General features: G+C 59.6%; 54 protein-coding genes and 1 pseudogene (1 of these 55 running past the window's edge). 27 read left to right on the forward strand and 28 right to left on the reverse strand.

Annotated elements, in window-relative coordinates; all coding sequences use genetic code 11:
• Nucleotides 1–438 (reverse strand): annotated as a pseudogene (locus AC1D2P_RS11100) (toxin); the annotation flags it as partial.
• Between the two features lie 119 nt (nt 439–557).
• Nucleotides 558–1745 (reverse strand): Na+/H+ antiporter NhaA, encoded by a 1188-nt coding sequence (gene nhaA, locus AC1D2P_RS11105; RefSeq protein WP_223523919.1) that lies wholly within the window; start codon nt 1743–1745, stop codon nt 558–560.
• 248 nt (nt 1746–1993) lie between these two features.
• Here nhaA and AC1D2P_RS11110 point away from each other — a divergent pair, with 248 nt between their 5' ends.
• Nucleotides 1994–3091, forward strand: coding sequence for a PLP-dependent cysteine synthase family protein (locus AC1D2P_RS11110; RefSeq protein ID WP_175649017.1), 1098 nt, complete (start codon nt 1994–1996; stop codon nt 3089–3091).
• A 143-nt stretch (nt 3092–3234) separates the two neighbouring features.
• On the opposite strand, the gene AC1D2P_RS11115 is transcribed toward AC1D2P_RS11110, so the two are convergent.
• Complete coding sequence (locus AC1D2P_RS11115; RefSeq protein WP_477811426.1) at nt 3235–4848, reverse strand: NAD(P)/FAD-dependent oxidoreductase; 1614 nt, start codon at nt 4846–4848, stop codon at nt 3235–3237.
• 94 nt (nt 4849–4942) lie between these two features.
• The gene (locus tag AC1D2P_RS11120) at nt 4943–5608 is read right to left on the reverse strand and encodes a COG3650 family protein (protein ID WP_109788030.1); all 666 of its coding nucleotides are present in this window, start codon (nt 5606–5608) and stop codon (nt 4943–4945) included.
• Between the two features lie 173 nt (nt 5609–5781).
• Between AC1D2P_RS11120 and AC1D2P_RS11125 the strand changes: the two genes are divergently transcribed.
• Nucleotides 5782–6138 carry a SecDF P1 head subdomain-containing protein gene (locus AC1D2P_RS11125; protein WP_477758351.1) on the forward strand — a complete coding sequence of 119 codons (357 nt, stop codon included), beginning with the start codon at nt 5782–5784 and terminating at the stop codon, nt 6136–6138.
• A gap of 12 nt (nt 6139–6150) precedes the next feature.
• Here AC1D2P_RS11125 and AC1D2P_RS11130 read toward each other — a convergent pair whose 3' ends face one another.
• Nucleotides 6151–6750: a short chain dehydrogenase gene (locus AC1D2P_RS11130; RefSeq protein WP_109788032.1), complete on the reverse strand. Its 600-nt coding sequence runs from the start codon at nt 6748–6750 to the stop codon at nt 6151–6153.
• Nucleotides 6751–6854: 104 nt separating this feature from the next.
• On the opposite strand from AC1D2P_RS11130, the gene AC1D2P_RS11135 reads away from it, so the two are divergent.
• Nucleotides 6855–7781: a LysR family transcriptional regulator gene (locus AC1D2P_RS11135; RefSeq protein ID WP_109788033.1), complete on the forward strand. Its 927-nt coding sequence runs from the start codon at nt 6855–6857 to the stop codon at nt 7779–7781.
• Between the two features lie 146 nt (nt 7782–7927).
• Here AC1D2P_RS11135 and AC1D2P_RS11140 read toward each other — a convergent pair whose 3' ends face one another.
• From AC1D2P_RS11140 to AC1D2P_RS11180, 9 genes are all read right to left on the reverse strand, one after another.
• Complete coding sequence (locus tag AC1D2P_RS11140) at nt 7928–8410, reverse strand: DoxX family protein (protein ID WP_046029349.1); 483 nt, start codon at nt 8408–8410, stop codon at nt 7928–7930.
• Nucleotides 8407–9168 (reverse strand): HvfC/BufC N-terminal domain-containing protein, encoded by a 762-nt coding sequence (locus AC1D2P_RS11145; protein ID WP_046029351.1) that lies wholly within the window; start codon nt 9166–9168, stop codon nt 8407–8409. The genes AC1D2P_RS11140 and AC1D2P_RS11145 overlap by 4 nt, the downstream gene beginning before the upstream one ends.
• Nucleotides 9165–10019, reverse strand: a complete 855-nt coding sequence (bufB, locus tag AC1D2P_RS11150) for an MNIO family bufferin maturase (protein ID WP_477758352.1) — start codon at nt 10017–10019, stop codon at nt 9165–9167. Before bufB ends, AC1D2P_RS11145 begins: the two co-directional genes overlap by 4 nt.
• A gap of 25 nt (nt 10020–10044) precedes the next feature.
• The gene (locus AC1D2P_RS11155; protein ID WP_077430767.1) at nt 10045–10353 is read right to left on the reverse strand and encodes a BufA1 family periplasmic bufferin-type metallophore; all 309 of its coding nucleotides are present in this window, start codon (nt 10351–10353) and stop codon (nt 10045–10047) included.
• A gap of 300 nt (nt 10354–10653) precedes the next feature.
• The gene (locus AC1D2P_RS11160; RefSeq protein ID WP_007947260.1) at nt 10654–11355 is read right to left on the reverse strand and encodes an ABC transporter ATP-binding protein; all 702 of its coding nucleotides are present in this window, start codon (nt 11353–11355) and stop codon (nt 10654–10656) included.
• Nucleotides 11356–12123, reverse strand: a complete 768-nt coding sequence (gene livG, locus AC1D2P_RS11165; protein ID WP_046029357.1) for a high-affinity branched-chain amino acid ABC transporter ATP-binding protein LivG — start codon at nt 12121–12123, stop codon at nt 11356–11358. It abuts the gene before it with no gap.
• The gene (locus tag AC1D2P_RS11170; protein ID WP_046029359.1) at nt 12120–13376 is read right to left on the reverse strand and encodes a high-affinity branched-chain amino acid ABC transporter permease LivM; all 1257 of its coding nucleotides are present in this window, start codon (nt 13374–13376) and stop codon (nt 12120–12122) included. The genes livG and AC1D2P_RS11170 overlap by 4 nt, the downstream gene beginning before the upstream one ends.
• Nucleotides 13373–14296, reverse strand: a complete 924-nt coding sequence (gene livH, locus AC1D2P_RS11175) for a high-affinity branched-chain amino acid ABC transporter permease LivH (protein ID WP_109788036.1) — start codon at nt 14294–14296, stop codon at nt 13373–13375. The genes AC1D2P_RS11170 and livH overlap by 4 nt, the downstream gene beginning before the upstream one ends.
• Nucleotides 14297–14528: 232 nt before the next feature.
• A complete protein-coding gene (locus AC1D2P_RS11180; RefSeq protein ID WP_109788037.1) occupies nt 14529–15656 on the reverse strand; it encodes a branched-chain amino acid ABC transporter substrate-binding protein in 1128 nt (375 codons plus the stop codon).
• Between the two features lie 350 nt (nt 15657–16006).
• On the opposite strand from AC1D2P_RS11180, the gene AC1D2P_RS11185 reads away from it, so the two are divergent.
• Nucleotides 16007–16330 (forward strand): DUF2288 domain-containing protein, encoded by a 324-nt coding sequence (locus AC1D2P_RS11185; RefSeq protein ID WP_046029365.1) that lies wholly within the window; start codon nt 16007–16009, stop codon nt 16328–16330.
• 286 nt (nt 16331–16616) lie between these two features.
• Here the strand turns inward: AC1D2P_RS11185 and AC1D2P_RS11190 are convergent, their stop codons facing one another.
• Nucleotides 16617–18812, reverse strand: coding sequence for a hypothetical protein (locus tag AC1D2P_RS11190; RefSeq protein WP_109788038.1), 2196 nt, complete (start codon nt 18810–18812; stop codon nt 16617–16619).
• A 197-nt stretch (nt 18813–19009) separates the two neighbouring features.
• Between AC1D2P_RS11190 and AC1D2P_RS11195 the strand changes: the two genes are divergently transcribed.
• Entirely contained in the window at nt 19010–19906 is an 897-nt protein-coding gene (locus AC1D2P_RS11195; protein ID WP_477758353.1) for an NAD(P)-dependent oxidoreductase, read from the forward strand.
• An 86-nt stretch (nt 19907–19992) separates the two neighbouring features.
• Here the strand turns inward: AC1D2P_RS11195 and AC1D2P_RS11200 are convergent, their stop codons facing one another.
• The gene (locus tag AC1D2P_RS11200; protein ID WP_477811427.1) at nt 19993–20358 is read right to left on the reverse strand and encodes a YkgJ family cysteine cluster protein; all 366 of its coding nucleotides are present in this window, start codon (nt 20356–20358) and stop codon (nt 19993–19995) included.
• Between the two features lie 290 nt (nt 20359–20648).
• Between AC1D2P_RS11200 and AC1D2P_RS11205 the strand changes: the two genes are divergently transcribed.
• On the forward strand, nt 20649–21998 hold the full coding sequence (locus AC1D2P_RS11205; protein WP_046029371.1) for a spinster family MFS transporter: 1350 nt from the start codon (nt 20649–20651) through the stop codon (nt 21996–21998).
• A 204-nt stretch (nt 21999–22202) separates the two neighbouring features.
• On the opposite strand, the gene rapA is transcribed toward AC1D2P_RS11205, so the two are convergent.
• On the reverse strand, nt 22203–25049 hold the full coding sequence (gene rapA / locus AC1D2P_RS11210) for an RNA polymerase-associated protein RapA (RefSeq protein ID WP_109788040.1): 2847 nt from the start codon (nt 25047–25049) through the stop codon (nt 22203–22205).
• Between the two features lie 218 nt (nt 25050–25267).
• On the opposite strand from rapA, the gene AC1D2P_RS11215 reads away from it, so the two are divergent.
• The 3 genes from AC1D2P_RS11215 to ccoM all read left to right on the forward strand — a co-directional run bounded on the left by AC1D2P_RS11215 (nt 25268) and on the right by ccoM (nt 26101).
• The gene (locus tag AC1D2P_RS11215) at nt 25268–25609 is read left to right on the forward strand and encodes a hypothetical protein (protein WP_046029374.1); all 342 of its coding nucleotides are present in this window, start codon (nt 25268–25270) and stop codon (nt 25607–25609) included.
• 72 nt (nt 25610–25681) lie between these two features.
• Nucleotides 25682–25843: a hypothetical protein gene (locus AC1D2P_RS11220; protein ID WP_008074569.1), complete on the forward strand. Its 162-nt coding sequence runs from the start codon at nt 25682–25684 to the stop codon at nt 25841–25843.
• 144 nt (nt 25844–25987) lie between these two features.
• Nucleotides 25988–26101, forward strand: coding sequence for a cytochrome c oxidase subunit CcoM (gene ccoM / locus AC1D2P_RS11225; RefSeq protein ID WP_028622453.1), 114 nt, complete (start codon nt 25988–25990; stop codon nt 26099–26101).
• Between the two features lie 283 nt (nt 26102–26384).
• Here ccoM and AC1D2P_RS11230 read toward each other — a convergent pair whose 3' ends face one another.
• Nucleotides 26385–27860 (reverse strand): inorganic phosphate transporter, encoded by a 1476-nt coding sequence (locus AC1D2P_RS11230; RefSeq protein WP_477758354.1) that lies wholly within the window; start codon nt 27858–27860, stop codon nt 26385–26387.
• Between the two features lie 377 nt (nt 27861–28237).
• Nucleotides 28238–28438: a hypothetical protein gene (locus AC1D2P_RS11235; RefSeq protein ID WP_007935837.1), complete on the reverse strand. Its 201-nt coding sequence runs from the start codon at nt 28436–28438 to the stop codon at nt 28238–28240.
• Nucleotides 28439–29112: 674 nt separating this feature from the next.
• Between AC1D2P_RS11235 and pcaR the strand changes: the two genes are divergently transcribed.
• The 11 genes from pcaR to pcaC all read left to right on the forward strand — a co-directional run bounded on the left by pcaR (nt 29113) and on the right by pcaC (nt 39998).
• Nucleotides 29113–29955, forward strand: coding sequence for a pca regulon transcriptional regulator PcaR (pcaR, locus tag AC1D2P_RS11240; protein WP_008074568.1), 843 nt, complete (start codon nt 29113–29115; stop codon nt 29953–29955).
• A 140-nt stretch (nt 29956–30095) separates the two neighbouring features.
• Nucleotides 30096–31442: a 4-hydroxybenzoate transporter PcaK gene (pcaK, locus tag AC1D2P_RS11245; protein WP_109788041.1), complete on the forward strand. Its 1347-nt coding sequence runs from the start codon at nt 30096–30098 to the stop codon at nt 31440–31442.
• Between the two features lie 280 nt (nt 31443–31722).
• Nucleotides 31723–32580 carry a CoA transferase subunit A gene (locus AC1D2P_RS11250; protein ID WP_020798340.1) on the forward strand — a complete coding sequence of 286 codons (858 nt, stop codon included), beginning with the start codon at nt 31723–31725 and terminating at the stop codon, nt 32578–32580.
• Nucleotides 32580–33359 (forward strand): CoA-transferase subunit beta, encoded by a 780-nt coding sequence (locus AC1D2P_RS11255; RefSeq protein WP_477758355.1) that lies wholly within the window; start codon nt 32580–32582, stop codon nt 33357–33359. Before AC1D2P_RS11250 ends, AC1D2P_RS11255 begins: the two co-directional genes overlap by 1 nt.
• On the forward strand, nt 33356–34561 hold the full coding sequence (pcaF, locus tag AC1D2P_RS11260; protein ID WP_477811431.1) for a 3-oxoadipyl-CoA thiolase: 1206 nt from the start codon (nt 33356–33358) through the stop codon (nt 34559–34561). Before AC1D2P_RS11255 ends, pcaF begins: the two co-directional genes overlap by 4 nt.
• A gap of 37 nt (nt 34562–34598) precedes the next feature.
• On the forward strand, nt 34599–35303 hold the full coding sequence (gene pcaH / locus AC1D2P_RS11265; protein WP_109788042.1) for a protocatechuate 3,4-dioxygenase subunit beta: 705 nt from the start codon (nt 34599–34601) through the stop codon (nt 35301–35303).
• 1 nt (nt 35304) lies between these two features.
• Nucleotides 35305–35871: a protocatechuate 3,4-dioxygenase subunit alpha gene (gene pcaG / locus AC1D2P_RS11270; RefSeq protein ID WP_046029386.1), complete on the forward strand. Its 567-nt coding sequence runs from the start codon at nt 35305–35307 to the stop codon at nt 35869–35871.
• A 206-nt stretch (nt 35872–36077) separates the two neighbouring features.
• A complete protein-coding gene (locus AC1D2P_RS11275; RefSeq protein ID WP_477811428.1) occupies nt 36078–37382 on the forward strand; it encodes an MFS family transporter in 1305 nt (434 codons plus the stop codon).
• A gap of 45 nt (nt 37383–37427) precedes the next feature.
• The gene (locus AC1D2P_RS11280) at nt 37428–38792 is read left to right on the forward strand and encodes a 3-carboxy-cis,cis-muconate cycloisomerase (protein WP_046029388.1); all 1365 of its coding nucleotides are present in this window, start codon (nt 37428–37430) and stop codon (nt 38790–38792) included.
• An 11-nt stretch (nt 38793–38803) separates the two neighbouring features.
• Complete coding sequence (gene pcaD / locus AC1D2P_RS11285; RefSeq protein WP_477758356.1) at nt 38804–39595, forward strand: 3-oxoadipate enol-lactonase; 792 nt, start codon at nt 38804–38806, stop codon at nt 39593–39595.
• Between the two features lie 10 nt (nt 39596–39605).
• On the forward strand, nt 39606–39998 hold the full coding sequence (gene pcaC / locus AC1D2P_RS11290) for a 4-carboxymuconolactone decarboxylase (protein WP_046029390.1): 393 nt from the start codon (nt 39606–39608) through the stop codon (nt 39996–39998).
• Nucleotides 39999–40134: 136 nt separating this feature from the next.
• On the opposite strand, the gene AC1D2P_RS11295 is transcribed toward pcaC, so the two are convergent.
• The 4 genes from AC1D2P_RS11295 to AC1D2P_RS11310 form a co-directional block, all read right to left on the reverse strand.
• On the reverse strand, nt 40135–41394 hold the full coding sequence (locus AC1D2P_RS11295) for an OprD family porin (RefSeq protein WP_477811429.1): 1260 nt from the start codon (nt 41392–41394) through the stop codon (nt 40135–40137).
• A gap of 412 nt (nt 41395–41806) precedes the next feature.
• Entirely contained in the window at nt 41807–43267 is a 1461-nt protein-coding gene (gene emhC / locus AC1D2P_RS11300) for an efflux RND transporter outer membrane subunit EmhC (protein ID WP_046029392.1), read from the reverse strand.
• Nucleotides 43264–46428 carry an efflux RND transporter permease subunit EmhB gene (gene emhB, locus AC1D2P_RS11305; RefSeq protein WP_477811430.1) on the reverse strand — a complete coding sequence of 1055 codons (3165 nt, stop codon included), beginning with the start codon at nt 46426–46428 and terminating at the stop codon, nt 43264–43266. The genes emhC and emhB overlap by 4 nt, the downstream gene beginning before the upstream one ends.
• 3 nt (nt 46429–46431) lie before the next feature.
• Nucleotides 46432–47589: an efflux RND transporter periplasmic adaptor subunit gene (locus AC1D2P_RS11310; RefSeq protein WP_046029394.1), complete on the reverse strand. Its 1158-nt coding sequence runs from the start codon at nt 47587–47589 to the stop codon at nt 46432–46434.
• Between the two features lie 265 nt (nt 47590–47854).
• On the opposite strand from AC1D2P_RS11310, the gene emhR reads away from it, so the two are divergent.
• Nucleotides 47855–48487 carry an efflux system transcriptional repressor EmhR gene (gene emhR / locus AC1D2P_RS11315; protein WP_223523943.1) on the forward strand — a complete coding sequence of 211 codons (633 nt, stop codon included), beginning with the start codon at nt 47855–47857 and terminating at the stop codon, nt 48485–48487.
• A 244-nt stretch (nt 48488–48731) separates the two neighbouring features.
• On the opposite strand, the gene AC1D2P_RS11320 is transcribed toward emhR, so the two are convergent.
• From AC1D2P_RS11320 to AC1D2P_RS11330, 3 genes are read right to left on the reverse strand one after another with little or no spacing between them, the layout of a single operon-like run.
• Nucleotides 48732–49781 (reverse strand): alkene reductase, encoded by a 1050-nt coding sequence (locus tag AC1D2P_RS11320; protein WP_109788045.1) that lies wholly within the window; start codon nt 49779–49781, stop codon nt 48732–48734.
• A gap of 21 nt (nt 49782–49802) precedes the next feature.
• Nucleotides 49803–50969, reverse strand: coding sequence for an MFS transporter (locus tag AC1D2P_RS11325; protein ID WP_477758358.1), 1167 nt, complete (start codon nt 50967–50969; stop codon nt 49803–49805).
• 35 nt (nt 50970–51004) lie between these two features.
• The gene (locus AC1D2P_RS11330; protein ID WP_046029399.1) at nt 51005–51307 is read right to left on the reverse strand and encodes an ArsR/SmtB family transcription factor; all 303 of its coding nucleotides are present in this window, start codon (nt 51305–51307) and stop codon (nt 51005–51007) included.
• Between the two features lie 171 nt (nt 51308–51478).
• Between AC1D2P_RS11330 and AC1D2P_RS11335 the strand changes: the two genes are divergently transcribed.
• Entirely contained in the window at nt 51479–52048 is a 570-nt protein-coding gene (locus AC1D2P_RS11335; protein ID WP_109788047.1) for an acyl carrier protein phosphodiesterase, read from the forward strand.
• A gap of 107 nt (nt 52049–52155) precedes the next feature.
• Here the strand turns inward: AC1D2P_RS11335 and AC1D2P_RS11340 are convergent, their stop codons facing one another.
• The gene (locus AC1D2P_RS11340; protein ID WP_109788048.1) at nt 52156–52950 is read right to left on the reverse strand and encodes a lysophospholipid acyltransferase family protein; all 795 of its coding nucleotides are present in this window, start codon (nt 52948–52950) and stop codon (nt 52156–52158) included.
• Nucleotides 52950–53705 carry an L-ornithine N(alpha)-acyltransferase gene (gene olsB / locus AC1D2P_RS11345; protein WP_477758359.1) on the reverse strand — a complete coding sequence of 252 codons (756 nt, stop codon included), beginning with the start codon at nt 53703–53705 and terminating at the stop codon, nt 52950–52952. The genes AC1D2P_RS11340 and olsB overlap by 1 nt, the downstream gene beginning before the upstream one ends.
• A gap of 154 nt (nt 53706–53859) precedes the next feature.
• On the opposite strand from olsB, the gene AC1D2P_RS11350 reads away from it, so the two are divergent.
• From AC1D2P_RS11350 to AC1D2P_RS11370, 5 genes are all read left to right on the forward strand, one after another.
• Entirely contained in the window at nt 53860–54738 is an 879-nt protein-coding gene (locus tag AC1D2P_RS11350; RefSeq protein ID WP_223523951.1) for an acyl-CoA dehydrogenase family protein, read from the forward strand.
• A 176-nt stretch (nt 54739–54914) separates the two neighbouring features.
• Nucleotides 54915–56009, forward strand: coding sequence for a serine hydrolase domain-containing protein (locus tag AC1D2P_RS11355; protein WP_477758360.1), 1095 nt, complete (start codon nt 54915–54917; stop codon nt 56007–56009).
• Nucleotides 56006–56335 (forward strand): amidase, encoded by a 330-nt coding sequence (locus AC1D2P_RS11360; protein WP_077430759.1) that lies wholly within the window; start codon nt 56006–56008, stop codon nt 56333–56335. Before AC1D2P_RS11355 ends, AC1D2P_RS11360 begins: the two co-directional genes overlap by 4 nt.
• Before the next feature lie 237 nt (nt 56336–56572).
• The gene (locus tag AC1D2P_RS11365) at nt 56573–57163 is read left to right on the forward strand and encodes a YceI family protein (protein ID WP_109787366.1); all 591 of its coding nucleotides are present in this window, start codon (nt 56573–56575) and stop codon (nt 57161–57163) included.
• 1 nt (nt 57164) lies between these two features.
• Nucleotides 57165–57347, forward strand: partial view of a phospholipase D-like domain-containing protein gene (locus AC1D2P_RS11370; RefSeq protein ID WP_046029409.1) — the 5' end (the start) only. Its footprint extends 975 nt past the window's final position; only the first 183 of its 1158 coding nucleotides appear in the window; it begins with the start codon at nt 57165–57167; its stop codon lies off the right edge, out of view.

Consider the following 57347-nt stretch of genomic DNA (forward strand, 5'->3'; position numbering starts at 1 on the left):
GCCCAGGACCGGAGTAGCAAGAATGGGGGCGCCAAGGGCGAGCCGGCCAATGCCGAGTGAGAGGGTACTGCCACTGATGGTTTCGAGATTCAGTAGCCCGGCATCGCCTACGTCACGAGCGCCAAGCCAGGCGATTTCACCGTAATCCTTGAGGCTGTCGGTGGGGACGACGCCCGAGGGATTCGAGTAGTCGATGATGGCGTCCGGCAAGTTGCAGGACTTGGCGAAGACGCATCCGGCGCGAACGGTTTCGTCCTTTTTCGCCGAGCCTTGAAGGCGATCTTCAAAGGCTTGCTGGCGGGCGAGCATGGCGTCGTAAGCGGATTGTCGTGCATCCCGCTCGGCCAGTTCAGTGGCCGTCATGAAGCGGTGGGTGACGTGATGACCGTCACCGGAGGGTGGGTTTTTAACCCTGGGAACTTCCTTGTTGCCAGCCACTGATCTTCCTTGCGTTCGTCCGTCGACAGCTCCCGAAATAGGAGCTGTACGACGTTAACGAAGGAGGTTAATCGTGGCTGTAGGACGAGTCCTGAATGTCGCTAAGACTGTTCGCTATCTCAGGATTGCAGAACGGCGCTCTTGCGACTGGCCATTGCCGTCACCGCGTATCCGATCAGTGCGGCCAGAATCGAGCCGGTCAAGATGCCCATCCGGTCCATCCCGGCGTAGTCACTGACGCCTGGTTCGAATGCCAGGGAACCGACAAACAGACTCATGGTGAAACCAATCCCGCAGAGCATCGCCACACCCAGCACCTGGCCCCAGTTCGCACCTTGGGGCAGGGTGGCAATGCCGATTTTCACGGCCAGCCAGGTCAGGCCGAAAACGCCCACCGTTTTACCCAGCAACAGGCCAATCGCGATGCCCATCGGCACATGGTGGGTAAAGCTTTCAACGGTGATGCCGCTCAGGGACAAGCCGGCGTTGGCGAAGGCGAACAGCGGCAGGATGCCGTAAGCCACCCACGGGTGCAGGGCGTGTTCAAGGGTCAGCAGCGGTGAAGGCTCGGCGTTTTTGGTGCGCAGCGGAATACAGAACGCCAACGTCACACCGGCGAGTGTTGCGTGGACGCCGCTCTTGAGCACACAGACCCAGAGAATCAAACCGATGATCATGTACGGCCCGAGCTTCACCACACCGAGTCGGTTCATGGTGATCAACGCGATGATGCAGGCGGCAGCCAGTGCCAGGGACAGCGTCGACAGCGTGCCAGAATAGAAGATGGCGATGACGATGATCGCGCCCAGGTCGTCAATGATCGCCAGGGTCATCAGGAACAACTTCAGCGACACCGGTACCCGCTTGCCCAGCAAGGCGAGCACGCCGAGGGCAAAGGCAATGTCGGTGGCCATCGGGATGGCCCAGCCGCCCAAGGCGGTCGGGTCGTCACGGTTCAAGAACCAGTAGACCAGCGCCGGCACGACCATCCCGCCAATGGCAGCGGCGCCCGGCAGGACGATTTGCGAGGGCTGCGACAACTGGCCGTCGAGGACTTCGCGTTTGACTTCCAGGCCGATCAGCAGAAAGAACATCGCCATCAGGCCGTCGTTGATCCACAGCAGCAACGGTTTGGCGATTTTCAGTGCGCCGATCTGAGCGACGACAGGGGTGTCCAGCAGCCCGCTATAGAGCCACGACAGGGACGAGTTGTTGATGATTAAAGCCAGGGCTGCCGCGGCGATCAGTAACAGACCGCTGGCAGCTTCCAACTGAAAGAAACGCGTGAAAGTGCTACGCAGAGGCAAGGTCGCTCTCCATCGATGAATTCAAAAGGTGGCACACCCTAACCCGTACTGTTAGTTGTTAAAACAAAAGTTATATTCTTTTTTGTTATATGGCGTAACAAGGTGGAGGACGGGGCCGGACTTGAGCCTAGCAGTTGTCGGCCGTATTGGGCCTCAGCTGTACCTGTGCGTGATGTAGGTTTTTTCCTAAGCTTCGAGGGATAGGCCTTACGCAAAGGCCGACTTTTGCCTGACTCCACGAGAAAACCATCATGAGCGACAATCGACAGTGGGCCCGCGAAGCTATCCGGATCATTGAAGCGGACTTCCAGCGCAGCGCCGATACCCACCTGATCCCCTTGCCGCTGCCGGGTTTTCCGGGCATCGAACTGTATTTCAAGGATGAATCCAGCCACCCCACCGGCAGCCTGAAACATCGCCTGGCGCGCTCGCTGTTTCTGTATGCGCTGTGTAACGGCTGGCTCAAGCCCGGTGCACCGGTGATCGAGGCGTCCAGCGGTTCGACGGCAATTTCCGAGGCGTATTTCGCCAGTTTGCTGGGACTGCCGTTCATTGCGGTGATGCCGGCGACCACCTCCAAGGAAAAAATCGCGCAAATTGCTTTCTATGGCGGCAAGAGTCATCTGGTCGACGACCCGACTCAGATCTACGCCGAGTCCGAACGGCTGGCGCGAGAGCATGATGGTCATTTCATCGACCAGTTCACCTACGCCGAACGCGCCACTGACTGGCGAGCGAACAACAACATTGCGGAATCGATCTTCCACCAGATGCGTTTCGAGCAGCACCCCGAGCCGAGCTGGCTGATTTCCAGCCCTGGCACGGGGGGTACAACCGCAACGCTGGGTCGTTACGTGCGTTATCGCCAGCATTGCACCCGCGTGCTGTGCGCCGATGCCGAGCGTTCGGTGTTCTTCGATTACTACCAGACGGGTGATGCCAGCCTGCGCCTGGAGTGCGGTTCGCGGATCGAAGGCATCGGCCGGCCTCGGGTGGAAGCGTCGTTCCTGCCCAAGGTGATTGATGCCATGGTCAAAGTGCCGGACGCGTTGTCGCTGGCGGCCATGCACTACCTGGCACAGCGCCTGGGGCGACGGGTTGGCGGATCGAGCGGGACCAATCTGATCGGCGCCCTGATGGCGGCGCAGCAGATGGTCGCGGCGGGGGAGTCGGGATCGATCGTGGCGATTCTGTGCGATGGTGGCGAGCGTTATGCCACCACCTATTACGATCAGGATTGGCTCAAGGGCCAGGGGTATGAGTTGAGTGGCTTGATGGCTACTGTGGCGGCGAGTGTCGAGCGCGGTGAGCCGCTGCCGGCCAGCGTGTTGCGCGCCAATATCTGAGATCTTTCAAACACTGAAGATCCCTGTGGGAGCAGGGCTTGCCCGCGATGGCGGATTCAGATTCAACAAAGATGTTGACTGATCTGCCGCCATCGCGGGCAAGCCCGGCTCCCACAGGTCTTGTGTTGTGGCAAAGAATTATGTCAGGCCTCAAGGCCCAGGATGTCGCGGGCCACAGCTTCGGCAATCCGAATACCGTCCACACCCGCCGACAGAATCCCGCCCGCATAACCCGCGCCTTCACCCGCCGGAAATAAGCCCTTCACGTTCAGGCTCTGCATCGATTCGTTACGGGTAATGCGCAACGGTGACGAGGTGCGTGTCTCGATCCCGGTCAATACGGCGTCATGCAGCGAGTAACCGCGGATCTGCTTCTCGAACGCTGGCAACGCCTCACGAATCGCCTCGATGGCGAATTCCGGCAAGGCCAGGGCCAAATCACCCAGGGCAACGCCTGGCTTGTAGGAGGGTTCGACACTGCCCAGTTCGGTGGACGGCTTGCCGGCGATAAAGTCGCCGACCAGTTGCGCCGGTGCTTCGTAGTTGCTGCCGCCCAGCACAAAAGCGTGGGATTCCAGGCGTTCCTGCAACTCGATACCGGCCAGCGGGCCGCCCGGATAATCAACTTCCGGGGTAATGCCGACGACGATCCCGGAGTTGGCATTGCRCTCGTTACGCGAGTACTGGCTCATGCCATTGGTGACCACGCGATTGGGCTCGGACGTCGCCGCGACCACGGTGCCGCCCGGGCACATGCAGAAGCTGTAGACCGAGCGGCCGTTCTTGGCGTGGTGCACCAGTTTGTAGTCGGCAGCCCCGAGTTTCGGGTGGCCGGCATACTTGCCCAACCGCGCGCGGTCAATCAGCGACTGCGGGTGTTCAATGCGGAAACCCACCGAGAACGGCTTGGCTTCCATGAACACGCCACGGCCRTGGAGCATGCGGAAGGTGTCCCGGGCGCTGTGGCCGAGGGCCAGAATCACGTGTTTGGAGTGGATCTTCTCGCCGCCATTTAGCTCGACGCCGACCAGTTGGCCATCCTCGATCAACACATCGGTGACACGTTGCTGGAAGCGGACTTCGCCGCCCAGTGCGCGAATCTGCTCACGCATGTTTTCCACTACGCCAGTCAGACGGAACGTACCGATGTGTGGCTTGCTGACGTAGAGAATCTCTTCCGGGGCGCCGGCCTTGACGAACTCGTGCAGCACTTTACGGCCGATGAATTTCGGGTCTTTGATTTGGCTGTAGAGCTTGCCGTCGGAGAACGTCCCTGCGCCGCCTTCACCGAACTGGACGTTGGATTCAGGGTTGAGCACGCTTTTACGCCACAGGCCCCAAGTGTCCTTGGTGCGCTGGCGCACTTCGGTGCCACGTTCGAGGATGATCGGCTTGAAGCCCATTTGCGCGAGCAACAGCCCGGCGAAAATCCCGCACGGCCCGAAACCCACAACCACGGGGCGTTGCTGCAAATCGGCCGGTGCCTGGCCGACCACTTTGTAACTGACATCCGGCGCCACGTTGACGTTACGGTCATCGGCGAACCTGTGCAGCAGTGTCGCCTCATCCTTGGCGGTGAGGTCGATGGTGTAGATGAAGCACAGTTCGGAGGACTTTTTTCGCGCATCGTAGCTGCGCTTGAACAAGGTGAAATCGAGCAGGTCATCACTGGCGATGCCCAGGCGCTGCACGATGGCAGGGCGCAGGTCTTCTTCGGGATGGTCGATCGGCAACTTGAGTTCGGTGATTCGTAACATGGCAGGACCCGGTTCGCGGGGCGCACAACTGCGCCAAGGCGTTTGAAACCGGTGATTATAAGCCCCAAAGGAGATTCCCGTGAGGCTTAAACGATCAGTCGTTACGCGAACCGCCGAAATACGCGCAACCGCGCTGGACCTGACCATTGATGCGCAGTTCTGCGCTCATGTGCTGGACGCTGCCGGTGGTGCTGTCGACGCAACGTTGCGGCGTGACCCACAGTTCGATGTGCTGGTTATTGGCTTCGGTGCCGAGGTTGAAACGGCCATCGCCCAGTTGTTCTTCCACGTACGGTAGGGCCAGAGGCGGTTGACCGGCGCGATCAATCACCATGCCTTTGCCGCTGACTTTGACGCTCCACTCTGGCGAGTGGCCGGCTGCGCGCAAAATCAGCAGTTTGAAATTGGGATCGTCACACGCCGTGCCCGAGCGCTCGACGCGGTAGAGCTGTTCCAGATCGAGGCGACTCTCGGCACCACTGGCCACAATGCGCCCACGCACATCGGCGAACAACTTGCCCTGTTTATCAGCCAGGGACGCGGCCTGTTGCAGAACGCTGGTGCCGCCGGTGTCGTTGACCACATAACTGCGCTGTTCATTGCATGGCTGGAACAGCAAGTTGCCGCCCGCCGCCGTCAACTGGCCCTGCATGCGGGTCTGGCCCACGTGGGAGGCGCTTTCACGCGGGCCATCAAACAACTGACAGGCGGCAAACAGCGGCAGCAGGGCAACAAGGACTAAGGAACGGGCAACACGCATCTTTGGCTCTCCAGACAAGTGCCGTCACGTTACTCAGCCTGACCGTTCATCACAAGGCTGGAGTTGTTCTCAGACAAAGTAGAGGGTGATTTCCGGCAACATCTTGTGAATGATTTCGATGCCGAGTATCAGAGTGCCAAAGGTAAGCTGCCACGTTTTTACAGGGAGCGGATATGAAGAACACAATGGGCTGGAAGTTCTGGTTGTTTTTAATTGTGATGACGGGGGCCACGGGCACTCAGGCTGCCGAGATCAATTTGTCTTCGGCAACCGACTTCACTCGAATGGAGTTGTTATTGAAGGACAACGACAGACTTCATTCAGAATTTGAAATGAATGTCACGCTCAGTCCTGAAGCAACTGAGCGTATGCAGCGTATTACCCGTGAGTCGATAGGCCAGAAATTGACGCTATTGATCAATGGTTGGAAGGTTTCTACGGCGACAGTGCAATCGGTCTTGGGCTCGCAGTTCAGAGTGTCCATCCCGACAGCCATCGCCAAAGACCTCTTGCCCACGTTAGTTGATTGAGCCTGAACCGGCTCAGCCGACGTGAAAAGTCTGACCTGTCTGCAAGCCTTCCACGCTTTTGGCGTAAGACAATGCCACATCGGCTGCAGGAACCGGTTTGAAACCACGGAAGTAAGGCGCGTATTTGCCCATGGCTTCCACCAGCACATTCGGGCTGATCGAGTTCACGCGCAGGCCGCGGGGCAGTTCGATGGCGGCGGCGCGGACGAAGCTGTCCAGCGCGCCGTTGACCAGCGCCGCCGAGGCGCCGCTGTAAATCGGGTCGTGGCTGAGCACGCCGGTGGTCAAGGTGAACGAGGCGCCATCGTTGGCGAACTCACGGCCGATCAGCACCAAATTGACCTGGCCCATCAGTTTGTCTTTCAGGCCCAGCGCGAAGCTTTCTTCGGTCATGTCGTTCAACGGTGCGAACGTAACGTTGCCGGCGGCGCAGATCAGGGCATCGAACCTGCCGGTCTGTTCGAACAGCTTGCGGATCGAGGCGCTGTCGCTGATGTCCACCTGAAAGTCGCCACTGTTGCGACCGATACGAATGATCTCGTGACGCTGGGACAGTTCCTTGTCGACTGCCGAGCCGATGGTGCCGCCTGCGCCGATCAATAGAATTTTCATCATGCTGTTCCTCGATGGGTTGAATGAGGTCTCAGTCTAGAGTGGTTTTTTTCGTTGATAAGCGCACTAATAGGCAACCTTTGGTTTTCAAATGGAAACAATCCATGAGTGAGATGGATGATCTGGCGGCGTTTGCGGTATTGATTGAAGCCGGGAGTTTCACGTTGGCGGCGCAGCAACTGGGTTGCAGCAAGGGCCAATTATCCAAGCGCATCAGCCTGTTGGAGACGCGGTTTTCGGTGGTGCTGTTGCAACGCACCACTCGACGTTTGAGCCTGACAGCAGCGGGGGCGGCGCTGTTGCCGCAAGCTCAGGCGCTGGTCGTACAAGTGGAGAGGGCGCGTCAGGCATTGGCACGGTTGAAGGACGATATGGCGGGGCCGGTGCGTATGACGGTGCCGGTATCGCTGGGAGAAACGTTCTTCGATGGCTTATTGCTGGAGTTCTCCGGCAAGTACCCTGACGTGCAGATCGAGCTTGATCTGAACAACCAGTTTCACGACTTGTCCCGGGATGGTTTCGACCTGGCGATTCGCTCCGAGGTGGGTAACGACGAGCGTCTGGTGGCCCGGCCGCTACTGGCCTGGCACGAAATGACCTGTGCCAGCCCGGCGTATCTTGAACAGTATGGAGAGCCACAAACGCCCCAGGCCTTGGCCGAACATCGTTGCCTGCTCAACAGCCATTACAGCGGTCGCGAAGAATGGTTGTATCACCAGCAACACGAACTGTTGCGGGTGCGGGTGTCGGGGCCGTTTGCCAGCAATCACTACAGCTTGCTGAAGAAAGCGGCACTGGCCGGCGCCGGTATCGCCCGCTTGCCGTCCTACTTGTTGCAGGCGGAATTGGCTGACGGGCGTTTGCGCTGGCTCCTGCGCGATTATCAGACGCGGCGTATGCCGATGTACCTGGTTCACCCGTATCAGGGCGGGCTGCCAAAACGTACTCAAGTGCTGGCGGATTACCTGATCGGCTGGTTCAAGCGCAGCGGCGAAGCGCTGGATCGGCTTAGCCTCGCACGGCCTTTGTAGCAGCTGTCGAGCTTGCGAGGCTGCGTTCGACTGCGAAGCAGTCGTGAAGTCAGTCACCGTGGTCTGACACGTAAACCGCGTTTGCAGGTTTTGCGACCGCTTCGCGTTCGAACGCAGCCTTCGGCAGCTGCTACAGGGGATCTGAGTTAGCGGGAGTAGCGCCGGGCGATCAGATGATCGATCGACAATTTACCCGGCCCGGTTGCCATCAGATACAGCAGCACTGCCGCCCAGGTGCCGTGCGTCGGGTAAGCATCCGGGTACACAAACAGTTGAATAGTCAGGGTCATGCCCAGCAACGCCAGCGCCGAAAATCGCGTGGCGAAGCCAATCAGAATCAGGGCCGGGAAGAAGTGTTCGGCGAACGCCGCCATGTGTGCCGCGACCTCGGGCGAGAGCAGCGGCACGGGGTACTCACTCTTGAATAATGGAATGGTTGAGTCGGCCAGGCGTGGCCAACTGATCTCGAACGTGCCATCGATCAAGTCGATGGCCAGGCCTTCGACCTTGGTTTGCCCGGACTTCCAGAACACCGCCGCGATGGAGAACCGCGCAATGAAGGCGATCAGGCTCTGTGGAATCATTTCCAGCAGCGCAATGGCGCGGCTGATCGGGTTCTGAGTGTTCATGGCGTTACCTTGTTGTGATGAAGGTGAGTAATGACGTTGTGGGTGATCAACAGGCTCAGGGTCTGGTTGAGGTCGAACGCGGGAGCGGACTCCACGGCCTGAATCAGGGGCTGGCCGTTTTGCAGGTTCTGGATGAAAGCGCTGGCGCCGGGGTCGATGGCAAAGACTTCCACGTCCAGTTCGTTGCGCACGATCAGCGTGTGTTGCCCAACGTTCAGATCGATCCCCGCCAGCGTTGCGTCTTGCTGATGTGCCGCCCAGATCGAAACCACGGCAAAGGCTGACGTCAACAGGTGCAAGGAGGGATGAAATTCGACAGTCAATTCGACCAGGGCTTGCGGATTGGCGAGTGCTGCGCCGATCTGTTGGTGGCTCAGCGGTTGAGCGTCGGCGGCGTGGTAAGCGACAGTGCGCAAGCGTTCCAATCGCGCGACATCGGCCAGATAGGGCAGGCTGGCCGCCGGTTCGAAGCCTTCGACGAAGTCCGCAAAATCGTCGCCGTAATCCTTTATCAGCGGGCTTCGGGGCGCATTGCCGAGCAAATAGATCCCGGCCATGGCGCGGAAGAATTCATCGCCGACCAATTGCGCCACTACGGGGTAGCTGTGCGCCAAGGCGTTGATCAGCGAGCTCTGCACATTGTTGCGATACACCGCGAAACGGCTGGCGGGATCGGCACCGTTGACGCTGAACAAGCCCTCGGGGCACGTCAATTGGCGATCAAGCAGGGCGGCGGCAAATGCGGCTTGAGTGCTCATGGTCGACCCCCGGCACACAGCAAGAGCTCATCGGCCTGACGCGCCTCGGCGTGCAAGACGCTGAAGGCCGGCAGCTGATTGTCGCGTTCGATCAGGGTGGCTATCGGGCCTGTTCGCTCCAGCACGTGCCGGTACAGCGACCAGACGGCGTTATCGATGGGGGCGCCGTGATCATCTATCAGCAGGCGGTCACCGAGGCTGTCGGTGTCTTCGGCAAACCCGGCCAGGTGAATCTCGCCGATGCTTTGAAGGGGCAGGGCGTTGAGGTAGGCCAAAGGGTCGCGACGATGATTGATGCACGACACGTAGACATTGTTCACGTCCAGCAACAGCCCGCAGCCCGTGCGGTGGATGACTTCGCCGATGAAGTCGGCTTCATCGATGGTCGAACGCTCGAACGCCAGGTAAGTGGCCGGATTCTCCAGCAACATCGGGCGTTTCAGGGTGCTCTGCACCTGGTCGATGTGTTCGCAGACGCGGTCTAGCGTTGCGTTGTCATAGGCCAGAGGCAACAGGTCATTCAAAAACGCCGGGCCATGACTGGACCAGGCCAGGTGTTCGGAAAAAGAGTGGGGTTGATAGCGCTCAATCAGTGCGGCGAGGCGCTTGAGGTGCTGAGTGTCCAGCGGACCTTCAGCACCGATCGACAAGCCTACGCCATGCAATGACAGCGGGTATTGCTCGCGAATCAAACCCAGGAAGTGATGAAACGGGCCGCCGGCCACCATGTAGTTTTCGGCGTGGACTTCGAAAAAACCGATGTCCGGGTGTGAACCGAGCACTTCACGGAAGTGCTCGGTCTTGAGCCCCAGCCCGGCGCGGGGCGGGAGCCCGAACGTTGAAGCGTTCATGGTCGACACTCAGGCGGGGTTCAGATCAGGCTTTGGCTTTAGCTTTGTAGGCTTCCATCTGACCGAAACCGGTCGGCGAGGTCTCGCTTGCAGTCGTCGCGCAGGTGCCTTTAGGGACCAGTTTCCAGGCATTAGTCTGGAAGTCGGTTTTCGAGGTGCCGGCGCACGTGGTGCCAGCGCCTGCTGCGCAATCGTTATGGCCTTTCATGGCAACGCCGAAGCATTTTTCCATGTCGTCGGCGGCGTGGGCGGTGGAAACAGCGGCCATGCTCAAAGCAGAACCGAGGGCCAGAACCAGGGCGGTGGCGGACAGGGTGCGGGTGGTAGCAGTCATGGTGTTTCTCCGGTTTTTGAGGATTGGCAAGAACGCGTTTGTGCTTGCTTACCCCACTAGAGAAAGGTCATGGCGATGCGTTACAGCCGCGCCCAAAATTTTTAAAAAAACCTCAAAACACCATCAACCCCTTGTAGGAGCCGAGCTTGCTCGCGATAGCGGTTTGTCATTCGACATCACTGTTGTCTGATCCACCGCTATCGCGAGCAAGCTCGGCTCCTACAGGGATGCATTGTCTGCAATGTAAATGGCAGGCACAAAAAAACGGCCCGAAGGCCGTTTTCTGTTTACCGCAATGGCTTAACCGCCGAGGTACGCTTCACGCACTTTCGGATCGGTCAGCAGGGCTTCACCCGTGCCTTGCATCACCACCCGGCCGTTCTCCAGAACGTACGCACGGTCGGCAATTTTCAGTGCCTGGTTGGCGTTCTGCTCAACCAGGAACACTGTCACACCGTCTTTGCGCAGCTGTTCGATGATGTCGAAGATCTGCTGGATGATGATCGGCGCCAGACCCAACGAGGGTTCGTCGAGCAACAGCAGCTTGGGTTTGCTCATCAGCGCACGGCCGATGGCGAGCATTTGCTGTTCGCCACCGGACATGGTGCCGCCGCGTTGGGCGAAGCGTTCTTTCAGGCGTGGGAAAAGTCCGAGAACCTTGTCCATCTGTTCCTGATAGTCGCCCTTGTCGGTGAAAAAACCGCCCATGGCGAGGTTTTCTTCCACGGTCAGGCGGGAGAACACCCGACGACCTTCCGGGACCACGGCGATGCTTTTGCGCATGATCTGCGACGAGCTCTGGCCGACCAGTTCCTCACCCATGTAGCGGATGCTGCCGCTGTGGGCTTGCGGCGAACCGCAAAGCGTCATCAGCAGGGTCGACTTGCCGGCACCGTTGGCGCCGATCAACGTCACGATTTCGCCCTGACGGACTTCGACGTTGACGCTGTGCAGGGCCTGGATCTTGCCGTAGAAGGTGGAAACGTTTTCGAATTGCAGCATTTACGCTTCCCCCAGGTAGGCTTTGATCACTTCGGGATTGTCGCGGATCTGATCCGGTGTGCCGTTGGCCAGAGGCGTGCCCTGGTTGATCACGACGATGTGGTCGGAAATGCTCATGACCAGTTTCATGTCGTGTTCGATCAACAGCACAGTGACGTTGTGCTCTTCACGCAGCACGCTGATCAGCGCCTTGAGGTCTTCGGTTTCCTTCGGGTTCAGGCCGGCAGCCGGTTCGTCGAGCATGAGGATCCGCGGACGGGTCATCATGCAGCGAGCGATTTCCAGACGACGTTGCTGACCGTAAGCCAGGGTACCGGCCGGGCGGTTGGCGAAGGCCTTGAGGTTGACCTTCTCCAGCCAGTACTCGGCGAATTCCATGGCTTCGCGTTCGCTTTTGCGAAAGCCCGGCGTCTTGAACAGGCCGGCCAGGAAGTTGGTGTTCAAATGACGGTGCTGGGCGATCAAGAGGTTCTCGACCGCGGTCATGTCCTTGAACAACCGCACGTTCTGGAAGGTGCGCACCACGCCTTTGAGGGCGATCTTGTGGCCCGGCAGGCCTTCGATCGGCTCGCCGTCCAGCAGGATGCTACCGCCGCTCGGCTTGTAGAAGCCGGTCAGGCAGTTGAACACCGTGGTCTTGCCGGCGCCGTTGGGGCCGATCAATGCCACGACCTGTTTTTCCTTCACGGTCAGGGCCACGCCGTTGACCGCCAGCAAGCCGCCGAAGCGCATGCTCAGGTTTTCTACTTTCAGGATCTCGCGGCTCATTTGCGCAGCTCCATGTGAGGACGTTGCATGGGCAGCAGGCCTTGAGGGCGCCAGATCATCATCAGCACCATCAAGGCGCCGAACATCAACATGCGGTATTCACTGAACTCACGCATCATTTCCGGCAGCAGGATCATCACCGTGGCGGCGAGTACGACGCCCAGTTGCGAACCCATGCCGCCCAGCACCACGATGGCGAGGATGGTCGCCGACTCGATGAAGGTGAAGGACTCCGGTGTCACCAGGCCCTGACGCGCAGCGAAGAAGCTGCCGGCGAAACCGGCGAAGCAGGCACCCAGGGTGAACGCAGAAAGCTTGATCGCCGTCGGGTTCAGCCCCAGCGCCCGGCAGGCGATTTCGTCTTCACGCAGTGCTTCCCAGGCACGGCCCAGAGGCATGCGCAGCAAGCGATTGATGACGAACAGGGCGAACAGCGACAACAACACCGCGATCAGGTAAAGGAAGATCACCTTGTTCACCGGGTTGTATGTCAGACCGAAGTACTCGTGGAAGGTCTGCAATCCCTCTGCGGCCGTTTTATCGAAGGTCAGTCCGAAAAGTGTTGGCTTGGGAATGTTGCTGATGCCGTTCGGGCCACCGGTGAGGTCGGTCAGGTTACGCAGGAACAGCCGGATGATTTCACCGAAGCCCAGGGTCACGATGGCCAGGTAGTCACCACGCAAACGCAACACCGGGAAGCCCAGCAGGAAACCGAACGTGGCCGCCATCAGGCCGGCAATCGGCAGGCAGATCCAGAAGCTCAGACCGTAGTAGTGCGACAGCAACGCATAACTGTAGGCACCGACGGCATAGAAACCGACATAACCCAGGTCGAGCAGGCCGGCCAGGCCGACCACGATGTTCAGGCCCAGGCCCAGCATCACGTAGATCAGCACCAGCGTTGCAATATCCACCGCACCGCGCGAGCCGAAGAACGGCCAGACCAGCGCACCGATGATCAGCGCAATGATGATCCAGCGTTGGGTGGTCGGCAGGGTCAGGAAATTACTGGCCTTGGCCGGCATCACCGGCATGTTCGGCGAGGATTTCCATGCCGCGCTGATCGACTTGTCGAACAACACTCGCAGGAACATCAGTACCGAGCACAGGGCAATGGTGATCAGCGTGGTGGTGCTGGTGCCATGGACTTCCAGGTTGATGCCGACGATGGTCAACTTCAGCCCGAGTACCGGATACGCCACAGCCCAAACTAACAGTGCGCTGAACAACGCCTGTCTAAGATTCCTAGTCATACTTTTTCAACCTCCGGACGGCCCAACAGGCCGGTTGGCCGGAACAACAACACCAGAACCAATAGACCGAAAGCCACGACGTCCTTGTACTGGTCGCCGAAAATGTCGGCACCAAAGGCTTCCGCTACCCCCAGCACAATCCCGCCGAGCATGGCGCCGGGAATGCTGCCGATACCGCCCAATACCGCTGCGGTGAAGGCCTTGAGGCCGACGAGGAAACCGGCGTTCGGGTTGATCACACCGTATTGCATGCTCAGCAGCACAGCCGCGATGGCCGCCAGTGCAGCACCGATGACGAAGGTCAGGGCGATGATGTTGTTGGTGTTGATACCCAGCAGGTTGGCCATCTTGATGTCTTCGGCACAGGCACGGCAGGCGCGACCCAGGCGAGAGCGGGAGATGAACAGCGTCAGGCCGAGCATGGCGATGAACGTCACCACGAACACCACGATTTGCATGTAGGAAATCAGCACTTCATGTGCACCACCTGGCCCGATGGCAAAGTTGCCGGGGATCAGGTTGGGGATGGATTTGTCCTTGGAGTCTTGCGCCAGCAGAACCGTGTTCTGCAGGAAGATCGACATGCCGATGGCGGAAATCAGCGGAATCAGACGGTTGCTGCCGCGCAAGGGGCGGTAGGCAATCCGTTCGATGCTGTAGCCGTAGGCACTGGTCACGACGATGGTCGCGAGGAAAGCGGCAGTCATCAACAGCGGAACGCTGTCGAGTCCCATCATGGACAGGCCCGCGATGGCGATGAACGCCACGTAGGAACCAATCATGTACACCTCGCCGTGGGCGAAGTTGATCATTCCAATGATGCCGTAAACCATCGTATAGCCGATGGCGATCAGGGCATACGTGCTGCCAATGGTCAGACCATTAACCAGCTGTTGGAAAAAGTGATAGATGTCAGGCATTACAGCGCTCCTAAAAACCTGATACGCATTTCACTGGTGGAGTCATTTTCCCGCTCGAGCCCCGTGGATCTGCATCCACTTCGAACGCGAGGTTTGCCAGCGAACCGCTGATGACGGTTTTGAGATTTTCAGGTGGGGAGACTGGCGGATCACGCCAGCGCGGCCCAAAACGTTCGTAAAACAAAGCCCACGGCACGCCGTGGGCTCTATTGGCAGTCAGTCAGGCAAAGCCTTACTGAGGCGAAGCTTCAGTTTTTGGTTTGCCGAAGTGCCACTCGTAAACCACAAATTTGAAGTCTTTCAGGTCGCCCTTGTCGTCGAACGCCAGGTCGCCAGTCGGGGTTTTGAAGGTGCCAGCGTGGATGGCAGCAGCCACTTTGGCGGTGTCTTCGGACTTGGCAGCCTTGATGCCGTCGGCGATCACTTCCACAGCCGAGTAGGCCGGGAACACGAACGGACCGCTCGGGTCTTCTTTCTTCGCCTTGAACGCGTCAGCCAGGGCAACGTTGGCCGGATCCTGGTCGAAGGATTTCGGCAGGGTTACCAGCAGACCTTCGGAAGCGTCTTTGGCGATCTGCGAAATGGAGTCGTTACCCACGCCTTCCGGACCCATGAACTTGGCTTTCAGGCCTTTTTCCTGGGATTGACGCAGGATCAGGCCCAGCTCTGGGTGGTAGCCGCCGTAGTAAACGAAGTCGACATTGGCTTGCTTGAGCTTGGAGATCATCGAAGAGAAGTCTTTGTCGCCGGCGTTGATGCCTTCGAACACGGCAACCTTGATGCCTTTGCCTTCGAGGGTTTTCTTCACGGCGGTGGCGATGCCTTCACCGTATTGCTGTTTGTCGTGCAGAACAGCAACGATTTTCGGTTTTACGTGATCGGCAATGTAGTTACCGGCGGCAGGGCCTTGGGCGCTGTCCAGACCGATGGTACGGAATACCATTTTGTAACCACGAGCGGTGATGTCCGGGCTGGTGGCAGCCGGGGTGATCATGATCACGCCTTCGTCTTCGTAAATGTCCGAAGCCGGTTGAGTGGAGCTGGAGCACAGGTGACCGACCACGAACTTGACGCCGTCGTTGACGACTTTGTTCGCTACCGCTACCGCTTGTTTCGGATCACAGGCGTCATCGTATTCAACGGCTTCGAGTTTCTTGCCGTCTACGCCGCCTTTGGCGTTGATCTGTTCGATGGCCATTTTGGCGCCACTGAACTGCATGTCGCCGTATTGGGCTACAGGACCGGTCTTAGGGCCGGCGATGCCGATCTTGATGGTGTCAGCTGCGAACGAATGGCTGGCAACCCCGGCCAGAACCATAGCGGCAAACAGTTTGGAAATCTGCTTAGTAGCCTTAGTCATAGTGCTCCACTCTTACTGTTGTAGTTTTTATAGTCCTGGCGCCGAAAGCAGCAGAACCGGGTCAGATATCTGCGACATTCCCCGGAAAAGCCCCTCGGCAACTGTACCGGTACAGTGTAGAGCGCCGATTGTCAGCCTGGGAAGGCGGCGCCGGGGGGCAAATCCTGCGAGTGTCGCTTTTTTGAATGAAAAAGACAGAATTGCGGCGGGGCATTGAGGGGCTTATAGCCGGATCCAGTGCATTCCTTGGCATTCCTGCGCTTTTCAATTCAGTGACTCAATTGCATCCGGGTTTTTCTGCCAGATTATCGACGTTATCATTTGCGTCGATTTCATTTCCGGACAGTCCCATGAATCAAGAACCTAGCACCCTCTATGCCAAGCTGCTTGGTGAAACCGCATCTATTACCTGGAAAGAGTTGGAGCCTTTCTTCGCCAAGGGTGCCCTATTGTGGGTCGACCCCGGCCTGGATTTGATCGCCGCCGCGGAGGCCTTGGCCCAGGATGAAGGCGAGAAAGTGGCTGCCTGGTTGGCCGCCGACAAGGTCGCCAAGCTCTCTGAAACGCGGGCGCTGGATCTTTTTGAACGTGATCCGCAGCTGTGGGCTGTGGTGGTTTCGCCGTGGATTCTGATCCAGGAAAGGGCAGCGAGCGAAAGCGTCGCACCAAAGTAGTGCTTAGTCCCGATGATAAAAAGTGTGTAGGTGAGTAGCGTGATGGCACGTTGCCGTGGAGAAAGGCCACGTACAGGGCCAGCATCACGGTAACGTAAACGTAACGGGCACAGTTCAGTGAGCAGCCGAAGGGCTGCTTAATTGTTTCTGGATATTGGATTTAGCTGATTTCGAAACCGCAATCGCGGGCAAGCCCGGCGCCTACAAGGTTGATGGCGTTCACAACATGTGTGATCGACATCGTCCCTGTAGGAGCCGAGCTTGCTCGCGATTGGGGCGCCGCCGATTAAGCGGTTTTGCCCGTATGGTTATTCAGCGAAATAACCTTGGTCTTGCCGATGCGGTGACGGTAGATCTCGCGCAGGTACTTGATCGCCTTCTTCACGCAATCGCGTGACAGACGAATGTCGTTGATCGAGACAAACTTGTCTTTGTCATTGATCAGCTCGCGGTACTTCTTCTCGTACATCGGTTTGATCGCGTACCAGTTGGTATCGAGGATCTTCGCCGGGTTTTCGAACTCGTTGAGCAAATCATCGATCCGGTCTTCGTCGAACTCTTCATTAATGATGAAATCGAGGATCGAGTTGTCCAGCGTCTCGTCGAAGCGGTACGGGTTTTTCGCAAAGCAGCGCTTGATGAAGGCCACGATCAGCGTCAGGAAGTCGTCCGACAGGCACGGGCTCTTGGCGATCAGGGTGGTCAGCGACAAGTTGGCCGAAGCGCCAATCACCAGCGCATAACGCTTGAGCGTGGTGTTCGGGAACAGGCTGTTGAGGTGAGTCTTCAACCGGTTCAGGTCCATGTAGGACAGCTTGTAGTCTTTTGGCAGCGAAACAATCGACACCACCGACGAGCAGTTCTTGAAGAAGTGCAGGTCGTGCAGCGCCGCGGCGTCGTAACCCGAATTCTTGTACTGCTCCAGCGAGGCGCGATAGCGCTTGGACTCGATCGGCAGCAGGCTGATGCCCTCGATCGCCTGGGTCACCTTGTTGAAGTGCGGCAGGTCGATGGAGCGGAAGAACAGGTCGTCGATGTTCAGGCGCTGCGGCTCTTTCTCGAACACCTTGAACTTGTCGCTGCTCGGCGGCGGGGTTTCCGGGACGACGGATTCGGCGTAGGCAATCGCCACCGGGCCGGCCAGGCTCATGAACAGGTCGTTGGCGTCCAGGCGAATGGTTTCGCCGATGTCGATGCCGGCACGACGGAAATAGTTCTGGTCGTAGTCAGTCGTGACCGCCTGCGCTGTCAGAATGTTGAATATCTGTTGCGAGATGTACTGGTTGGCGTGCTTTTCCATCGCATTGACGTCAATGTTCTGGATGTTGCCGTCATCGCTTTCTTCGGCATAACGCATGATGTCGTTGGAGATCAGCATCATGGCGTTCCATGGGCGGATACGCCCCATGACACTGGCTTCACTGCTGTCTTCGTTGGCGAAGTTGTAGGAGAAGTCCCACTCTTCTGACAGGTATTTGCACAGCAGGCGACCGGCGTTGATGTGCAGCGCCTCAGACATTTCACTGCGGTGATCGGAAATGTTCGGCAGCACGCAAATGCCGCTGGTGAAGATCGGCTCGAAGACGAAGGAGTGACCGCTTTTGCCGTCGTGTTCATCCATCGGCTTGGTGTCGAACGTCTTGTTCATGTACGAGTGTTGCTGGGCCAGGCCGAATTCCGAAGCCATGCCCGAACCGGTACCGCCACCGGCGCTGAAAATCGAGAAGTACAGGCGCGACTGGTTGGCTTTGATCCCGCAGCTGTCGATCAGGTACGAGTGAATCATCTTCCAGTCAGGGCTGGAGAAACGCTGGGTGTCCTTGTTCAGGATGATCTTGGCCAGGTACTGACCGAGAATCGGCGCGTTACCGGCGCCACCGGCGTGGACTTCCGACAAGTCCATGATTTTCATTTTGCTGTAGTCGCGCAGGAAACCGCTCTTTTCGCCTTTGCGCGAGAAACGGATGCGACCGGCAATGTCCTTGTCCAGGTCGCCGAGCATGACCAGCGGCTCTACCAGGAACACCGGTTTGGCACCCTTGTTGGTACCCAGGCGCAGGTTGTTACGAATCCATTGCGCCGGGCTGTAGCCCTTTTCCGCAAAACGTTTGTCCGGCGATAGACGGTCTTCGTTATTGAATTCGTTGAGATAAAACTTGCGGGCGTTGTACACCAGCTCCGCGACGTCCAGGGCGATGTTGGAGCCGCAACGACCCAGGCCAATCAGGCACACCGACGGGAATTCCTGGTCGTTGTGCTGTTCGCTGATGCCCTCGAGATGGGGCGGACGCGGGAACACCATGTCGCGCAGGCCATCGAGGTTATCGAGGATACGGTCGGTGTTGGTTTCGGTGAAATACAGGTACTGCTGAGTGGCCAGCGGGCGCGCCGGGGTCAATGGCTTCGACGATGAGGGGCTGTTCGCCGCGGGGCTCAGTGTCAGATCGGAGACCGTAGTGGCCGGGTTATTTTTAGAAGTCATTGTGCGCCATCTACCTGGACTTGTTGGCTGAGCGACAGCTGTCGTCGAACCATTCACGGAATGGGATCTCGCGTCTTTTTTTGCGCGTATTTGGCCCAAGACTCAGGAACGGGCCTGAGCAACACTGGGGGGAATCCTTTCCTTAGTCATGATGAATCGGCCACTATTCGGCGATCTTTAATCCAAAAGGAGGCTAAATGATGTCAACGCTACCTTCGTTGGGGTTCGCCGGGATCGGCTTGATGGGCCTGCCAATGTGCCGGCGCCTGCTGGCTGCGGGCTATCCGCTGACCGTGTGGAACCGCAATCCGGCCAAGTGCGCGCCGCTGGTTGAGGCCGGTGTCCGACAAGTGGCAACTCCGGCTGAGCTGGGTCAGCACGCCGACATCGTCATGCTGTGCCTGGCGGACACCGCCGTCGTACGTGAAGTGGTTTTTGGCCCGGCCGGGGTGGCGGCGGGAGCGAAAAGCGGTCAGTTGCTGGTGGACTTTTCCAGCCTCGAGCCCGGCGCGACACGAGACATGGCCAAACAGCTGAGTGACACAACCGGAATGAGTTGGCTGGATACGCCGGTGTCTGGCGGTGTGATCGGTGCCGAGGCCGGCAGCCTGGCGATCATGGTCGGCGGCGAGGCCGAGGACTTGCAGCGAGTGCATACGGTGTTAATGAACCTGGGCCAGCGTGTTACTCACATGGGCGGCGTCGGGGCCGGGCAGGTGACCAAGGCGTGCAATCAAATGATCGTGGCGTGCAATGCGCTGGTCATTGCTGAAGTGGTGGCGCTGGCCGAGTGTTCCGGGGTAGACGCGCGGTTGATCGCCGAAGCGTTGGCCGGTGGCTTTGCCGATTCAAAACCCTTGCAAATTCTCGCCCCGCAAATGGCCGAAAGCCGATTCGAACCGGTGAAGTGGCATGTGCGCACGCTGCTCAAGGATCTCGACACTGCGGTGAAGTTTTCCCGCGAACAGGGCTCGGCGACGCCACTCAGCGGATTGGCTGCGCAATTGATGCGACTGCATGGGAGCCAGGGTTTCCTGGAAAAAGATCCGTCGACGCTGGTGCAGATGTACCGCGAGCCAAATTCAAAGGCATGACATTGCACGTTTGCTTGCGCTGGTTGATTTCGTTCCGCGCTGGACGCAAATCACCCCGCGGCGCTAATCGCGTTGTGTACTAAGTCTCAGGCACTTTGTTCGTAGGGGATTTCGAACTCGGGTTGCAGGGCCGGCAGGCCAAATGCAGCCCGGGCGGCGTCGCAATCGACATTGGCTTCACCGTTGACCCACGATGCCTCGAACTCCCGACAGGTGCTGGAGCGTTGATCATAAATCGAGCATTTCGTTTCGCTGCCGACGTTGCCCACCAGGCTGACGCAGCGGGTGGGTTTGCAGTCTGTTCCGAGCATCGCTACCCGGCTGGGGCTGATTGAAGCGACCAGATCGTCAGGCACCGTTCCCCCGGCCGAGGTGCATTCACCCCAKAAGAAAGACACACGGAAATGGGAACAGCAGGCACCGCAATTCAGACACGGACTGACTTCGGACATGGGCGATTATCTAAGAGGAGTGGGCACGCAGGGGGGCGGCGAAGGTCGCTATTCTAGGCTTCGCAACGGGCTTTGGAAGGGGGGGCGAAAGGTATTTTTTACCGGCTGTCGGTACCGTGAAAGTGCCGTTGGATGCCCGTGAGTTCCGGGCCTGGCGGTCGGCATGAGTTGCGTGAATGCCATGGGCTGATATCAGCCTTACAAATAATGACAGACAGCTTTGCCGGGCCTCTCTAGATTGAAGATTCCGGGGGCAGTGAGGCCCCAATAACAATAAAAGAGACGGACCCATGCAGAACTCGACCCAAGCGGCGAATGCCTGGCGCATTCTGTTCCTGTTGTTTCTGGCAAACCTGTTCAACTTCTTCGACCGCACCATTCCCGCGATCATCATCGAGCCGATCCGCATGGAATGGCACCTCAGCGACTTTCAGTTGGGGATCGTCGGTACCGCGTTCACCCTGGTCTATGCGATTGCCGGTCTGCCGCTGGGGCGGATGGCCGATACCGGTTCACGCAGAAAATTGATGGGGTGGGGGCTGGCGGTGTGGAGCGGGTTGACGGCGGTCAATGGGTTGGTGGGCAGCTTCTGGAGTTTCCTGATTGTGCGCATGGGCGTCGGCATCGGTGAGGCCAGTTATGCACCGGCCGCCAATTCGCTGATCGGCGACCTGTTTCCGGCCCACCGCCGGGCGCGGGCGATGGGCATTTTCATGCTGGGTCTGCCGTTGGGGCTGCTGCTGGCATTCTTCACCATTGGCGCCATGGTCAAGGCGTTCGACAGCTGGCGCGCGCCGTTCTTTATCGCGGCAGTGCCGGGGCTGATCCTGGCGATTTTCATGTTCTTCATTAAAGAGCCGAAACGCGGTGCAGCAGAAACCGTACAGGTTTCGCAGGAGCGCGTAGAGCGGCCGATCCGCCGGGTACTGGCGGTGCCGACGTTCCTGTGGCTGGTGATGGCGGGGTTGTGCTTCAACTTCGCGACTTACGCCTGCAACTCATTCCTGGTGCCGATGTTGCAACGCTACTTCCTGATGCCATTGCAGGAAGCGGCGGTGGCGACGGGAGTGATCGTCGGTGTGACCGGTTTGTTCGGCCTGACGATTGGCGGTTGGGTGGCTGACAAGATTCACCAGCGGGTAGCCAGCGGGCGGCTGTTGTTTGCAGCGTTCAGCTTGATTATCTCCACCGTGTGCACGGCTTGGGCGCTGCACTCCGGGCGCATCGAGATCGGCGTGTTTGTGGCGGTCTTCAGCGTGGGCTGGTTGTTTGCCTATAACTTCTATACCTGCGTCTACACCGCGATTCAGGATGTGGTCGAGCCGCGTTTGCGGGCCACGGCGATGGCGCTGTTCTTTGCCGGGCTGTACCTGTTGGGCGGTGGATTGGGGCCGGTGGTGGTGGGCGGTTTGTCCGATCACTTTGCGCACACGGCGATGCTGGCGGCGGGAGCCGAACAGATGACCGAGGCGTTCAAAGCGGTCGGCTTGCACGATGCGATGTACCTGATCCCGGTGGCGTTGTTCTTCACCATGGTCTTTCTGTTTCTGGCGTCGCGGTGTTTTGTGCGCGATGCCAAGCGGATGAAGGCGGGGTTGGTGGCGGTGGTTGAGCCGGGTATTTCTGTGGCGACTGCCTAATCGCCATCGCGAGCAAGCTCGGCTCCCACACTGATCGAGTGGAACCACAAAATTGTGGGCAACTCAGACCTCCTGTGGGAGCCGAGCTTGCTCCGGGCGGCGTTCCGACGATGAGGCCATCAGCAACAACTTAACAATCAAGCAGACAAAAAAAGGCCCGCATCACTGCGGGCCTTTTTTATTTAGCCGGGTAGAGCAGGGGACTTAACCCGCCACCAACACCCGAATCGCTTCCAGGCGCAACGCCGCTTTTTCAAGCATGGCCAAGCCTTGCTCGCGTTGCTTGCGCAGGGCAACCAGTTCGCTGTCGCGCACCGTCGGGTTCACGGCTTGCAACGCTGTCAGGCGAGCCAGTTCTTCGTCGGTGTCGGCGGCCAGGCGACGCTGCGCCTCGGCAACACGCTCGGCATGACGCGGGAAGATCTTGTCTTCGCCCGCGTTGATCCGTGGCGTCAGCTGGTCACGCTGAGCCTGAATGAACTTGTTGGCGCTGGCACGCGGCACACTTTCGAGTTGATCGTTCAAGGTCTCGAACGACACCCGGGCCGAGAGGTCATTGCCATTGGTATCGAGCAGGCAGCGCAGGGCGGCCGGCGGCAGGTAACGGCCCAGTTGCAGCGAGCGCGGTGCAACCACTTCGCTCACGTAGAGCAGTTCCAGCAATACGGTGCCAGGTTTCAGTGCCTTGTTCTTGATCAGCGCCACGGCGGTGTTGCCCATCGAGCCGGACAGGACCAGGTCCATGCCGCCCTGAACCATCGGGTGTTCCCAGGTGATGAACTGCATGTCTTCGCGAGACAGCGCCTGGTTGCGGTCGTAGGTGATGGTCACGCCTTCGTCGTCGCCCAGCGGGAAGCTGGCGTCGAGCATTTTTTCGCTCGGCTTGAGGATCAGTGCGTTTTCCGAATGGTCTTCGCTGTCGATGCCAAACGCGTCGAACAGGGTTTCCATGTAGATCGGCAGGGCGAACTGATCGTCTTGCTCAAGAATGTCTTCAACCAGCGCGTCGCCTTCGCCGGCACCGCCAGAGTTGAGTTCCAGCAGGCGATCGCGACCCGTGTGCAAATCGGCTTCCAGACGCTCACGCTCGGTGCGGGCCTCGTCGATCAGCGCTTGCCACTCACCGTCGTCGGCCTCTTCCAGCAACGGCAGCAGGCGTGGACCGAACTGATGCTGCAAGGCGTTACCGGTCGGGCAGGTGTTGAGGAACGCGTTCAGCGCTTCGTGGTACCACTGGAACAGGCGCTCTTGCGGACTGGTTTCCAGATACGGCACATGCAATTCGATCACGTGTTTCTGACCGATCCGGTCCAGACGACCGATACGCTGCTCCAGCAGGTCCGGGTGCGATGGCAGATCGAACAGCACCAAGTGGTGCGAGAACTGGAAGTTGCGACCTTCACTGCCGATTTCCGAGCAGATCAGCACCTGTGCACCGAATTCTTCGTCGGCGAAGTAAGCGGCGGCGCGGTCACGTTCGAGGATGTTCATGCCTTCGTGGAACACCGTGGCCGGAATGCCGGAGCGCACACGCAGGGCGTCTTCCAGGTCCATGGCGGTTTCGGCGTGGGCGCAAATCACCAGCACTTTGGTGCGCTTGAGCATTTTCAGCTGGTCGATCAGCCACTCGACGCGCGGGTCGAATTTCCACCAGCGCTCTTCTTCGCTGGCGTCCGGCTGGGCCTGGAAGCTGACTTCCGGGTACAGCTCGGCGTGATCGCCCAATGGCAATTCGAGGTATTCGTCAGGGCATGGCAGCGGGTACGGGTGCAGTTTGCGCTCCGGGAAACCCTGCACGGCGGCGCGGGTGTTACGGAACAGCACGCGGCCGGTGCCGTGGCGGTCCAGCAGTTCGCGCACGAGGCGGGCGCTGGCTTCGGTGTCGCCGTCATTCACGGCCGTCAACAGGGCTTCGCCTTCGTTGCCAAGAAAACCGTGAATGGTTTTGTGTGCTTCAGGCGACAGGCGCCCCTTGTCCAGCAGTTCCTGAACGGCTTCGGCCACCGGGCGATAATTTTCGCTCTCGGCGCGGAAGGCGGCCAGGTCATGGAAGCGGTTCGGGTCGAGCAGGCGCAGACGGGCAAAGTGGCTGTCCTGGCCCAGTTGTTCCGGGGTCGCGGTCAGCAGCAGGACGCCGGGAATGGTCTCGGCGAGTTGCTCGACAAGGGTATATTCCGGGCTGGCCTTGTCTTCGTGCCATACCAAGTGGTGGGCTTCGTCGACGACCATCAGGTCCCAGCCGGCGGCAAACAGCGCGTCCTGGGCCTTCTCGTCTTCCACCAGCCACTCAAGCGCAACCAGTGCGAGCTGAGTGTCTTCGAACGGGTTGGTGGCATCGCTTTCGATGAAGCGTTCTTCGTCGAACAGCGCGACTTGCAGGTTGAAGCGGCGGCGCATCTCGACCAGCCACTGGTGCTGCAGGTTCTCGGGAACCAGAATCAGCACGCGGTTGGCGCGACCCGAGAGCAGTTGGCGATGGATCACCAGACCGGCTTCAATGGTTTTACCCAGGCCTACTTCGTCCGCCAGCAGAACCCGCGGCGCAATGCGGTCGGCAACTTCGCGTGCGATGTGCAATTGGTGTGCAATAGGTTGCGCACGCACGCCACCCAGACCCCAAAGCGAGGACTGCAACTGGCGGCTGGTGTGTTCCAGCGTGTGGTAGCGCAGGGAGAACCAGGCGAGCGGGTCGATCTGCCCGGCGAACAGGCGGTCGCTGGCCAGGCGGAACTGAATGAAGTTCGACAGTTGGGTTTCCGGCAGGGTCACCACTTCGTTCTGCGCGTTGAGGCCGTGGTAGACCAGCAGGCCGTCGACATCGTCGACTTCCTGGACGGTCAGTTTCCAGCCTTCGAAGTGAGTGATGGAATCACCGGGCGAAAACCGCACACGGGTGAGAGGCGCATTCCTTAGCGCGTACTGGCGAGTGTCGCCAGTGGCCGGATAGAGCACGGTCAACAAGCGGCCGTCCTGTGCCAGAACGGTGCCTAAACCCAGCTCGGCTTCGCTGTCACTGATCCAGCGTTGCCCCGGTTGATACTGCTGCGCCATGCTGCCTGACTCCCACCTTGAAAAAGCGGGCTATCTTAACGGAATGAGACCTTCAGGGCCAAAGGACTCTCATAAAAACTCGCAGTCTTACGTTAGCCCAACGATGCCGCGCCCGCAGGTCGGGGCACCAAATCGTGCCAAACGGGTCACAGTTTGCGACCGATGGCTCAAGTCGCCATCGCCGCAGCCGACAGCTTGCTGACAGGAGACCAATAATCATGCTGCTACCGATGCTCCCCTTGAGTGCCGTGCCGATCACCTCACAGCAGGACCCGATTCGCCAGCGCCCGGATATTCCGCCGGTGGTGGCGGTACAGGAGAGCTCGAACGAGAGCACGATCGACCTGCAGCAGCGCGACCCTGAAGAAGCGGCGTTTCAGCTGCGAGAGGAGCAGCGCCGCCAGCTGGAGCGCGAGCGCCGTCGTCGCGAAGCCGATGAAGACCCTGAAGAACACCTGGCGATACCCGGTGATGAGTTGAATGCCGACAACACGGTACCGGTGGCGCCATTGATGGAAGATCAACCGCGCCAGGGCTTGTGGGTCGATATCCAGATTTGAGGTTGTGGCTGGTCAGCGCGACCGCCAGACCGCATTATTGCGACACACCTGCCAAACGATGCATTGAGCACCATGAGCCAAGACGACAAACTGATTGATCTCAACGCTGAACGCGCAAAACGGGTTCACGACCTTAATGAAAAACGTCTGAACGAAGTTCGTCAGGCGTTTGAGCAGGCGATGCCATTGGGTAAAGCCAAGAAGAAACCGAAGAACAAGCCGAAAAAGCGTTGAAGTACCCTGCACTTATTGATGCAGGTCAGCTGTTACCCCTCCTTTAAGTCCGGTCTCGGGCGATCTTGATCCAAGTCAATTTCTTCTTCCGCCTGTTTGGTTAACTTAGCCCTATCGCAACAGGGCAAGTCCAAGAGGCCAGTCATGTTTTTCGACAACGTGGTGATCGCCGGGGTGCTGACTGTCAGCCTCATGGTTGTGTTTTTCGCAGGTTTTGGATTTTTTATCTGGAAGGATTCGCATAAGCGCAAACCGTAGTTCCTTCTGGATGTAATGAGCACGCAAGGCATTTTGGGCAACTTCGGTTGCCCTTTTTTTTTGCCTGCAAATCTATCGGAATAAGCCGACCTATTGTAGGAGCCGAGCTTGCTCGCGATGGGGCCATACCATTCAACATTCATGTTGCCTGTAAGGCCGCGATCGTCGGAACGCCGCCCGGAGCAAGCTCGGCTCCTACAGGTTATGGGGTTTTTTGGGGGTTCCGGAGGCAATAAAAAGGCGCGAACCTCACGGAACGCGCCTTTTTTTGTGCGGCTGTGTATCAGCTGCCGAGTGCCTTCGACGCCAGCCAGAACAGGCCGGCCGACAGGGCCACGGTCGCAGGCAGGGTCAGGACCCAGGCCAACAGGATGGTTTTTACCGTGCCGCCTTGCAGGCCGCTTTTGTTCGCGACCATGGTACCGGCCACGCCCGAGGACAGCACATGGGTGGTGGAGACCGGCAGGCTGAAGATGTTGGCCAGGCCGATCATGCACGCGGTGGTGATCTGCGCCGACATGCCTTGTGCGTAAGTCATGCCTTGCTTGCCGATTTTCTCGCCGATGGTCAGTACTACGCGYTTCCAGCCRACCATGGTGCCCAGGCCCAACGCCAGTGCTACCGCSAGAATCACCCAGAATGGCGCGTATTCGGTGGTCGTGGTCAGGTCTTTGCGCAGTTTGTCCAGGTCAGCCTTTTCGCGGGCATTGAGATTAGGCAGCTTGCCGACTTTCCTTGCGGTGTCATCCAGGCAGAGCAGGTAGCGACGTACTTCGATGCGGCTTTCCGACGTCAACGAGTGGTAGTCCGATACACCATTCAGGGTGCCGAGCAGGGCGGTGATGGTCGGTTCGGTCTGTTGCGGGTTGCAACGGAATTTCTCCGGCAGATCACCTTCTATGCTTTTGCCCAGCGCCAGGTATTCACCCAGGGTGTCGGCATTGCGCTTGTAGAACTGGCTCAGGTGCAGGGTCGCATCGCGAGTCCGTTCGATCTGGTAAGTCGTGCTGCTCAGGTCGAGTACGAATTGAGCCGGCACGATACCGATCAGCACCAGCATGATCAGGCCGATACCTTTCTGGCCGTCGTTCGAGCCGTGCACAAAGCTCACGGCCATGGCCGAGATCACCAATACCAGGCGGTTCCAGAACGGTGGGCGCTTCTTGTCATCGAGCTTGCGGCGCTGGTCCGGTGTCTTGTGCATCTTGGACAGGGGACGCCACCATTTAAGGCCGATCAACACCAAGGCCGCGACAAGGAAGCCAGCCATTGGTGAGAACACCAGGGAAGCACCGATATCGATCGCCTTCTGCCAGTTCACGCCATCGGCCAACGGAATGTCGTTGATCAATGCGTTGGCCAGTCCGACACCGAGGATCGAACCGATCAGGGTGTGGGAGCTGGAGGCGGGGATACCGAAGTACCAGGTGCCCAGGTTCCAGGTGATGGCGGCGGCGAGCAACGAGAACACCATCGCCAGTCCGTGACCGGTGTTTACATTGATCAGCAGTTCTACCGGCAGCAGGTGGACGATGGCATACGCCACGCCAACACCGCCCAGCAGCACGCCGAGGAAGTTGAACACACCGGAAAAGAACACCGCCAGGTGAGGCGGCATGGCTTTGGTGTAGATAACGGTGGCCACCGCGTTTGCGGTGTCATGAAAGCCGTTGATGAACTCGAAGGCGAGGACAAAGGCCAGGGCGAGCAAGAGGCTCACAAGCACCCAAGCATCCAGTCCGCTGAATAAATCGATCATGAAGGTTTTCTGACCCGGTCATAAGGGGGCGCGATTATGCCAGAAAAGACTGCTAATCAATGCACTAGGTGCTCATCGGTAACATTCTTCAACGAAATAGTTTGTGACGAACGCCTATCTCCCAGCGTTTTACCGGGTTTTTCAAACCATTGAATTCATTGGGGAATGCAGCAGCCACAAGGGTTTCTCCCGTGAAGTCGAGAGGCTTGAACGCTTGTGTGAAATATCTGAGAAGAGGGTCAGAAATGAGCCTTTTGCCTCATCCGATGGGTGAGGGAGCCGCTGCCCGCTTGTAGCAGGCGCGAAAGGCTTCATTGATGCAACCCGCTTTTAACGGGAGCAGACGCAGACCCTTGAAGGGATTCGGGCCGAGGCAGTCAGGGCTCTTCGGCTTTGAGTTCCTTTTCCATCTTCTGCAATTCCTGAGTAAACGCCTGATCCTGAACGGTGGCGCGTTTACGCCAGGGTTTACGTTCCGGCTCGGGCTGGGCGGCGTAGGTGGTGACTTCTCCGCCGTAAACTTCCTTGTAACGTTGTTCCTGGCGCTCAAGTTCCGCGCGCAGTTCGTCTTTCGTCACAGTGCTACCTGTTTGAGTTGAGATAAATTCCGGTGAATCGCGCTGCATCGAGTCGATTGACCACGCTCGTAGAAAGGCTATTGCCAAAGAAGGCAACCTTTTTGACGGCATGCGAACAATACTTCCATGTTGCAGGCGGCCACGACACCAGAGAAAACAGCTGACGCAGCATCAGGTTCCTGTTTCAGCAAGCGCATTGGCGGTGCATATGAAATGAGCGTCAGGCGCTTGCTGTGGGCAACGACGATGGGAGATCGTGTTGCCGGGTGGCGGACTCGGCGGATAAAAAACCGTTACGCCACTAATTGCATTATAGCGGTCGATTCGAAGAACACTATCTCCGAGGCGTTAAAAGTAGTTCGTCATGTGTGATTGTTTTGTTACTCACAAGTTTCGGCGGCAACTATAACGTCGATGCAGCTGACTGTGCGACGTTGTCATTCTGACGTCACTAAAGTGAATAAGTTTGATTGTTACTTCGACCTTTTAGAGGGCGTGCAGTCAAGAACAAAAGCAGGCACTGGATGGTGTGAGTGGCGGCAAGCCCGGCGTAGCATGGATTGCGATTACCGGTCGATGGTTCGATAATCGCCCAATCTTGGCGTTGCCTGTCTTGTGTGTCAGGCCTGGAACCGCCTGTAATAGTCGCTGATCCGTGTAGGAAAGGACCTGATATGAACGATCAAATGCGCAACTCCTTCGCTTCAGTGGCGCCACCCATCGTCGCCTCGCCCGCCAAGCGAATCCAGGCCCTGACCGGTGATCCCGATTTCATGACGTCCCTGGCCCGTGGGCTGGCGGTGGTGCAGGCGTTTCAAGAGCGCAAGCGACACCTGACGATTGCCCAGATCAGCCACCGTACCGAAATTCCCCGCGCCGCCGTGCGACGCTGCCTGCATACGTTGATCAAACTCGGCTACGCCACCACTGACGGTCGCACCTATTCGTTGCTTCCCAAAGTGCTGACGCTGGGCCATGCCTATTTGTCTTCGACGCCGCTGGCGGTTTCTGCCCAGCCGTATCTGGACCGCATGAGTGAGCAACTGCATGAGGCGTGCAACATGGCCACGCTGGAAGGTGACGATATTCTCTATATCGCACGCTCGGCCACCACTCAGCGCCTGATCTCGGTCGACCTTTCAGTGGGCGGTCGCTTGCCGGCCTATTGCACGTCAATGGGCCGCATTCTGCTCGCCGCACTGGATGACACTTCGCTGCGCGAGTACCTCGATCATGCCGAGCTGCAAGCCAAGACCAGCCGCACCTTGCACACGCCCGAGGCGTTGCTCGAATGCCTGCAAGAAGTGCGGCAACAGGGTTGGTGCATCGTCGATCAGGAACTGGAGCAGGGCCTGCGTTCGATTGCCGTACCGGTGTATGACGCCTCCGGCCAGGTGGTGGCCGCCTTGAACGTCAGCACCCATGCTGGCCGTGTCAGTCGTAATGAGCTGGAACAACGGTTTCTGCCAGGGCTGCTCAGCGCCAGCCGCGACCTCAGCGCACAGCTTTTCGCTTAAGCGTCCGTTTAAGCTGTTCGATAAACGCACAGACTCGCGTTTATCGAATTGACGCTCTTTCCCCTTGATCATTACTGTCGCGGCAGCGCCAGCCCTTGGCTGGCACCTGTCCGACTGCGTTCTTGCGTGGAATAAAAATAATGAACCAGCCCCAGTCTGCTGTAGGTAACTGCCTCGACGTGCAGTCCTTCATCAATGCTCAACCCATTTCGCGCTATCAGTGGCGAGTGGTGATCCTGTGTTTCTTGATTGTCTTCCTCGATGGCCTCGACACCGCAGCCATGGGCTTTATTGCGCCTGCGTTGTCGCAGGATTGGGGGATCGACCGCGCCAGTCTCGGCCCGGTCATGAGTGCGGCGCTGATCGGCATGGTCTTCGGCGCATTGGGTTCCGGCCCGTTGGCTGACCGTTTCGGGCGAAAAGTCGTACTGGTCGGCGCGGTGTTTCTGTTTGGTGCCTTCAGTCTGGCGTCGGCCTACAGCACCAACGTCGATCAATTGTTGGTGTTGCGCTTCCTCACTGGCCTGGGTCTTGGCGCGGGCATGCCCAACGCCACGACATTGCTGTCGGAATACACCCCGGAGCGCAAAAAGTCCTTGCTGGTGACCAGCATGTTCTGCGGCTTCAACCTCGGCATGGCCGGCGGCGGGTTTATTTCCGCCAAGCTGATTCCGGCGTTCGGCTGGCACAGCCTGCTGCTGATCGGTGGGGTTCTGCCGCTGATCCTCGCCGTCGTTCTGCTGTTATGGCTGCCGGAGTCGGCGCGTTACCTGGTCGTGCGCAATCGCGGCACCGACAAAGTACGCAAGGCCCTGGCGCCGATCGACCCGAGCGTCGTCGCCCAAGCGTCGAGCTTCAGCGTGCCGGAACAGAAAACCGTCAAGGCCCGCAACGTGCTGGCGGTGATTTTCTCGGGCACCTACAGCGCCGGCACGTTATTGCTGTGGCTGACCTACTTCATGGGGCTGGTGATTGTGTACCTGCTGACTAGCTGGCTGCCGACGCTGATGCGCGACAGTGGCGCCAGCATGGAGCAGGCCGCGTTCATTGGCGCATTGTTCCAGTTTGGTGGCGTGCTGAGTGCAGTGGGCGTGGGCTGGGCGATGGACCGGTTCAATCCGCACAAGGTCATCGGCATTTTCTACTTGATGGCCGGGGTGTTTGCCTACGCAGTGGGGCAGAGCCTGGGCAACATCACCTTGTTGGCGACCTTGGTGCTGGTGGCGGGTATGTGCGTCAACGGTGCGCAATCGGCAATGCCGTCGCTGGCGGCGCGGTTCTATCCGACGCAAGGGCGGGCGACCGGCGTCTCGTGGATGCTGGGGATTGGCCGTTTCGGCGCGATTCTCGGCGCATGGATGGGCGCGACGCTGCTGGGCCTTGGCTGGAACTTCGAGCAAGTGCTGACCGCGCTGGTGATTCCGGCGGCGTTGGCGACCACGGCTGTGGTGATCAAAGGCATGGTCAGTCATGCGGATGCGACCTGACGCCAGGCTCCACATAATCGTTCCCACGCTCCGCGTTGGAACGCCTCAAGGGACGCTCCGCGTCCAGTGACGCGGAGCGTCACGGGCTGCATTCCCACGCGGAGCGTGGGAACGATCAGGCAGGTAGGTAGCCAGACAACAATCTGTTCGATAAACGAACACTCAGTCGATTATCGGATTGTTTGGCGTTTTGCACAGGCTTAACCTTCAGGCATTCCGGCGCTGCGCATCGCGCCTTTTTCTTCCACTGTCGGTTCATAACAAAACGGGAGCCTGCCCCATGGCTGAAATTCTTTCGCTGCACGACGCGGTGAAGCAATTCGTAAACGACGGCGATACGGTCGCGCTCGAAGGCTTTACTCATCTGATTCCTACGGCGGCGGGTCATGAAATCATTCGTCAGGGCAAGAAAGACCTGACGCTGGTGCGCATGACTCCTGACCTGATCTACGACCAGTTGATCGGCGCCGGTTGTGCTCGCAAGTTGATTTTCTCCTGGGGTGGCAACCCGGGCGTGGGGTCGCTGCACCGTCTGCGCGACGCTGTCGAGAAACAGTGGCCGCATCCGCTGGAGATCGAAGAACACAGCCACGCCGACCTGGCCAATGCCTACGTCGCTGGCGCCTCCGGCTTACCGTTCGCGGTGCTGCGGGCCTACGCCGGTTCCGACTTGCCGAAGGTCAATCCGCTGATCAAGAGCGTCACCTGCCCGTTTACCGGTGAAGTGCTGGCCGCCGTACCGTCGGTGCGTCCGGACATCACCGTGATTCACGCACAGAAAGCCGACCGTAAAGGCAACGTGCTGCTGTGGGGCATTCTCGGTGTGCAGAAAGAAGCCGCACTGGCCGCCAAGCGCTGCATCGTCACCGTCGAGGAAATTGTCGACGACCTCAATGCCCCGATGAACTCCTGTGTGCTGCCGACCTGGGCGCTGAGCGCGGTCTGCCACGTACCGGGCGGCGCGCATCCTTCCTACGCGCACGGTTACAACGAGCGTGACAACCGCTTCTACCAGGCCTGGGATCCGATTGCCCGCGACCGTGAAACTTTCACCGCATGGATCAACGAATACATCCACGGTAGCGCTGACTTCAGCGAGTTCCAGGCCAAGCTGGCCGCTGCTTCGGAGGCCAAGTAATGACTTACACCACCAATGAAATGATGACCGTCGCCGCCGCACGCCGTTTGAAGAACGGTTCGGTGTGCTTCGTCGGCATCGGCCTGCCATCGAAAGCAGCCAACCTGGCACGTCTGACCTCGTCGCCGGACGTTGTCCTGATCTACGAATCGGGCCCGATCGGTGCCAAGCCGAGCGTACTGCCGCTGTCGATTGGTGACGGCGAACTGGCCGAAACCGCCGACACCGTGGTGCCGACCGGCGAGATTTTCCGTTACTGGCTGCAGGGTGGGCGCATCGACGTCGGCTTCCTCGGCGCCGCGCAAGTCGACCGCTTCGGCAACATCAACACCACCGTGGTCGGCGATTACCATTCGCCGAAAGTCCGTCTGCCGGGTGCCGGTGGCGCGCCGGAAATTGCCGGCTCGGCCAAGAGCGTGCTGATCATCCTCAAGCAGTCGGCGCGTTCCTTCGTCGATAAACTCGACTTCATCACCTCGGTCGGCCATGGCGAGGGCGGTGATTCGCGCAAACGTCTCGGTCTGCCGGGCGCCGGGCCGGTCGGCATTATTACCGACCTGTGCATCATGGAACCGGAAGTCGGTACCCATGAATTCGTGGTCACCGCACTGCACCCGGGCGTGACCCGCGAGCAAGTGGTCGCCGCCACCGGTTGGGCGATGCGCTTTGCCGACACTGTTGAGCAAACCGCCGAGCCGACTGAAGTCGAGCTGACCGCGCTGCGCGATCTGGAAGCTCGTACCGCTGCCGCCCACGGCCAAGCCCCCGGAGAAGCCTGATGCGTGACGTTTATATCTGCGACGCCATTCGCACCCCCATTGGCCGTTTTGGCGGCGGGCTGTCGACCGTTCGTGCCGATGACCTGGCCGCCGTGCCGATCAAGGCCCTGATGGAGCGCAATCCGTCGGTGGACTGGAACGCAGTGGACGAGGTGTTCCTCGGCTGCGCCAACCAGGCCGGCGAAGACAACCGTAACGTCGCACGCATGGCGTTGTTGCTGGCGGGCCTGCCGGAAACCATTCCGGGCGTGACCCTCAATCGCCTCTGCGCCTCGGGCATGGATGCCATCGGCACYGCGTTCCGCGCCATCGCCAGTGGCGAAATGGAGCTGGCGATTGCCGGCGGTGTCGAGTCGATGTCCCGCGCGCCGTTCGTAATGGGCAAGGCTGACGCAGCGTTCTCGCGCAACATGAAGCTGGAAGACACCACCATCGGCTGGCGTTTCATCAACCCGTTGATGAAAGCGCAATACGGTGTGGATGCGATGCCGCAGACCGCTGACAACGTGGCGGACGATTACGAAGTGTCCCGTGAGGATCAGGACGCTTTCGCACTGCGCAGCCAACAACGCGCCACTGCCGCGCAAGCCGCAGGATTTTTCGCCGAAGAAATCGTCGAAGTGCGCATTGCCCACAAGAAGGGTGAAACCGTGGTGACGCAGGACGAACACCCTCGCGCTGATACCACCCTGGAAACCCTGGCCAAACTCAAGCCGGTCAACGGCCCTGACAAAACCGTCACGGCTGGCAATGCGTCCGGTGTGAATGACGGCGCGGCGGCGTTGATTCTCGCCTCCGGTGAGGCGGTGAAGAAACATGGCCTGACCGCCCGCGCCAAAGTGCTGGGCATGTCCAGCGCCGGCGTTGCCCCTCGGGTAATGGGTATTGGCCCGGTGCCGGCGGTGCGCAAACTGACCGAGCGCCTCGGTCTGGCTGTCAGCGATTTCGACGTGATCGAACTCAACGAGGCCTTTGCCAGCCAAGGCCTGGCGGTGCTGCGTGAATTGGGAATTGCCGACGATGCAGCCCAAGTTAACCCGAACGGCGGCGCCATTGYGCTCGGCCATCCGCTGGGCATGAGCGGTGCGCGTCTGGTGCTGACCGCGTTGCATCAGCTGGAAAAAACCGGTGGCAAGAAAGGTCTGGCGACCATGTGTGTTGGCGTCGGTCAGGGTCTGGCCCTGGCGATCGAACGCGTCTGACACGCTGCGTCGACTAATAAGAACAGAGGAAAGCGAAATGACTGACAAGCCTGGTTACCGTCGTCCGCAGGAGGGCACCCAGCCCGAGTACCTGCACCTGACGTATCAATCCACCAACCTGCGCTCACCGTCCAAACCGTTGGTGTTTTTGCCTCATTCGTTGTCGGAAATCACCGGACCGACCATTGGCGCTGAACGCGTTAACGAGACGGACAACGACCTGACGGCTCAGCACAAAGGCGAGCCGTTGGGTGAGCGCATCATCATTCACGGCCGCGTGCTGGATGAAAACGGTCTACCGGTGCCGGGCATTCTGGTGGAAATCTGGCAGGCCAACGCCGCCGGTCGCTACAACCATGCTCGCGACCTGCACGACGCGCCGCTGGACCCGAACTTCACTGGCACCGGCCGCACCGTGACCGACGCCGATGGCTGGTATCAGTTCCAGACCATCAAGCCCGGCGCCTACCCGTGGGGTAACCACCACAACGCGTGGCGCCCGGCGCACATCCATTTCTCGCTGTTCGGGCCGAGCATCCTGACGCGCCTGGTGACGCAAATGTATTTCCCCGGCGACCCGCTGTTGGCGTATGACCCGATCTACAATTGCGTACCCGACACCCGCGCCAAGGAGCGTTTGATCGCCACGTTCGATCTGGAAAAAACCGTCCCTTCCTACGCCCTCGGTTATCGCTGGGACATCGTCTTGCGCGGCCGCGATGCCACGCCGATGGAGAAATAAGATGACGCTGAATGCGACCACGTCCCACACCGTCGGGCCGTATTACCACATCGGCCTGACCTGGCTGAACCGCGAAGACCTGACCGTCGCACAAACCCTGGGTGAGCGCGTGGCGATCACCGGGCAAGTCGTCGATGGCAATGGCGACTTCGTCAATGATGCGATGCTGGAAGTCTGGCAGGCCAACGCGGCCGGCAAGTACGACCACCCGGAAGATGATCAGGACAAGCCGCTGGACCCGAACTTTGAAGGCTTTGGCCGGGTGCCGGTAGATGCCGAAGGGCGCTTTCGTTTTACCACCATCAAGCCGGGCACGGTTGAAGGCCTGAAAGGCTCGACCCAGGCACCGCACCTGGTGGTGCTGGTGTTTGCTCGTGGATTGGTGAAGCACTTGCTGACGCGGATTTACTTTGATGGCGAGCCGGCGAACGTGTCGGACCCGTTGCTGGAGTGCGTGCCGGCCGAGCGCCGCAGTACCTTGTTGGCGAAGCAGGATGCGTCCGGTGTTTACCAGTGGAATGTGATCCTGCAAGGCACTGATGCCGAGACGGTGTTCTTCGATTATTGATCGAACACCACAGAACCTGTGCTGATCGTTCCCACGCTCTGCGTGGGAATGCCGCCAGGGGCGCTCCGCGTCCACTGTGACGCGGAGCGTCACGGGATGCATTTCCACGCAGAGCGTGGGAACGATCGATGTGAGGACTGAATCTGCGGAACGGGACTGTTGCGAAGTGTGTCTAGACTCTCACTGTCCCCATTGAGTGAAAAACAATGACAACACCCACGGCTATTACAGATCACTACACCGGTGAAGAACGCAGCAAGCGGATCTTTGCCATTGTCGGTGCCTCGTCCGGCAACCTTGTGGAATGGTTCGACTTCTACGTCTATGCCTTTTGCGCGATTTTTTTTGCGCCGGCCTTTTTTCCGTCTGACAACCCCACGGTGCAGTTGGTCAACACCGCTGGCGTATTCGCCGCCGGGTTCCTGATGCGCCCCATTGGCGGCTGGGTTTTCGGCCGGTTGGCGGACAAGCACGGGCGCAAGAGCTCGATGATGATTTCGATTCTGATGATGTGCTTCGGTTCGTTGCTCATCGCTTGCCTGCCGACCTACAAGGACATCGGCGTCTGGGCCCCGATCCTGCTGCTGTTCGCGCGTTTGATTCAAGGTTTGTCGGTGGGCGGCGAATACGGCACCACCGCCACGTACATGAGTGAAGTCGCCCTCAAGGGCCAGCGCGGGTTTTTCGCCTCGTTCCAATACGTGACGCTGATTGGTGGGCAGTTGCTGGCGGTGTCGCTGGTGGTGATCCTGCAACAGTTCCTCACCGAGGATGACCTGCGTGCCTACGGCTGGCGGATTCCATTCGTGGTCGGTGCGTGCGCGGCGCTGATTTCGCTGTACCTGCGGCKTTCGCTGAAAGAAACCTCCAGCAAGGAAATGCGCGAAAACAAGGACGCCGGTAGCATCAGCGCGCTGTTCCGTGACCACAAAGCCGCGTTCATTACCGTGCTCGGTTACACCGCCGGTGGTTCGCTGATTTTCTACACATTCACTACCTACATGCAGAAGTACCTGGTGAACACCGCCGGCATGCCGGCCAAGACCGCCAGTTACATCATGACCGGCGCACTGTTCCTCTATATGTGCATGCAGCCGTTCTTCGGCATGCTCGCCGACAAGATCGGCCGGCGTAACTCGATGCTCTGGTTCGGTGCCCTCGGGACCTTGTGCACCGTGCCGATTCTGTTGAGCCTGAAAAGTGTCAGCAGTCCGTTCATGGCTTTCGGGCTGATTACCCTAGCGCTGGCGATCGTGAGTTTCTACACCTCGATCAGCGGCCTGGTAAAAGCCGAGATGTTCCCGCCGGAAGTGCGCGCACTGGGCGTTGGCCTGGCGTACGCGGTGGCGAACGCGATCTTCGGTGGTTCGGCGGAATACGTGGCGCTGAGCCTCAAGGCTGTTGGCATGGAAAACTCCTTTTATTGGTACGTCACGGTGATGATGGCGGTGGCGTTCCTGTTCAGTCTGCGTCTGCCCCGGCAGGCGAAATATTTGCACCACGACCTTTGATCTTTACGCGCGGGCCTGACCGGCCCGCGCCTCCAGGGACTGTTTATGAACGAGCGACCGGGCAATCAATTGTTCGATGCCTACTTCACTGCCCGCGATATGCGTGACGTGTTTTGCGATCAAGGCCGGGTTCAGGCCATGCTCGATTTCGAAGCCGCGCTGGCCCGGGCCGAGGCGCGTGTCGGTCTGATTCCGCAAACCGCGGTCGCCCCGATTGAAGCGGCGTGTGCGGCCGGGCATTACGACTTCGCCGCCCTCGGCGAGGCGATTGCCACGGCGGGCAATTCCGCCATTCCATTGGTCAAGGCATTGGGCAAACAGATCGCAACCCGTGATGCGCAAGCTGAGCGCTATGTGCATTTGGGCGCGACCAGCCAGGACGTGATGGACACCGGCCTGGTGTTGCAACTGCGTCTGGCATTGGCATTGATCGAAAGCGATCTCGCGCAACTGGGCGATACCCTCGCCACTCAAGCCAAGCGATATATCGCCACTCCGCTGGCGGGACGCACCTGGTTGCAGCACGCAACGCCGGTCACCCTCGGCATGAAAATCGCCGGTTGGCTGGGCGCGGTCACCCGTAGCCGTCAGCGCTTGCAAGAGCTCAAGCCACGTCTGCTGGTGCTGCAATTCGGCGGTGCCTCTGGAACCCTGGCAGCCCTTGGCGCGCAAGCGATGCCGATTGCCGAAGCGCTGGCCGGCGAGTTGCAACTGACCTTGCCGGAACAACCCTGGCACACCCAGCGCGATCGTCTGGTGGAGTTCGGCTCCGTGCTGGGATTGATCGCCGGCAGCCTGGGCAAACTCGGCCGCGACATCAGCTTGCTGATGCAGACCGAAGCCGGCGAAGTGTTCGAGCCGTCGGCGCCGGGCAAGGGCGGTTCCTCGACCATGCCGCACAAGCGCAACCCGGTGGGCGCGGCGGTGCTGATCGGCGCGGCGACTCGGGTTCCCGGCTTGCTCTCGACGCTGTTCAGCGCAATGCCGCAGGAACACGAGCGCAGCCTCGGTTTGTGGCATGCCGAATGGGAAACCCTGCCCGAGATTTGCTGCCTGGTGTCCGGCAGCCTGAAGCAAGCGCTGCTGGTCGCGCAGGGCCTGGAAGTGGATGCGCAGCGCATGGCGCGCAACCTCGATCTGACCCAGGGCCTGGTGCTGGCCGAAGCGGTGAGCATTGTCCTCGCCCAGCGGGTCGGCCGCGACACTGCGCATCATCTGCTGGAACAGTGCTGCAAGCGTGCGGTGGCTGAACAGCGTCATCTGCGTGCCGTCCTCGGTGACGAGCCGCAAGTGACCGCCGAGCTTTCTGGCGCTGAACTCGATCATTTGCTGGACCCCGCCCATTACCTCGGTCAGGCCCGTACCTGGGTCGAGCGAGCGGTGGCTGAACATATTGCGTTGACTGCCTGAAGGAGATTGCTGTGGCTTTTGTACAACTCGCCGAGGGCGAACTGCATTACCAATTGGATGGCCCGAAAGATGCGCCAGTGCTGGTGCTGTCCAACTCGTTGGGCACTGACCTGCATATGTGGGATGCGCAGATTGCGGCGTTCAGCGAGCATTTTCGCGTGCTGCGTTTCGACACCCGTGGTCACGGTCAATCGCTGGTGACGCCGGGGCCGTACAGCATCGAGCAACTGGGCCAAGACGTTTTGGCACTGCTGGATTCGCTGCACATCGAGCGTGCGCATTTCTGTGGTTTGTCCATGGGCGGTTTGATCGGCCAGTGGCTGGGGATCAACGCCGGACAGCGTTTGCATAAGCTGGCGGTGTGCAATACCGCCGCGAAAATCGGCGATCCGTCGATCTGGAACCCGCGCATTGAAACGGTGCTGCGCGACGGTCCAGCGGCCATGGTTGCCCTGCGCGATGCCTCGATTGCGCGCTGGTTTACCCCGGACTTCGCGCAGGCCAACCCGGCCGCGGCCAAGCGGATCACCGACATGCTCGCGGCCACTTCGCCTGAAGGTTATGCGGCCAATTGCGCAGCAGTGCGCGATGCCGATTTCCGTGATCAGTTGCCTTCGATCAAGGTACCGCTGCTGGTGATCGCCGGCACCGAAGACGCCGTGACACCGCCGTCCGGCGGGCACTTCATTCAAGAGCATGTGCAGGGCGCCGAGTACGCCGAGTTCTACGCTGCGCACTTGTCCAACGTCCAGGCCGGCGCAGCGTTCAGCGAGCGCGTCTTGGCGTTTTTGAACGCTCATTAAGGGGATTGTTGTGGACGAGAAACAACGTTACGACGAAGGCATGAAAGTCCGTCGCGCGGTGCTCGGCGACGCCCACGTCGACCGCAGCCTGAATGCCCTGACCGAGTTCAACTCGGAGTTTCAGGAGATGATCACCCGTCACGCCTGGGGTGACATCTGGACCCGTCCAGGCTTGCCACGCCACACCCGCAGCCTGATCACCATTTCCATGCTGATCGGCATGAACCGCAACGAAGAGCTGAAACTGCACCTGCGCGCCGCCGCCAACAATGGCGTGAGCCGTGGCGAGATCAAGGAAGTGATCATGCAGAGCGCGATCTATTGCGGCATCCCGGCGGCAAATGCGACGTTCCATCTGGCCGAGTCGGTTTGGGATGAGTTGGGAGTTGAATCCCGGGAGTGATCCCGGTGATTTGCGTTGATTGAACTAACGCCATCGCGGGCAAGCCCGCTCCCACAAAGTTTTATGTCATGCCCAAATCTTGGGACACACACAAAACCTGTGGTAGCGGGCTTGCCCGCGATGGCGTACTTGAGATTTACAGCAGGCTGATCGGGTAGCTGATGATCACCCGGTTCTCGTCGAACTCGTTGTTGCTGAAGTCGCGGCGAATGGTCGAGTTGCGCCATTTGACGTTGAGGTCCTTGAGCGCGCCGCTTTGTACGGTGTAGCCCAGCTCTGATTCGCGCCCCCATTCCTTGCCGTCGGTGATCGTGCCGGTGTGCACGTTATCGCCGCTGATGTAGCGGTTCATCAAGGTCAGGCCCGGTACGCCGAGTGCGACGAAGTTGTAGTCGTGGCGTACTTGCCAGGATTTCTCCTGGGCATTGTCGTAGCTGGAGTTGTAGCTGTCGTTGGCCAGGGTCCCGCCGCTGGTGCCGTTGACGCGCATCCAGGCGTTGTCGCCGGTGAGTTTTTGCAGGCCGACGTAGAAGGTGTTGCCGCCGTATTTGGCCGAGAACAGACTGTACATGGTTTTGTTGTCCAGCTCGCCGGCGCGGGCACTGCCGTCATCCTTGCCGTAGAAATAACCAAGGTTGGCACCCAGGGTCCAGTCGCCAATCGGTTGGTTGTGCGTCAGGTTGATGAATTGCTGGCTGTAAATGTCCTTGAGCTCGGCATTCCACAGGCCGACCTGGGTGCGCTTGTCGTTGAACACGTACTCGCCGCCCTGAAAGTTGAAACGGTCAGAGGTGAACGCGGCTTTGCCGGTCATCGACATGTCGTCCATGCTGCTGTCGTCCCGTGGGCTGTTCTGGCGGAACTGGCCGCCGTAGAGCGTCAGGCCATTGATTTCCTTCGACGTGATCTGCCCGCCACGGAAGGTTTGCGGCAGCGAACGACCGTCGTCCGAACGCAGGATCGGCAGCACTGGCATCCATTCGCCAACCTTCACTTCGGTCTGCGACAGCTTGGCTTTGAACGCGACGTTGGTGCGCCCGAAATTGTCCGCCGGGCGTCCGTCGTGATCCAGCGGCAGCAACTGCGTACCGCCAGTGCCTTTCCCGCCATCGAGTTTCACCGAGTAGAGCCCCAGCACATCCATGCCGAAACCGACGGTGCCCTGAGTGAAACCGGACTTGGCGTCGAGGATGAAGCTTTGTGTCCACTCTTCAGCCTTGCCCTGAGCCTTGGTCGGGTTGGTGAAGTTGCGGTTGATGTAGAAGTTGCGCAGGTTCAGGTTGACCTTGGCACCTTCGACAAAACCTGATTCCTCGGCCTGGGCGGGCAAGACCGCTGAGGCCACGGCGATGGCGATCAGGSCGGGAAACAAATACTGCGCGGTGGAAGGCTTCATGAGCTCGGGTCTCTCTAATTCTTGGGGATGAAACGGGGCGATGCCGCGACTTTTGAAGGTGCGGACAAATGATCGAAATATGAGGGTGAAACCTGAAGATCAGCCGGACAGGACAGGGCGTGGGGGCATGACATCGAACCTGTTGTTATTGGTTTTGTGGGGCGAATGGTGCGGTGAATGTACTGAATGGTTCAATCGGCGAAAGCGGGTTTTGGGCGATTATCGAACGTAACATTAGCCTGGTTTTTTGGGTGGCTGTACTGGCCACATCGCGGGCAAGCCCGCTTGTATGTTTAGACTTGAAGGGGTGGGAGCGGGCTTGCCCGCGATGAGGGCAGTGATCACGCCACACATTTTCCCGTAGCCAACAAAAAGCCCACCAATCGGTGGGCTTCTTGTGTTCACAGCGCTATCAGAACAACTTCATCTTCGGCGCTTCTTCTTTCAGCGGTTCGAGCTTGGCAGTCTGCGAATTCCAGCCACCACCCAACGCCTTGTACAGATTGACCGCGCTGACCAACTGCGCCAGACGGTCGGTGATCAGCACTTGTTGGGCGCTGAACAACTGACGCTGGGCATCGAGGAAGGTCAGGTTGCTGTCGACACCAATGAGGTAGCGACGTTGAGCCAGGCGGTAGTAGTCCTGGTTGGCGGTGACGAAGTCACGCTGGGCCTGCAACTGATCGGTGTAGGTCTGGCGGGCGGCCAAGCCGTCGGCGACTTCCTGGAAGGCCGTTTGAATGGACTTCTCGTAGTTCGCCACGCCGATGTCTTTCTGGATTTTCGAGTAATCCAGGCTGGCGCGCAGGCTGCCGGCGTTGAAGATCGGCAGGTTGATTTGCGGTTGGAACAACCAGGTGCCGGAACCGCCCTTGAACAGACCGGACAAGTCCGGGCTGAGCGTGCCAGCGTTGGCTGTCAGGCTGATGCTCGGGAAGAATGCAGCCCGTGCCGCGCCGATGTTGGCGTTGGCGGCCTTGAGGTTGTATTCGGCCTGGAGGATGTCCGGACGACGTTGCAGCAAGTCCGATGGCAGACCGGCTGGCACGTCGCTCAGCAAATCGTCAGACAGCGGCTTGGCTGCTTGCAGATTGGCCGGGATGCCAGTGCCGAGCAGCAGCACCAGGCTGTTTTCATCCTGCGCGACCTGACGGGTGTACTTCGCCAGTTGTGCCCGGGCGTTCTCTACCGAGGTCCGCGACTGAGCGAGGTCCAGCGCCGACGCTACACCGACTTCGGCGCTGCGCGCGGTGAGCTTGTAGCTCTCCTCGAACGCACCGAGGGTGTCCTGGGTGACTTTCAGCAGTTCCTTGTCGGCTTGCCAGGTCAGGTAGGCATTGGCCACGCTGGCCACCAGGCTGATCTGCGTGCTGCGACGACCTTCTTCAGTGGCGAAGTACTTCTGCAGCGCTTCTTCGCTCAGGCTGCGAACCCGACCAAACATATCGAGTTCATAGGCGCTGATGCCGACGGTGGCCGAGTACGAACTGACAATGCCTGACTGACCGGTCTGCGAAGAGTTTTCCGGAACGCGCTGGCGGTTGCCGCTGCCATTGGCCGATACGGCCGGGAACAGATCCGCACGCTGGATGCGGTATTGGGCCGCAAAGGCGTCGATGTTCAGGGCCGCGACACGCAGGTCCCGGTTGTTTTCCAAGGAAACCTGGATCAGCTGTTGCAGTGCCGGGTCATGGAAAAACTGCTTCCAGCCTTGCTCCGCAGCAGCCTGGCTCGGCGCCTGGGCCGGCGAGTACGCCGGACCTTGCGGGTATTGGCCCGCCACCGGTGCCTCAGGCTGCTGATAATCGGGTATCAGCGAGCAACCACCGAGCACGAACGCGGCGACGGCTAGGGAGAGTAGCGACTTGCTCATTGGCCAGCCTCTTTAGGAGTTTCAGTGGCGTCATCCTGGTCGACTATTTTGCGCTGACCGATGGACGACACAGTGACGAAGAACAGTGGGACCCAGAAGATCGCCAGAACGGTGGCGGTGATCATACCGCCAATCACGCCGGTGCCGATGGCATGCTGGCTACCGGAACCCGCACCCGTGGATATCGCCAGGGGTACCACACCGAGAACGAACGCGAGCGAGGTCATGATGATCGGTCGCAGACGCATGCGGCTGGCTTCGATCGCGGCATCGCGCAGGCTACGCCCTTGCTCATGCAGCTCCTTAGCAAATTCGACAATCAGAATGGCGTTTTTCGCCGCCAGACCGATAGTCGTCAACAGGCCCACCTGGAAGTACACGTCGTTGGACAGACCACGCAGGCTGGTCGCCATCAACGCACCGATGATCCCCAAAGGCACCACCAGCATCACCGCGATCGGGATCGACCAGCTTTCATACAGCGCTGCCAGGCACAGGAACACCATCAGCAACGACAGGGCGTACAACGCGGGCGCTTGCGAACCGGATAACCGTTCCTCGTACGACAGGCCGGTCCAGGAAATACCGACACCCGCCGGCAGTTTGGCGGCAATGGCCTCGACTTCGGCCATGGCTTCACCGGTGGAGTAGCCCGGCGCCGGGGAACCGAGGATTTCCATCGCTTCGACGCCGTTGTAACGGGCCAGCTTCGGCGAGCCGTAAATCCATTCACCCTTGGCAAACGCCGAGAACGGAACCATGGTGCCGGCGCTGTTGCGCACATACCATTTCTTCAGGTCTTCAGGGCTCATACGCGAGCCGGGCTGACCTTGCACGTAAACCTTCTTCACTCGACCACGATCGATGAAGTCGTTGACGTAGCTACTGCCCAGAGCAATCGACAGGGTGTTGTTGATGTCCGCGATGGTAATGCCCAGGGCACTGGCCTTCTCGTCATCGATTTCCAGTTGGTATTGCGGTTCATCGTTCAGGCCGTTCGGACGCACCTGAGTCAGAATCTTGCTTTGCGCTGCCATGCCGAGGAACTGGTTGCGCGCTTGCATCAGTTTTTCGTGACCGATACCGGCACGGTCTTGAAGGAACACGTCGAAACCGGTGGCGTTACCCAGTTCCAGTACCGCCGGTGGCGCGAAGGCAAACACCATGGCATCACGGAAGGTGAAGAAGTGCTGCTGGGCACGGGCCGCCACCTTGAACACGTTGTTGTCGGCGTTACGCTCGTCCCATGGACGGAGCATGATGAACGCCATACCCGAGCTCTGGCCACGACCGGCGAAGTTGAAGCCGGTGACGGTAAACACCGAGTTCACCGCATCGCCTTCACCGCCATCCTTACCCGGACGCAACAGGAATTCACGCATCTCGTCCACGACCACCTGGGTGCGCTGGGAGGTCGAACCGGCCGGCGTCTGCACCTGGGCGAACAGTACACCCTGGTCTTCTTCAGGCAGGAACGCCGTCGGGATACGAGTGAACAGCCAGATCATGCCAACAATGATGATGAGATAGGCCAGCAGGTACGGCGCCTTCTGGGTGAGCATATTGCCCACGCCGCGCTCGTAGCTTTTGACGCCACGGTCGAAGTTGCGGTTGAACCAGCCGAAGAAGCCGCGTTTTGGCATGCCGTGCTYACCCTTGGGAATAGGCTTGAGCATGGTGGCGCAAAGCGCCGGGGTGAAAATCAGAGCAACCAGAACCGAGAGCGCCATGGCCGAAACGATGGTGATCGAAAATTGCTTGTAGATCACGCCGGTGGAGCCGCTGAAGAATGCCATCGGCAGCAGAACCGCCGACAGCACCAGGGCGATACCCACCAATGCACCCTGGATCTGCCCCATCGATTTCTTGGTGGCTTCCTTGGGCGACAGGCCTTCTTCACTCATCACCCGCTCGACGTTTTCCACTACAACGATGGCGTCGTCTACCAGCAAGCCGATGGCCAGGACCATACCGAACATGGTCAGGGTGTTGATGCTGAAACCGGCTGCCGCAAGGATGCCGAACGTCCCCAGCAACACCACCGGCACGGTCATCGTGGTGATGATGGTGGCGCGGAAGTTTTGCAGGAACAGGAACATCACCAGGAACACCAGTGCGACCGCTTCGACCAGGGTGTGAACCACGCCCTTGATCGACTCGGTCACCACCGGAGTAGTGTCGTACGGGAACACCACTTCCATCCCTTGCGGGAAGAACGGCTTGAGGCTGTCGATGGTGGTGCGCAAGGCCTTGGCAGTATCGAGGGCGTTGGCGCCAGTGGCCAGCTTCACTGCCAGGCCGGACGCCGGAGCACCGTTGAACTGGGCGTTGATGCTGTAGTTTTCACCACCCAAACCGACATCGGCGACATCTTTCAAGCGAACCTGAGAGCCGTCCTTGTTGACCTTGAGCAGGATCTTGTCGAATTGCTCGGCGGTCTGCAGACGGGTCTTGCCGATAATCGTCGCGTTCAGCTGTGTGCCGGGCAGGGCAGGCAAGCCGCCGAGCTGGCCGGACGACACCTGGACGTTCTGCGCGGCGATGGCGGTTTTGACATCGATCGGGGTCAGGTTGAAGTTGTTCAACTTGGCCGGGTCGAGCCAGATACGCATGGCGTACTGGGAGCCGAATACCTGGAAGTCACCGACACCGGCGGTCCGCGAGATCGGGTCCTGCATGTTCGACACGATGTAGTTGGACAGGTCGTCCTTGGTCATGCTGCCGTCACGCGAGACCACACCGATCACCAACAGGAAGTTCTTCACTGCCTTGGTCACGCGGATACCTTGCTGCTGTACTTCTTGCGGCAGCAGCGGGGTGGCCAGGTTCAGCTTGTTCTGGACCTGAACCTGCGCGGTATCGGAGTTGGTACCTTGCTCGAAGGTCGCGGTGATGGTCATGGTGCCGTCGGAGTTACTTTCCGAGGACACATATCGCAGGTGGTCGATACCGTTGAGCTGTTGCTCGATCACCTGCACCACGGTGTCCTGTACGGTTTGTGCCGAAGCACCCGGATAGGCAACGGAAATGGCGATGGCCGGAGGCGCAATGCTCGGGTATTGGTTGATCGGCAACTTGAGGATCGATAGAGCCCCGACCAGCATGATCACCAGGGCAATTACCCAGGCGAAAATCGGACGGTCGATAAAAAATTTCGACATGGGTTACTCCCCTTTGCCGCTGGACGCCTTATCAGCTGTCTGTGCGGGGGCCGGGTTCTTTGTGCCAACGTTAGTCGCTTCACTGGCTTTGACTTCGATGCCAGGTTTGACGAATTGCAGCCCTTCGGTGATCAGGCGATCGCCTGCCTTCAAGCCATCTTCGATCAGCCATTGGTTGCCGACGGTGCGGTTGGCCTTGAGCTGACGCAGCTCGACTTTGTTGTCAGGACCAACGACCAGAGCGGTCGGGGTGCCTTTGAGGTCGCGCGTCACGCCTTGTTGCGGGGCCAGGATTGCTGCGGCGTTCACACCGGCCAACAATTGCGCGTGCACGAACATGCCCGGCAGCAGGGTGTGGTCAGGGTTGGGGAACACGGCGCGCAGGGTGACGGAACCTGTTGTCTGGTCAACCGAGACTTCGGAGAACTCGAGCTTGCCGTCCAGCTTGTACTCGCTGCCGTCTTCGAGGGTCAGCTTGACCTTCGCCGCGTTGTCGCCCGACTTTTGCAGGCGACCGCTTTCCAGTTCGCGGCGCAGTTGCAGCAACTCCACCGAAGACTGCGTCACGTCGACGTAGATCGGATCGAGTTGCTGGATCACCGCCATCGGGTCGGCCTGGCCGCTGGTGACCAGCGCGCCCTCGGTCACATTTGAGCGGCCGATACGACCGGTGAGCGGTGCGTAAACCTTGGTGTAACGCACGTTGATCTGGGCCGTTTGCAGGGCCGCTTCCGATTGCATCCGGTTAGACACGGCGGTGTCGTATTCCTGGCGGCTCACGGCTTGTTCGTTGACCAGTTGCTTGTAGCGGTCCGCGATCGACTTGGTCTGTTGCAGGTTGGCTTCTGCGCTTTTCAGCGTGGCGTCATAGACCGACGAATCGATTTGGTACAGCTGCTGGCCAATCTTGACGTCGCCGCCTTCCTTGAACATGCGCTTGAGAATGATGCCGTTCACCTGAGGGCGAACTTCGGCGATGCGGTACGCGCTGGTACGACCCGGAAGATCGGACGTCAGGGTGAAGGCTTGAGGTTGCAGGGTAACGACGCCGACCTGAGGAGGCGGTGCGGCTGGTGGCGCTTCTTCCTTTTTGCATCCGCTGAGCAGCGATGCCAAGGCGACGGCAGTGACCAGAGCGGTAACAGCTGGCTTGAATTGCATGAAAATCCTCGGGTCAGGCGCGCATCATGCGCACTAGAAAGGTGGAAGGTTAAAAATAGGGTGCTGAGTGGATAAGTAGCTTGCTAAGGAATATACTTACGTTCATGGTTGTTTGTAAACACCTTGGCTGCGTACCCGATTCATTACAAAAGCCGTTCAAAGCTTCGAATTGTAAGACGGGGACTGCGCCCAAGAGCGCTCGCTCCACTTTTATTCAGCTGATGTTCAGACATCGCTGAAGCATCCTGATTGAGGTTTTACTGCCATGGTCCGTCGTACCAAAGAGGAAGCTCAAGAAACCCGCAGCCAGATACTTGAAGCGGCAGAGAAAGCCTTTTATGAAAGGGGCGTGGCGCGCACGACGCTGGCGGACATCGCTACCCTGGCCGGCGTGACTCGCGGTGCTATCTACTGGCATTTCAGCAACAAGGCCGATCTGGTGCAGGCCATGTTGGATACCTTGCATGAGCCACTGGATGAATTGGCCAGGGCCAGTGAAAGCGAAGAGGAACTCGATCCGCTGGGCTGCATGCGCAAGCTGCTGATTCATTTGTTTCATCAAATTGCACTGGACCCGAAAACCCGACGCATTAATGAGATTTTGTTTCATAAGTGCGAATTCACCGATGAAATGTGTGACCTGCGTCAGCAGCGTCGAACGGCCAGCCTTGATTGCAATGTGCGCATCAGCCTGGCCCTGAGTAATGCCGTGAATCGGGGGCAAATGCCCGAAGACCTTGACACGGCGCGCGCTGCCATCAGCCTGCACGCTTACATCGATGGCATCCTGTACCAGTGGTTGCTGGCGCCCGACAGTTTTCAATTGCACACCGAAGCCGAACGCTGGGTCGAGGCCGGGCTGGACATGCTGCGCTTGAGCCCAAGCCTGTGCAAATGAAACAAAAGTCAGTCATTGGCTTCGTTTGTATCAACGATCAAGGCGGGCGCTGAATCCTTCGCCGGCTCGATTTATGGCCAGGGGTGCTTTTATATACGGACGCTCGCCAGGTTGACAGGTAGCGAGCTACGTATTTTGTAGGGAAATTGTGTCTTGGGTGTGAATGAGCGTGAGCACTCCACTCCGAAAACCCAAAAGCCCCGGCTCTCACGAGTCGGGGCTTTTGCATTTCAATGGCTAACGTTTACAGCGTCGGATAGTCGATGTAGCCAACCGCGCCTTTGCCGTAGAACAACTCCGGACGCGCTTCGTTCAGCGGCGCGTCGGCCTTCAAGCGGGCAGGCAAGTCAGGGTTGGCAATGAACGGCACACCGAAGGCGACCGCATCGGCCTTGCCGCTGGCCAGCCACGCGTTGGCGCTGTCCTTGGTGAAGCGTTCGTTGATGATGTACGGGCCGCCGAACGCTTCTTTCAATTGTGGACCAAGGCTGTCGCCGGCTTCTTTTTCGCGCGAGCAGATGAACGCGATACCGCGCTTGCCCAGTTCGCGGGCGACGTAGGTGAAGGTTTCTGCCAGGTTGTCGTCGCCCATGTCATGGGAATCGGCGCGCGGTGCCAGGTGCACACCGACACGGCCGGCGCCCCAGACTTCGATGGCCGCGTCGGTCACTTCCAGCAGCAGGCGCGCACGGTTTTCCAGGGAGCCGCCGTAATTGTCAGTGCGCTGGTTGGTGCTGCTTTGCAGGAACTGGTCGAGCAGGTAACCGTTGGCACCGTGGATCTCGACACCGTCAAAACCAGCGGCTTTGGCGTTCTCGGCACCGGTGCGGTAAGCGTCGACGATGTCGGCGATTTCTGCGGTTTCCAGGGCCCGCGGCGTCGGGTAGTCAGCCAATGGGCGAACCAGGCTGACGTGGCCTTTAGGCTGGATGGCGCTCGGTGCGACCGGTGCTTCGCCGTTCAGGTACGAGGAGTGCGAAACCCGGCCGACGTGCCACAATTGCAGGAAGATCTTGCCGCCCGCGCCGTGGATTGCCTTGGTCACGTTGGCCCAGCCACGTACCTGGTCGTTGGACCAGATGCCCGGGGTGTCCGGGTAGCCGACGCCCATTGGCGTGACCGAGGTGGCTTCGCTGAGGATCAGGCCCGCGGAGGCGCGCTGGACGTAGTATTCGGCCATCAGCGCGTTCGGCACGCGGCCTTCGTCGGCGCGGCAGCGGGTCAGCGGTGCCATGATGATGCGGTTGGCCAACTCAACGTCGCCCAGTTTGATCGGATCGAAAATAGTCGTCATGAAGTAGCTCTCTTATGGAGATCAGTTGGTAGCAGGTGCCAGTTCGGGATTGCCGCTCTGACGGAAAGTAATCAGGGTCACCAGCAGGGCGAGTACCGCCAGTGCCGCTGCGGCGAGTGGCACGCTGGTCAGGCCGAAGCCGTGGGCGATGACGCTGCCGCCGACCCAGGCACCGAGTGCGTTGCCGATGTTGAAGGCGCCGATGTTCAGGGTCGACACCAGGTTCGGTGCCGCTTTGCCGAAGGTCACCACGTTCACTTGCAGGGCGGGTACGGCGGCAAAACACGCCGTGGCCCAGAGGAACAGGGTGATTTCGGTCGGGATCAGCGCAACGCTGGTCCACGTCAGTACGGTGGAGACCACGGCCATGGTGATGAACACGCCGATCAGCGTCGCGGCCATGCCTTTGTCAGCCAGTTTGCCGCCGATGATATTGCCGACGGTCAGGCCCAGGCCGATGAGCATCAACGTCCAGGTCACGCCACGGGGCGAGACGCCGGTGACTTCGCCCAGCAGCGGCGCGACATAGGTGAACAGGGTGAAGACCGAGGCGGCGAACAGCGCCGTCATGCTCAGGGACAACCAGATCCCGGCACCCTTGAGGGCTGCGAGCTCGGCGCGCATGTCGAGTTTTTCTTCGTCGCGCTTGGCCGGCAGGAAGCGGATCAGGCCGATCAGGGCAATGACACCGATCACGGTCACAGCCCAGAAAGTCGAACGCCAGCCGGCTTGCTGACCCAGCGCAGTACCCAGCGGCACACCGAGCACGTTTGCCAGGGTCAGACCGGTGAACATCAACGCCACGGCCGACGCACGTTTGTTGGCCGGCACCAGGCCTGCTGCCACCACCGAACCGATACCGAAAAAGGCACCGTGGCAGAGCGCGGTGACGACTCGCGCAAACATCAACACGTTGTAGTCACTGGCCAGGGCGCAGAGCAAGTTGCCGATGATGAAAATGCCCATCAACGCGATCAGCGCAGCCTTGCGCGGCAGCCTGGCGGTGGCCAGTGCCATGAACGGCGCACCAATGGCCACGCCCAAGGCGTAACCGGTCACCAACCAGCCGGCGCCGGGGATCGACACGCCGAGATCCGCCGCCACGTCGGGCAGCAGGCCCATGATGACGAATTCGGTGGTGCCGATGGCGAAGGCGCTCAAGGCCAGGATGAGGAGCGAGAGGGGCATTGTTGAATTCCTTTTGGGCTGGCTGACGTTAAGGGTCAGAGCTCTTTACTGAAGGTTTTGAGGAACTCCTGAATGGTTTCCTCATTACGTTTGAAAAAATGCCACTGGCCGACTTTGCGGCTGCTGATCAGGCCGGCGCGTTGCAGGGTGGCCAGGTGCGCGGACACCGTGGACTGCGACAGGCCGCAACGTTGATCGATCTGCCCGGCGCAAACGCCGTGCTCGTTGCTGTGGGACTGGTCAGGGAATTCGACGGTCGGGTCTTTGAGCCAGTGCAGGATTTCTCGCCGTACCGGGTGTGCCAGGGCTTTTATTATTTCGTCGAGGTCAAGGTTCATGGTCGGGGGCTCGTGATGTGTAAAACGCTATATCGCGATGAAGCGAACTTTAAATCGGTATTTCGCGATATACCAATACGCATTCGATCTGATGACCGTGTAAATCGGTATATCGGGTTATAACGATGCGTTGGGTGTAAAGAAACAAAGGCGCAGTGCTAAGCTGCGCCCATGAACTATCTCGCACATCTTCACCTTGGTGGCCAGCGTCCCGGCCAATTGCTCGGCAGTCTGTATGGCGATTTCGTCAAAGGACGGTTGCAGGGGCAGTTTGAACCCGATGTCGAAGCAGCCATCCAGCTGCATCGCAGCATTGACGTGTTTACGGATCGCCATCCGCTGGTGGATGCCTCGTTGTCGCGGTTCTCCACGACGCGCCGGCGTTACGCCGGGATCGTGCTCGATGTGTTTTTCGACCATTGCCTGGCACGGGACTGGACGCTATACGCCGATCGGCCGCTGGAACTGTTCACGTCAGATGTGTACCGGATACTGACCGCCGAGCCGCAATTGCCGGAACGCCTGGCCAGGATCGCACCGCACATGGTGGCCAATGACTGGTTGGGTTCTTACCGGGAATTCGAGGTGCTGGAGCAGGTGCTGCGGGGGATTTCTCAGCGGTTGACCCGACCTGAGGAACTGGCGGGGGCGATGCAGGAATTGCGACGGTTGTATGAACCGTTGAGCGAGGACTTCAGGTTGTTCTACCCACAACTCCAGGATTTCGCCCAAAACCGCTGACACAAATTTTGTAGGAGCAGAGCTTGCTCGCGATGAACGATAACGCGGTCATCAGTCAAACCGCGGTGCCCCAATCGCGAGCAAGCTTTGCTCCTACAGAAAAGCGGTTAGGCGGCGATCAGTTCGCCAGCACGACGCGGTTCGGCAGGTTTCGCCACTTCACCAAACAACGCCTTCTGCACCGCCTGCTGCGCTTCGAACGCCAGCGCCGCGCGCTCGCGACCTTCGCAAGCAATCGGCTTGAGCAGGTGAATCTCCACATCCCCCCGGTCGTTGGCGAACAAACGCATCAAGTGCGAGAGCAAATCATCATCGCCAATGAACGGTGCCAGCGTGTCGAGTTGACCGTCACGCAGGTAACGGATCGCCACCGGTTGCAGTTGCACCTCGGAATCAATCGCCGCTGACAGCAAGCGACCATGGAAGGTGCGCAGCGAACGRCCATCGGTGGTGGTGCCTTCCGGGAACATCAACAGCGGATGCGCTTGTTCCAGGTGGCGGGTCATTTGTTTGCGGATCAACTGGCTGTCACCCGAGCCACGACGGATAAACAGACTGCCGGCCTTGGCTGCCAACCAACCGGCGACCGGCCAGGTGCGCACTTCGGCCTTGGACAGAAACGACAACGGCGTGAGCATGCCCAGCAGCGGGATGTCGGTCCAGGACACGTGATTGCTGACCCAGAGCATCGGTTGCTTGGGCAGTTCACCATGAACGGTGACCTGGAAGGGCAGGGCATTGCTCAACCGCGCCATGAAAAATCGCGACCAGCGCTGGCGGCGGACCATCGAATGGGCGATGCCCATACGCTCGAAAGCCCCAAATATACTGGCCATGCTCAAACCCAGTGCGACCACGACAAGCACTCGCGCAATCCGCGCGTACACCCGCAAACGGATCATCACATGGCCGCCTTGAAGTGCTTGGCGTAACGCGGGCAGAGTTCGTCGCGCTTGAGCAGGATGAAGACATCGGCCACCTGGAAGTCTTCGTCCCAGCACGGCTCGCCGCAGATTTTCGCGCCCAGGCGCATGTAGGCCTTGAGGAGCGGGGGCATTTCGGCGATGACGTTGGAAGGAATATCCAGGGTCGGCAGTGGCTTTTTCGGTTCGGCGCGCAGGTGTTCGGTGCACAGGTAGCGTTCGCGCAAACGCTGCATGATCGCGTGGGCCTGGATGCCGCCGTCCTGCATTGGAATGCTCGCGCAGCCCATCAAATAGCTGTAGCCGCCCTGATTCAACACCTCGGCCAGTTCGCCCCACAGCACCGCGATGGTGCCGCCGTTGCGGTACGCCGGGTCGACACAGGTGCGGCCGATTTCCAGAATCGGGCCTTTGAGGTGAACCAGGCCATGCAGGCTGAATTCTTCTTCGCTGTAGAACTTGCCCAGGCTGCTGGCCGCCGTGTGATCGAGTAAACGTGTGGTCGCCACCAGACGTCCGGTGTTCAAGTCACGCACGCCAATGTGGGTGCAGTGAACATCATAGTCATCCATGTCCAGACCCAACTCTGCGCCCTTCAGCTTGGCGTTGAACTCGCCGCTGAACACGTTGAAGCGTAAGGCCTGGGCTTCCTGCAAGGCTTGGCTGCCGATCAGGCGTTCGGCTTGCAGGCGGCGGTCGTTGCCGGTGTCGCGGATGCGGGCGATCTGAGTCATGGCGATTCTCCGTGCGGGCTGCTCACCCGTCTTGGGTTACAGCGGATCGACTTTCTTTATGCAGCCGTTTTGTGCAAGGTCAGGCTATGTAGCCCCGGTGTCATCGCCATTAAGCTTTGGTGATGCTTATATGACAGCCCACGAGGAGCCTCTTATGCCCTGGCAAAACCTGTTGAACCGTCACGACCGCCTGCCCGCCAACCCGGATCTGGCGGAAGGTTTCGTGACCTTGTTGCACCAGTTGGGCACGGTGACGCCGTTTGAGTTGGCCGTCGCTGGCGGGCGTTTGATGGCGACGCCGGGGCTGGCATTTCTGGTGGGGTATCAGGCGGCGTTGCGCATGCTCTGGCCGAGCGCACCGTTGAGCCTCGGCGCGTTGTGTGCAACCGAACAGCGCAGCCTGCGACCGGCAGACATGCAAACCCGCCTTACCGACCTGCGCCTGAGCGGGCGCAAGGATTTCGTCACGGCCGGTGATGCCGCGGAATGGCTGCTGATCGCTGCACGCAGCGAAGAAACCGGTGAATCGCCGCGCCTGAGCCTGGCGGTGGTCTATCCCGGCGAACCGGGCGTACGTCTGGAAAAACTCCCGGCGATCCCATTGATGCCGGACATCAGCCATGGCCGGTTGTTTCTCGACAACACCCTGTGCGAGTTGCTGGCGGGGGATGGCTGGGATGCGTACGTCAAACCGTTCCGCACCCTTGAAGACGTTTATGTGCTGAGTGCGATGACGTCGTGGCTGTATGGCGTCGGCCAGGACTGCGACTGGCCGCAAGCCTTGCAGTTGCGGTTACTGGCGTTGCTGGCCGGGTGCGCGGAAGCCAGCCGTCAGGCACCGAACAATGCCGCCGGGCATGTATTGCTGGGCGGGTTGTTTGCACAATTCGACGGGCTCAAGGCCGAGATTGATCAGGCAATGGCCGATGGTCCGGCGCATTGGGCGCAGATGTGGCAGCGCGATCGGGCGGTGATGGATCTGGCTGCGGGCGCGCGGGGGAAGCGGTTGGCCAAGGCACTCGCGGTGAACTGACGGGCCTCATCGTCGGAACGCCGCCATCGCGAGCAAGCCCGGCTCCTACAGTGGAATGCATTCCAAACTGTAGGAGCCGGGCTTGCTCGCGATGGCGGCCTCAAGGCCAATACAAATCCCAAAACTGTCATCAACCTCAACTAGGCTCAGCACGTTAATCCCTCCGAGCCCCTGCCATGTTCAAAGGCTTGTCCCTGACTTTCATGCTGTTGCTCAGCCTCCCGGCCCACGCCGAAAACTGGCCCGGCGAGCAATGGTCGAACGGCCCGACGGTTACCGGGCCGGCGCTTCAAGCCCTGGAAACCTACGCCTTCCCACCCCGCGACGACAGCACCCGAAAAGGCATTCGCACCGATGCGTTGCTGGTGATCCGCGACGGCCAATTGATCTACGAACGCTACGCCGGCCCGGCCCGCGCCGACACGCCACACTTGACCTGGTCGATCAGCAAAAGCCTCATGGCCACGGTGCTGGGCGTGGCCTATGGCGAAGGCCTGTTCAAACTCCAGGACCCGGTGCAGACGTTTTATCCGCCGATGAAACAACACCCCGGCGTGACCATGGCCGACCTGCTGCACTGGGCCTCGGGACTGGACTGGCAGGAAGACTACGAGTACGCCCCGTTGAAATCCTCGGTGGTGGCCATGCTCTACACCCGTGGCCATCAGGACATGGCTGCGTTCACTGCCGATCACCCTGAATACGCCACACCCGGTCAGGCCTTTCGCTATTCCAGTGGTGAAAGCAACCTGCTCTCCGCCGCGCTGAAAAACATCGTCGGCCCTGCCCGTTACCCGGACTATCCATGGACCGCACTGTTCGAGCCGCTAGGTATTCGCCATGCCGTTTGGGAAACCGATGCCACGGGCACCTTCGTCGCTTCGTCTTACGTCTACCTCACGGCTCGCGATCTGGCGCGGGTCGGTTTGTTGATGGCGCGCGACGGGCGCTGGCAGGGGCGCCAATTACTGCCCCGGGATTGGGTCGCCTTCAATCGCGAACCGTTCGCCCACTATCAAGCCCATCAGGATGACAGCGTGCCCGGTGGTCAGTGGTGGCTCAATCGTGCGGTGGCGGGCGCGCCACAACCCTGGCCTGATGCTCCCGCCGATACTTTCGCCGCGCTGGGACATTGGGGCCAGGCAATGTACGTAATCCCCAGCGAAAACCTGGTGATCGTGCGCTATGGCGATGATCGCGACGGCAGCTATCGGCACAACGATTTGCTCAAACTCACGCTCAAGGCGTTTGCCCAACAGGTGCAGCCATGAGCCGCCAAAGTGTTGTTCGCCGCCGACCGTTGAGCACGTTGCTGGTGATCCTGCTGATCGCCTTGCTCGGCTGGGGCTGGCAGGAGCGGGTGGCGCTGTGGGCATTCCCCGACATCATCAGCGCCTACACCGCCAAGGAATATTGCTCGTGCCGGTATGTAATGAACAACGAGACCGAGTATTGCCGCAGCTATGTAAAGCAGTGGCTGCCCACCAGCCGCTTCGTCGATGACTCTGCCAGCAAACGCATCACGGTCAGCGGCATGGGCCGCACCCACAGCGCCGCGTGGGTCGGCGAACGCCAGGGCTGCCGCCTGAATCCCTGACTCCCACGAACCTTTGTAGCAGCTGCCGAAGGCTGCGTCGGCCGGTCCGCGCTCGGGCGAAGCCGTCGTAAAACCAGGCGCCGCGGTACTTCAGGTTGCCCCCGGTAGGCAGGGTTTGACGACTGCTGCGCCCGAGCGCGGACCGGCCGACGCAGGCTTCGCCAGCTGCTACAGGCTTGCATCTTGCTCACGGACGGTTAAGGTTCAGCACAGGTTTATCTGCCCCCATGAGTCTTTATGTTCAACCGCTTCCACGCCAAAACCTTCGCCTTCCTGCTGTTGGCCGGTGCCACGCTGTCGGCCCACGCCGATTGGTACCTGGACGGCGAGTCTTCGCGGCTGTCGTTCGTCAGCACCAAAAACGCCAACATCTCTGAAGTGCAGCGCTTTCTGGTGTTGCACGGCAAGGTCGATCCCAATGGCCTGGCCGAAGTGGAAGTGGAGCTGGAATCGGTGAACAGTGGCGTTCCATTGCGCGATGAACGCATGCGCAAGCAGCTGTTCGAGATTGAGAAATTTCCCGAAGCACTGATCACCGCGCAGATCGATCTGCGCCCGATCAACGATCTCGCGCCCGGTGCGCAGTTGGAGTTGCGTTTGCCGCTGACCGTCAACCTTCACGGTAAAACCCACGAGTACAACGCCGAACTGCTGGCGACGCGGCTCGATGACCGGCGATTTCAGGTGGTGACACTGGAGCCACTGGTGATCAATGCCGAAGACTTTGATCTGGTACCCGGACTGGAAGCGCTGCGCAAGCTCGCCGATTTGTCGGCCATCAGTCTGTCGGTACCGGTGGGTGCGGTACTGATTTTCACGGCGCGCTGACATGGCCGGTGCAATTTTCCCCTGGCGTGAAGGCAACCACTTTGAACTGCTGGTCGACGGTCCGCAGTTCTTCCCGCGCATGTTGGTCGCGATTGCCCGCGCCGAAGAACAGGTCGAGTTGGAGCTGTATCTGGTCGAGGCCGGTGCCTGCGCCGAAGCCATGGTCCAGGCACTGGTCCAGGCG

The sequence above is a fragment of the Pseudomonas sp. P1_F1_2 genome (assembly GCF_056405815.1).

Coding starts and splice junctions, on each gene's coding strand:
- AC1D2P_RS11130 (WP_109788032.1), bottom strand. CDS start 6,750: ATGAAAATTCTATTGATCGGCGCAGGCGGCACCATCGGCTCGGCAGTC.
- AC1D2P_RS11215 (WP_046029374.1), top strand. CDS start 25,268: ATGCTGCTACCGATGCTCCCCTTGAGTGCCGTGCCGATCACCTCACAG.
- AC1D2P_RS11155 (WP_077430767.1), bottom strand. CDS start 10,353: ATGACTGCTACCACCCGCACCCTGTCCGCCACCGCCCTGGTTCTGGCC.
- emhC (WP_046029392.1), bottom strand. CDS start 43,267: ATGAGCAAGTCGCTACTCTCCCTAGCCGTCGCCGCGTTCGTGCTCGGT.
- AC1D2P_RS11255 (WP_477758355.1), top strand. CDS start 32,580: ATGACTTACACCACCAATGAAATGATGACCGTCGCCGCCGCACGCCGT.
- AC1D2P_RS11135 (WP_109788033.1), top strand. CDS start 6,855: ATGAGTGAGATGGATGATCTGGCGGCGTTTGCGGTATTGATTGAAGCC.
- AC1D2P_RS11185 (WP_046029365.1), top strand. CDS start 16,007: ATGAATCAAGAACCTAGCACCCTCTATGCCAAGCTGCTTGGTGAAACC.
- AC1D2P_RS11310 (WP_046029394.1), bottom strand. CDS start 47,589: ATGCAATTCAAGCCAGCTGTTACCGCTCTGGTCACTGCCGTCGCCTTG.
- pcaH (WP_109788042.1), top strand. CDS start 34,599: ATGACTGACAAGCCTGGTTACCGTCGTCCGCAGGAGGGCACCCAGCCC.
- AC1D2P_RS11250 (WP_020798340.1), top strand. CDS start 31,723: ATGGCTGAAATTCTTTCGCTGCACGACGCGGTGAAGCAATTCGTAAAC.
- AC1D2P_RS11350 (WP_223523951.1), top strand. CDS start 53,860: ATGCCCTGGCAAAACCTGTTGAACCGTCACGACCGCCTGCCCGCCAAC.
- rapA (WP_109788040.1), bottom strand. CDS start 25,049: ATGGCGCAGCAGTATCAACCGGGGCAACGCTGGATCAGTGACAGCGAA.
- AC1D2P_RS11180 (WP_109788037.1), bottom strand. CDS start 15,656: ATGACTAAGGCTACTAAGCAGATTTCCAAACTGTTTGCCGCTATGGTT.
- AC1D2P_RS11360 (WP_077430759.1), top strand. CDS start 56,006: ATGAGCCGCCAAAGTGTTGTTCGCCGCCGACCGTTGAGCACGTTGCTG.
- AC1D2P_RS11190 (WP_109788038.1), bottom strand. CDS start 18,812: ATGACTTCTAAAAATAACCCGGCCACTACGGTCTCCGATCTGACACTG.
- livG (WP_046029357.1), bottom strand. CDS start 12,123: ATGAGCCGCGAGATCCTGAAAGTAGAAAACCTGAGCATGCGCTTCGGC.
- bufB (WP_477758352.1), bottom strand. CDS start 10,019: ATGAACGCTTCAACGTTCGGGCTCCCGCCCCGCGCCGGGCTGGGGCTC.
- emhR (WP_223523943.1), top strand. CDS start 47,855: ATGGTCCGTCGTACCAAAGAGGAAGCTCAAGAAACCCGCAGCCAGATA.
- AC1D2P_RS11220 (WP_008074569.1), top strand. CDS start 25,682: ATGAGCCAAGACGACAAACTGATTGATCTCAACGCTGAACGCGCAAAA.
- olsB (WP_477758359.1), bottom strand. CDS start 53,705: ATGACTCAGATCGCCCGCATCCGCGACACCGGCAACGACCGCCGCCTG.
- AC1D2P_RS11320 (WP_109788045.1), bottom strand. CDS start 49,781: ATGACGACTATTTTCGATCCGATCAAACTGGGCGACGTTGAGTTGGCC.
- AC1D2P_RS11120 (WP_109788030.1), bottom strand. CDS start 5,608: ATGCGTGTTGCCCGTTCCTTAGTCCTTGTTGCCCTGCTGCCGCTGTTT.
- AC1D2P_RS11125 (WP_477758351.1), top strand. CDS start 5,782: ATGAAGAACACAATGGGCTGGAAGTTCTGGTTGTTTTTAATTGTGATG.
- AC1D2P_RS11140 (WP_046029349.1), bottom strand. CDS start 8,410: ATGAACACTCAGAACCCGATCAGCCGCGCCATTGCGCTGCTGGAAATG.
- AC1D2P_RS11145 (WP_046029351.1), bottom strand. CDS start 9,168: ATGAGCACTCAAGCCGCATTTGCCGCCGCCCTGCTTGATCGCCAATTG.
- ccoM (WP_028622453.1), top strand. CDS start 25,988: ATGTTTTTCGACAACGTGGTGATCGCCGGGGTGCTGACTGTCAGCCTC.
- pcaR (WP_008074568.1), top strand. CDS start 29,113: ATGAACGATCAAATGCGCAACTCCTTCGCTTCAGTGGCGCCACCCATC.
- livH (WP_109788036.1), bottom strand. CDS start 14,296: ATGCCTGACATCTATCACTTTTTCCAACAGCTGGTTAATGGTCTGACC.
- AC1D2P_RS11205 (WP_046029371.1), top strand. CDS start 20,649: ATGCAGAACTCGACCCAAGCGGCGAATGCCTGGCGCATTCTGTTCCTG.
- AC1D2P_RS11325 (WP_477758358.1), bottom strand. CDS start 50,969: ATGCCCCTCTCGCTCCTCATCCTGGCCTTGAGCGCCTTCGCCATCGGC.
- AC1D2P_RS11170 (WP_046029359.1), bottom strand. CDS start 13,376: ATGACTAGGAATCTTAGACAGGCGTTGTTCAGCGCACTGTTAGTTTGG.
- AC1D2P_RS11365 (WP_109787366.1), top strand. CDS start 56,573: ATGTTCAACCGCTTCCACGCCAAAACCTTCGCCTTCCTGCTGTTGGCC.
- AC1D2P_RS11355 (WP_477758360.1), top strand. CDS start 54,915: ATGTTCAAAGGCTTGTCCCTGACTTTCATGCTGTTGCTCAGCCTCCCG.
- AC1D2P_RS11335 (WP_109788047.1), top strand. CDS start 51,479: ATGAACTATCTCGCACATCTTCACCTTGGTGGCCAGCGTCCCGGCCAA.
- pcaG (WP_046029386.1), top strand. CDS start 35,305: ATGACGCTGAATGCGACCACGTCCCACACCGTCGGGCCGTATTACCAC.
- pcaK (WP_109788041.1), top strand. CDS start 30,096: ATGAACCAGCCCCAGTCTGCTGTAGGTAACTGCCTCGACGTGCAGTCC.
- AC1D2P_RS11280 (WP_046029388.1), top strand. CDS start 37,428: ATGAACGAGCGACCGGGCAATCAATTGTTCGATGCCTACTTCACTGCC.
- AC1D2P_RS11195 (WP_477758353.1), top strand. CDS start 19,010: ATGATGTCAACGCTACCTTCGTTGGGGTTCGCCGGGATCGGCTTGATG.
- AC1D2P_RS11330 (WP_046029399.1), bottom strand. CDS start 51,307: ATGAACCTTGACCTCGACGAAATAATAAAAGCCCTGGCACACCCGGTA.
- AC1D2P_RS11160 (WP_007947260.1), bottom strand. CDS start 11,355: ATGCTGCAATTCGAAAACGTTTCCACCTTCTACGGCAAGATCCAGGCC.